Consider the following 56,000-nt stretch of genomic DNA (forward strand, 5'->3'; position numbering starts at 1 on the left):
TTCACCATGGGGGCGCGCCGCTAGGTTTCCGCGGCGGCCGCCATGCGTGACGGGTGGTGACGCTGGCGGTAGCTGAGCGCTTCCGCCATGTCGATCCGGCGGATGCGATCGGCTCCCGCGAGATCGGCGATGCTGCGGGCGACGCGGAAGCAGCGCGTGAATCCTCGGTTGCTGAGGCCGAGCTGTAGGGCGGCACGCTCCGCCAAGGCCAGTGCCTCCCCATCGCACTGGGCCGTCAGTTCTTCCAGCGGGGCATCCGCGTTGCATCGCGGGCCATCGGGATGCCGGCGCTTGGCCTGCAGGTCCCGTGCTCCGGCCACCCTCGCCGCAATAGCGGCGCTGGTCTCGCCGCGCGGCGTGCGGGCCAAATCGCCAGGGGAAATGGGCGCGACCGACAAACTTAAGTCCACGCGGTCCAGCAGCGGCCCTGAGATCCGGGACTGATAGGTTTCGCCGCAACGCGGCGCGGAGCCACAGGCACGCAGCGCCTCGCCCAGATAGCCGCAACGGCATGGGTTCATCGCTGCCACGAGTTGCACCCGCGCCGGGTAGGTCACATGCGCCGCCGCGCGGCTGATGACGCATTCGCCGCTTTCCAGCGGCTGCCGCAGGGCTTCCAGGGCGGGGCGGGCGAATTCCGGCAATTCGTCCAGGAACAGTACGCCGTGATGCGCCAGGCTGATCTCGCCGGGTCGTGCGCGCGGCCCGCCGCCGATCAGCGCGGCCTGACTGGCCGAATGATGCGGGTTGCGGAAGGGGGGGCGAGCGGAGATGCGGCCGCCCTCGATCAGGCCGGCGACGCTGTGCACCAGGCTCACTTCCAGCGCCTCCTGCGGGGAAAGGTCCGGCAGCAATCCCGGCAGACGACTGGCCAGCATGGATTTGCCGGCGCCGGGCGGGCCGATGAACAGCAGGTTATGGCGGCCGGCGGCGGCGATCTCCAGGGCACGCTTGCCGCTTTCCTGGCCGCGCACCTCTGACAGGCAGGCGATGCGCGACACTTCCTGCGTCAAGCCCGGCAAGGGCGGGGGCGGCATCAACTGCCGGCCGGTCAGATGGGCCATCAGCTGCTGCAGGTCCGCCGCCGCCAGGATCTCCAATTCTCCCGCCCAGGCAGCCTCGCCGCCCTGCTGCGCCGGGCAGATCAGGCCGAGCTGTCGTGACGCCGCGCCCAGCGCTGCCGGCAGGATGCCGGCCACAGGCCCGATGGCGCCGTCCAGTGCCAGCTCTCCCAGGGCCGCGAAACTGGCCAACTCGTCTGCCGGTACCAGCCCCATCGCCGCCAGCACGGCCAGCGCGATCGGCAGGTCGAAATGCGAGCCTTCCTTCTGGATGTCGGCCGGGGCGAGGTTCACCAGCACCCGCTTGGGCGGCAGGGCCAGGCCCATCCCGGCCAGCGCGGCGCGCACGCGCTCGCGGCTTTCGGCCACAGCCTTGTCCGGCAGCCCCACCACGGTGAAGGCCGGCAGGCCGCTGGCGATCTGCACCTGTACCTCGATGGGCAGCGTGTCGATGCCGGAAAAAGCGAAGGTGGTGATGCGCGTGACAGCCATGCCGGATTCGTAAGGTCCGGCATGGCAATTTTCAATCTTTAGGTTCTTTCAGCCATGCCAGCCTGTCAGGAACCGCCGCAGTAGGCCGCCGATTACCGCCGTGTTGTAGCCGCCTTCCTGCACCATCACCGTGGGCAGGCCGAGACCGGACAGGCGCTGCGCTGCGCCGGCGAAGCCATCGGCGGTGACGCGCAGGAAGCTCAGCGGCTCGTGTTCGGACGCGTCGAAACCCAGCGGCACCACCAGCGCCTCGGCGCCGAAGCTGCGCGCCGCGGCCGCGGCCGCGTCCACGGCCTCAAGCCAAGGGCTATCACCGGTTCCGCGGGGCAGTGGAAAGTTGCGGTTGAAGCCCTGGCCGGCACCTCCGCCCGTTTCCGAGGCGTGGCCGACATACCAGGGGTAATAGCTTGCCGGATCGCCATGCACTGACAGGGTCAGCACATCCGGCCGGTCCCAGAAGATGCCCTGGGTGCCGTTGCCGTGATGCGCGTCGATGTCGATCACCGCCACCCGTGCGGCACCCGCCCGGCGCAGCGCCTCGGCGGCCAAAGCGCTGTTGTTGACGTAGCAATGCCCGCCGGCACGGGCGGCATAGGCATGGTGCCCGGGCGGGCGCGCCAGGGCATAGGCGCTGCCGCCCTGGGCCGCCACCCCGGCCGCCGCCAGCGCGCAGCTGGCCGCGGCCAGGACCGATTCCCAGGTGCCGGGGCCGATCGGGCAAGCGGTATCGGCAGTGAACCAGCCGGTGCGGCCGATGATCGGCCCCGACAAGGTGGCACCCTGCGCCAGCATTTCCGGCGAGGGGTGCATGTTGGCCACGACCTCCGGCCCGCTATCCGGCATCGCGGCCCATTCGGCGGCCGCTTCCTGCAGGAAGGCCACGTAGTCGGTGGCATGCACCGCCAGCAGCGCCTCCGGCGCCACCAGGGCAGGCGTGGCGATCTCCGCGCCCATCTGCTTCAGGGCGTCCAGCAGCGCCTCGGCACGTGCGGCGACCTCGAAATTCAGCCGCACCTGGCCACGCTGGAGAAAGAACTGCGGCTGGTGCCGCGACTGGTCGGGATGGGCAAAGGCATGCATGACACCGAGGCTAGTGCCGATTCCGCCGGCTTGTCGATCCGCCGCCGGCATCCGTCCATCCGGCCTCAGGCCAAAAGCTCGGCCTGCGCCCCGTTCAGCCGCTGGTACAGAGCGTTGCGCTGCATCAGCTCGGCATGGGTTCCCTGGGCCGAGATGCCGCTGCGATCGACCACGACGATGCGGTCGGCGTTGCGCACCGTGGCCAGACGGTGGGCGATCACCAGGGTGGTGCGGCCTTCCGCCAGCTCGGTGAGGGATTGCTGGATCGCCCGCTCGGTTTCCGTGTCGAGTGCCGAGGTCGCCTCGTCCAGGATCAGGATCGGCGGGTTCTTCAGAAAGATCCGCGCGATGGCCAGCCGCTGCTTCTGCCCGCCGGACAGCTTCACGCCGCGCTCGCCGATCAGCGTGTCGAGACCTTCCGGCAGTTGCTCGATCAGCTGGTCCAGCCGGGCGCGGCGCGCGGCCTCCAGGATCTCGGCTTCCGAGGCGCCGAGGCGGCCATAGGCGATGTTCTCCCGCAGCGTGCCGGCGAACAGGAACACGTCCTGCTGGACGATGCCGATCTGCGCCCGCAGCGACGCCAAAGTCATCTGGCGGATGTCGATGCCATCGATGGTGATGCGGCCGCCCTGCACCTCATAGAAGCGCGGCAGGAGCGAGCAGAGGGTGGTTTTACCCGCGCCGGACGGCCCGACAAAGGCAACGGTATGGCCGGCGGCGATGCGGAGCTCCACCCCGTCCAGTACCGGCCGACCGGTGCCGTAGCCAAAGCGCACCTGCTCGTAGCGGATCTCGCCACGCAGGGCGGGCGCCGGGCGGGCATCGAGGGCATCGGCGATGTCGGGCCGGGTGTCCAGCAGCTCGGTGTAGCGGCGGAAGCCGGCGATGCCCTTAGGATAGGTCTCGATCACCGCGCTGATCTTCTCCACCGGGCGGAAGAACACGCCGACCAGCAGCAGGAAGCCGACGAATTCGCCATTGGTGAGCTGGCCGTTCAGCACGAACCAGCTGCCGGCCAGCATCACCACCATCTGGGTCAATCGCATGCCGAGGTAGTTCAGCGACATGCTGGCGGCCATGATGCGGTAGGCCTCGAGCTTGGTGGAGCGATAGCGGGCGTTGTCGCGGGCGAACAGGGTGCGCTCGTGATCCTCGTTGCCGAAGGCCTGCACCACGCGGATGCCGCCCACCGCTTCCTCGATGCGCGCGTTGAAGGCGCCGACACGGCCGAACAGGTTGCGCCAGGTCACCGTCATGCGGGCGCCGTAATGGGTGGAGGCCCAGGCGATCAGCGGCACGATCACCGCCGTCATCAGCGCCAGCGGCACGTTCACCGTGAACATCAGGGCAAAGGCGCCGAGAAAGGTCATCACGGCGATGAACAGGTCTTCGGGCCCGTGATGCGCGACTTCGCCGACCTCCTCCAGATCCTTGGTGACCCGCGCCACGAGATGGCCGGTCTTCTGGTTGTCATAGAACTGGAAGGACAGCCTCTGCAGGTGATCAAACGCCTTGCGGCGCATCTCGGTCTCGATGTTGATGCCGAGGGCGTGGCCCCAATAGGTGACCACCGCCATCAGGCCGGTGTTCATCAGGTAGACTACGAGCAGGCCGAGCGCGGCCAACAGGATCAGCGGCCAGTCCTGGCGCGGCAGCAGCACGTCCACAAAGGCCTTCACTGCGATCGGGAAGGCCAGCTCCAGCACGCCCGACAGCACGGCGCAGGAGAAATCGAGCAGGAACAACCGCCGATGGGGGCGGTAATAGGCGAAGAAGCGCCGCAGCATGGAAGCCGGTCCCTGGCCAGGATTGAGAGAGCCGCGCGGCGCAACACGGCCGCCCGGCTCCCTATCCGGCGAGAGGCCGGCGTGGTCAACCGCCGCGCCCGCGGATCAGCCCAGCGAGGACATGTTCATCGGTACCGGCACCCAGTCATAGCCTTTGCCGGCCCGTGCCACATGGCCGAGGCCGGGCCAGGGGAAGTGGTAGGACAGCACCGGGTGCCGGTCGGTGGCCAGGCGGTCCAGCATGCGGCTGCGGATCTGCGCCGACAGCTTCGAATCGGTGTCGTAGGAGAATTCCCACGCCGGCCGCTTCAGCAGGAGGATATGGTGGTGCGCCAGGTCGCCAGTGTTGACCATCACCTGGTTGCCGGAGGTGATGGCGTAGCAGTGATGCCCCACCGTATGGCCCGGCGTCGCGATCGCCACCACGCCCGGCGCGACTTCCTGCCCGTCCCGCACCATCACCAGGCGGTCGCGATAGGCCGACAGGTTCTTCTTCGCTCCCTCGATGAAGACGTTCATGAAGGCCGGGCCGCGCTTGTTGCCGTCATCGGTCCAGTATTTCAGGTCCGCCTCCGATACCGCCACCTGGGCATTGGGGAAGACCCGTTGGCCGGCGGCGGTGGTCAGGCCCCAGCAATGATCATTATGGGCATGGGTCAGTACCACCAGGTCGATCTGCTCCGGCTCGATCCCGGCGGCCCGCATGTTGGCCAGAAGCTGACCTGTGGTGGGACCGAACATCTTGCTGTCCGCCCCCATGCTCTCGCCCATGCCGGTATCGAACAAGATCAGCTGGCGCCCGGTGTTCAGCACCAGGATGTTCTGCTCCAGCGTCGCGGTATCCGGCGGCAGAAAGGCGGCTTCCAGGAGGCCCCGCAGCTCGGCGGGCGGGGAAGCGGGAAAGGCCGGCTCCGGCTGGCCCAGCGGCAGCCGGCCATCGGACACGATGGTGGCCTCGTATTCGCCCAAGCGGAACCGGTGCCAGGCCGGCGGCAGGCTGTTGCGGAACGGCGCCGCCGCCCCGGCATCCGGCACCCGCAGCGACAGCGCGCCGCCCATGGCGATTGCGCCGCCAAGCAAAGCGCGACGATTGAGCAAGGTCATGATCGTGTTTCCCCATTCGCTGCAGCGTCCGGCTACGCCGTTCTTCCGGCTTGCACGGAGCGGAGCATGTTCGCGCGAAGGATGCAACGCGGGCTCTAACGCCCGCGGTTCAGTAGATGGGTCATGGCCGCGGTGCCGAGCACCGGCACCAGCAAGTTGCCTACAGGGATCACGGCCAGCGCCGCCAGCACGCCGCCCACCGCCAGCACTTCGTTGCGCCGTTGCCGCCGCAGGATGCGCGACTCGGCCACCGACATGCGGCGCTGCGCCACCCCCTCGAACAGGCCATAGCCGAGCGACACCGCCGCCACCGCCCAGAACAGCACCACCCCGAGCGGCGGCAGGGCGATGGCCAGCGGCAGGATCAGAAGGCTGAGCAGCAGCAGCCGCACCGAAAAGGCGAGGTTGGCGCGGATCTGCGCCGCCAGGGAGGCGCCGCGCGCCTCCGGCAGGCCGGGATAGAAGCGGCGCTCCACGGCATCGGCCACGTCGTCCAGGAACAGGCTGGTGATCGCCAGCATCACCGGCAGGAACAGCCAGACGGCGCCCACCAGCACCAGCGCGCCGCCGAGCAGCCCGGCGGCGGTGGCCATCCAGCCCTGGCCGCCGGCCAGCGCCCCGGCGCCCCAATCCGCCAGCCAGGCGAGACCAGCAAAGGCCAGGATGGAGGCACCCAGCCCCTTCAGCAGCGGACCGCGGAATCCGGGATCGCCGAGCTGGCGCAGGGGCAGGATCAGGCTGGCAGGCACGGCGCGCATGAGCGAGTTCCGGAGGCAGGTTGACAGGCGGATATGGGATGCCGGGCGACGGGGCGGAAGGCCGGCCGGACCACGGCCGGGGTTGATCGGCGCCGCCGGGCCGCCGAAGATGCCGGAACATCCGATCGGCCGAGGCTGTGTCATGCCGCGCAACGTCCTGTCCCGCCGTGCCCTGCTGCTCTGCGGCGTGGTCCTGGTCCTGCCCTGGACGGCCGGTGCCCAGGCAGCACCACGCCTTCGCCTGCGGCTGCTGGAAACCACGGACCTGCACGTCAACGTCTTTCCCTATGATTACTACCGGGACCGGACGGACGACACGGTGGGCCTCGCCAAGACCGCCAACCTGATCGCCGCGGCGCGGGCGGAAGTGCCGAATACGTTGTTGTTCGACAATGGCGACGTGATCCAGGGAAGCCCCCTCGGCGACTACATGGCCTATTCCCGCGGGCTGAAGCCCGGCGAGGTGCATCCGGTGGTCGCGGCGATGAACAGCCTCGGCTATCTGTGCGGCACGTTGGGCAACCACGAGTTCAATTACGGGCTGGACTATCTGGGCAAGGCCCTGGTCGGGCAGAACTTCCCCAGCGTCTGTGCCAATGTGCTGAAAACCGACGGCACGCCGCTGGTGCCGCCGACCCGCGTCTTCACGCGGGAGATGGTGGACGAGGCCGGGGCGAAGCACAACCTGCGCATCGGCGTCATCGGCTTCGTGCCGCCGCAGATCCTGCAATGGGACCAGGCGCACCTGCAGGGCCGCCTGACCGCCACCGACATCGTGGAAGCCGCCCGCCGGCACCTGCCGCAGCTCCGGGCAGAGGCCGACATCGTGGTCGCACTGTGCCATTACGGAATCGCCGGCGGCGAGGCGAAGCCGGGGGCCGAGAACGCCGCGCTGCACCTGGCGCAGGTGCCGGGCATCGATGCCATCATGACCGGCCACCAGCACCTCGTGTTTCCCGGCAAGGACTTTGCCAACATCCCCGACGTAGATGCGCAGCGCGGCACACTGCACGGTATGCCGGCGGTGATGGCCGGCTTCTGGGGCAGCCATCTCGGCGTTATCGACCTGACGCTGGAACGGCGCGGCGGCGCCTGGTCGGTGGCGGAGTTCGCCACGGAAGCGCGGCCGATCTATGAGCGCGCCGCGGATCGCAATGTCGTGGCCAAGGTCTCCGCCAGCAAGGCCGTTCTGGCTGCCGCCCGCCCCGAGCACGAGGCGACGCTGATCTATGTCCGCCAGCCGGTGGGCGAGACGCGGGCGCCGATCACCAGCTACTGGGCCCTGGTGGCGGACGACCCCTCTGTGCAGATCGTGTCGAATGCCCAGCTCTGGTACGTGCGCGACCTCGCGAAGAATGCCGGGCTGGGCGACCTGCCGCTCCTGTCCGCGGCGGCGCCGTTCAAGGCCGGCGGCCGCGGCGGCCCGGACTACTACACCGACGTGAAGCCCGGTCCCGTCGCCATCAAGGACGTGGCCGACATCTATCTCTACCCGAACACGCTGCGCGTGGTGAAGGTGACCGGAGCACAGCTGCGGGAATGGCTGGAGCGCTCCGCCGGCCTGTTCAACCGCATCGACCTGGCTTCCGGCACCGACCAGCCGCTGATCGACCCGCGCTTTCCATCCTACAATTTCGACGTGATCGACGGCGTCACCTACCGCATCGACGTCACGCAGCCTGCGCGCTACGACAATGACGGCAAGGTGGTCGCACCGCATCCGGGACCTGGCCTGGAATCGCCAGCCGGTCGGCCCGGCGCAGGAGTTCCTGGTGGTCACCAACAATTACCGTGCTGGTGGCGGCGGCCATTTCCCGGGCGCCGATGGCAGCACGATCGTGCTCGAAGCGCCGGACCTGAACCGCGACGTTGTTGTGCGCTACATCGTCGAACAGAAGGTGATCGATCCGCAGGCGGACAACAACTGGTCCCTGGCGCCCTGGCCCGCCGCGGCGCGGGTGACGCTGGCCACCGGGGCGGGCGCCGCACCCTTCCGCCCGCGTGGGCTGCTCGCCGAGCCGCTCGGCAACACGCAGGTCGGCTTCACCCAGTATCGCCTCAGCCATGCCGGCTGAGGCGGCCACCGGCCCAGCGCCGCAACCAGACCGGGATTCCACCATGAAGGTCCTGCTCGCCACCGCGCTTTCCGCGCTGATCAGCCTCGGCACGGCGCGCGCCGCGGAGATCACGCCGGCCATCGTCTACGACATGGGCGGCAAGTTCGACAAATCCTTCAACGAGGGCGTGCACAAGGGTGGTCAGGACTTCGCCCGATCCAGCGGCATCGCCGTGCGCGAGTTCGAGCCGCAGAACGATACGCAACGGGAGCAGGCGCTGCGCAACTTCGCCCGGCGCGGCCAGAACCCGATCATCGCCGTGGGCTTCAACCAGGCCAGCGCGGTGAAGACGGTGGCGGCCGAGTTCCCGCAGATCCGCTTCGTGATCATCGATTCCGTGGTGGAGGGGCCCAATGTCGAATCCGTGCTGTTCCGCGAGGAACAGGGCAGCTACCTCGCCGGTCTGATCGCGGCGCTCAAGAGCAGCACCGGAAAGGTCGGCTTCATCGGCGGCATGGACGTGCCGCTGATCCGGAGGTTCGCCTGTGGCTACGTACAGGGCGCCAAGGCAGGCAATCCGAAGATCGAGGTGCTGCAGAACATGACCGGCTCCACGCCGACCGCCTGGAATGATCCGGTGCGCGGCGCGGAACTCGCCCGATCGCAGATCGAGCGTGGCGCCGACGTGATCTTCCACGCCGCCGGCGCCACCGGCAACGGCGTGCTGCAGGCTGCTGCCGATGCGGGCAAGTTCGGCATCGGCGTCGATTCCAACCAGAACCACCTGCATCCCGGCAGCGTGCTGACCAGCATGGTGAAGCAGCTCGATGTCGCAACGCGCACCACCTTGGAAGCGGCCCGCGACGGCAGCTGGAAGGCCGGCAAGCAGGTGCTGGGCTTGGCGGAAGATGGCGTCGGCCTCGCCTTCGACGAGAACAATGCATCGGTGGTCACGCCGGAGATGCGCCGCCGGATCGATCAGGCGAAGGTCGATATCATCGCCGGGCGCGTCGCCGTGCATGACTACATGAGCAACAATTCCTGCCCGAACTGATGGGCGCCCCGGCCGGCCCGCCACCTGCCATCGAGTTGCGCGGCATCGACAAGCGCTTCGGCGCCGTGCACGCCAACCACGCCATCGACCTCGTGGTCCGGCGCGGCCACATCCATGGCATCGTCGGCGAAAATGGCGCCGGCAAGTCGACGCTGATGGCCATCCTGCACGGCTTCTATCAGGCCGATGCGGGCACCATCCTGGTGAACGGGGACGAAGCCCGCATCCGCGACAGCCGCGATGCCATCCGCCTCGGCATCGAGATGGTGCACCAGCACTTCATGCTGGTGGAACGCTTCACCGTGCTGGAGAACGTCATGCTGGGCGCCGAGGGCGGCGCGCTGCTGGCGCGCGGCGCGGCTCGGGCACGGGCCGAGCTGCGCCGGCTCGGCGCCCAATATGGCCTCGGCGTCGATCCCGATGCCCTGGTTGAGGATCTGCCGGTGGGCGCGCAGCAGCGCGTCGAGATCCTGAAGGCGTTGTATCGCGGCGCCGAGGTGCTGATCCTCGACGAGCCGACCGGCGTGCTGACGCCGCAGGAAGCGGACGATCTGTTCCGCGTGCTGCGCGCCCTGCGCGACCAGGGCCGCACGGTTCTGCTGATCACCCACAAGCTGCGCGAGATCATGGCGATCACTGACCGTGTCTCGGTGATGCGCACCGGGCAAATGGTGGCGCATCGTGACACCGCCACCACCACGCCGGCCGAGCTAGGCGAGCTGATGATCGGCCGGCGGCTGGCCGCGCCCGCGCCGTTGCCGCCCATGCCGCGCGGCCCGGTGCTGCTGGAGGCACGCGGCCTCTCGGTGCGCGACCCGGCCGGTGTGGAGCGCGTCAAGGACGCCGATCTGGTGCTGCGGGGCGGCGAGATCCTGGGCATCGCCGGCGTCGCCGGAAACGGACAGGGGGAATTGCTGGAAGCGCTGACGGGCATTCGCCGCCCGGTGGCAGGTGAGATCCGCTTCGCCGGGGAAACCGTGTTCCCCGGACCCGGCTTCGATGCCGCCGGCCTGCGCCGCAGGGGCCTGGGCCATGTGCCGGAAGACCGGCTGCGCAGCGGCCTGCTGCGGCAGGACAGCGCCGCCGCCAGCGCCATCCTGGGCTACCAGAATGATCCCCGCTGGCGCCGGGGTGGCCTGTTGTCCCCCGCTGCCATGGCGGCGCATGCGGCGGGGCTGATGCGCGACTTCGATGTGCGGCCGCCGGAACCCGCCCTGCGCTCGGCGCTGTTTTCCGGCGGCAATCAGCAGAAGCTGATTCTGGGCCGCGAGATCGAGCGCGATCCGAAAGTGCTGCTGGTCGGCCAGCCGACGCGCGGGGTGGACATTGGCGGCATCAATGCCATCCACCAGCGGCTGCTGGCGCACCGCGCCGCCGGGCGCGCCGTGCTGGTGGTGTCGGTGGAGATCGAGGAGATCCTGGCGCTGAGCGACCGGATCCTGGTGATGTGCGATGGACGGATCATGGGCGAATTGACCGCCGCCGAGGCGAATGAGCGCGAGCTGGGCCTGATGATGGCCGGCGTGACACCGGACGAGGCGGCTTGAGCGCGCCGGCGGCGCTGCCGCGCTGGGTCGATCTCGTCCTGCTGCCGGCGCTCAACCTTGCGCTGGCGCTCGCCATCACCGCCCTGCTGGTGCTGTTGACCGGCGGCGAGCCGGGGGCGGCCCTGCGGGCGCTGGCGGTGGGCAGCGTTGGCTCCACGGATGCCATCGGATACACGCTCTACTACGCCACCAACATGGCCTTCACCGGGCTGGCCGTCGCGGTGGCCTTCCAGGCCGGGCTGTTCAACATCGGCGCCGAGGGCCAAGCCTATCTGGGCGGGCTGGGCGTGGCGCTGGTGGCGCTGAACCTGGAGGGCCTGCCTCCAGTCCTGCTGTTGGCCATGGCCATCGCCGGGGGAGCCGCCTTCGGCGCCGCCTGGGCGGCCATCCCGGGCTGGCTGCAGGCGCGCCGCGGCAGCCACATCGTCATCACCACCATCATGTTCAACTTCCTGGCCGCGTCGCTGATGGTCTACCTGATCGTCAACGTGCTGATCGCGCCGGGCTCCATGTCCCCGGAGACGCGGCGCTTCGCCGAGGCAGCCTCGCTGCCGTCGCTGTCCGTCCTGGGCTTCGCGCCCTCGGTGCCGGTCAACTTGGCGCTGATCCTGGCCCTGGTGGCGGCGCTCGGCGTGTGGCTGCTGGTCTGGCGCACCCCCTGGGGCTACGGCCTGCGCGTCGTCGGGCAGAGCCCGGACGTGGCGCGCTATGCCGGCATCGACGAGGGGCGGGTGATCATCGCCGCCATGGCCCTGTCGGGTGCCCTGGCGGCCGGCGTTGCGGTGAACGAGTTGCTGGGCGCGCAGCACAAGCTGCTGCTGGGCTTCACCGGCGGCTACGGCTTCACCGGCATCGCCGTGGCGTTGATGGGGCGCAACCATCCCGCCGGCGTGCTGCTGGCGGCGCTGCTGTTCGGCGCGCTGACGCAGGGGGGCGCCGAGATGGCGTTCGAGGTGCCGGATGTGCCGTCCGAGATCGTGGTCCTGATCCAGGGGCTGGTGATCCTGTTCACCGGCGCACTGGGCACCATGCTGCGGCCGGTCCTGGCCCGTGTCTTGGCACCCGCCCGAGCATGACCGAGGCGCTGGACATCCTGCTGCCGGTGCTGGGCGCCACGCTGCGCCTGGCCACGCCGCTGCTGCTGGCCGCGCTGGCCGGCCTGTTCTCCGAGCGTGCCGGCATCGTCGATGTCGGACTGGAGGGCAAGATGCTGGTCGGCGCCTTCGCCGCTGCCGCCACCGCCGCCGTGACGGGCGACGTTCTGCCGGGCGTGCTGGCGGCGGTGGCGGCGTCCTGCCTGCTGGGGATGGTGCATGCCTATGGCTGCATCACCCTGCGCGGCAGTCAGGTGGTGTCGGGCATGGCGATCAACATCATCGCCTCCGGCCTGACCGCAACCCTGGCGCTCGCCTGGTTCGGGATGGGCGGGCAGACACCGGCACTGCCGGCGGCGGCCCGCTTCCTGCCGCTCGACCTGCCCGGCGCCGATGCCCTGGCCGACGTGCCGGTGCTAGGGCGGATCTATGCCTCGCTGATCGGCGGCCAGACCATGCTGGTCTATCTGGCGCTGCTGCTGGTGCCCGTCAGCGCCTTTGTGCTGGCGCGCACCCGCTTCGGCCTGCGGCTGCGGGCGGCGGGCGAGCATCCGGCGGCGGTGGACACGGCGGGCGTCTCGGTCGCGCGGCTGCGCTATGCCGGGGTGCTGATCGCCTCTGTGCTGTGCGGGATCGCCGGCGCCTACGTCGCCACGGCCCAGGGCGCCGGTTTCCAGCGCGACATGATCGCGGGGCGGGGTTATATCGCGCTGGCGGCTATGATCCTGGGGGGCTGGCGCCCGGGGCGGATCCTGTTGACCTGTCTGTTGTTCGGCCTGCTGGATGCGGTGGCGATCCGCCTGCAGGGCGCGGTGTTGCCTGGCATCGGCGCCTTTCCGGTGCAGGCGATTCAGGCCTTGCCGTACCTGCTGACAGTGGTGCTGCTTGCCGGCTTCATGGGACGCGCGATCCCGCCCCGGGCCAGCGGCCAGCCTTATGTGAAGGAGCGTTGAACCCTGTGTCCGATCCCTTGATCGCCGCTGCCCTGGCGGCGCGGGCCAATGCCTATGCGCCGTATTCGCGCTTCCATGTCGGCGCCGCGCTGCGCACCGAGGAGGGCCAGATCTTCGCCGGCTGCAACGTCGAGAACGCGGCGTTCCCGGAAGGCAGCTGCGCCGAGGCCGGGGCCATCGCCGCGATGGCCCTGGCCGGCGGCCGCCGCATCGCCGAGCTGGTGGTGGCGGGCGAGGGGGAGGCGCCCTGCACGCCCTGCGGCGGCTGCCGGCAGAAGATCCGCGAATTCGCCGGGCCCAAAACCCCGCTGCGCATGGTCGACGCGCGCGGCCGGGTGCTGCTGCACACCACGCTCGCAGCCTTGCTGCCGCATTCCTTCGGGCCGGGGCATCTGGCGGGCAATCCGGCGTGAGGCCGCGCGCCTATCTGGCGGGCCCGGACGTCTTCCTGCCCGGCGCGCCGGCCCATGCCGCCCGCAAGGTGGCGATCTGCGCCCGCCACGGCATCGAGGGCCGGCCGCCGCTGAACGAGGATCTGGCCAGCCTCGGCAGTTTTCCCGCGGAAGCGGCCTGGTCCACCATCTTCCGCAAGGACATCGGCATGATGGAGGAATGCGACCTCGCCATTGCCAACCTGACGCCGTTCCGCGGCGTCTCGGCCGACAGCGGCACGCTGGTGGAGATCGGCTGGTTCCTGGGCCGCGGCCGGCCGGTCTTCGGCTATTCGAACAGCGCGGTGCCGTTTTCCGCGCGCTGCGCCGCGCATGCCGCCATGTTGCCGGACCCGATCCCCGGCATCACCGTGGAAGGCTTCGGCCTGGCCGACAACCTGATGATCGAGGGCGCGCTGGTGCAGGCCGGCGGGCATCCCATGCTGGTTCCGGCCGGCGGCAGCGATCAGCCTTTCGACTCCCTGGACCTGTTCGAGGCCTGCGTTGCCCTGGCGGCGCAGCGGCTCGGCCTGACCTGACCTTTCCGACGAGGCGCCCGCCATGGCCCGCAAGATCATCATCGACACCGACCCCGGCAAGGACGACGCGGTGGCCATCCTGCTGGCGCTGGCATCGCCGGAACTGGAGGTGCTGGCCCTGACGGCGGTGGCGGGCAATGTGCCGCTATCCCGCACCGAAGCCAATGCGCGCCAGCTTCTGGAACTGGGTGGCCGGCCGGATATCCCGGTCTATCCCGGCTGCATGCGGCCGCTGGTGCGCAATCCCGTCACCGCCGAGCACGTGCATGGCGAAACCGGCCTGCAGGGCCTGGTGCTGCCGGAGCCCGCGACGCCGCCCCGGCCCGGACACGCCGTGGATGCCATGATTGACATGCTGCGCCAGGCAGCGCCGGGTGAGATCACGCTGTGCCTGCTCGGCCCGGCCACCAACCTGGCCATGGCGCTGGTGAAAGCACCCGACATCGCCGCCCGCGTCGCCGAGGTGATCTGGATGGCCGGTGCGCGCAGCGAGGGCGGCAACGTCACGCCGGCCGCCGAGTACAACGTGCATGCCGATCCCGATGCGGCGGAGGTGCTGCTGAACAGCGGCATCGCGCTGACGCTGCTGCCGCTGGACCTGACACACCAGGTTCGGCTGACGCGGGAGCGGCTGACGCGGCTACGCATGATCGGCACGGCGGCGGCGCGGGCGGTGGCAGTGATGTTCTCCGACGCGGACGGCACGCCGCAGCGGGAGCGGGAACAGGAAGGCATTCCGCTGCACGATCCCTGCGTCATCGCGTGGCTGCTGCGGCCTGGATTGTTCTCGGGGCGGCGCATCAATGTCCAGGTGGAAACCGGCAGTCCGCTGGCGCTCGGCATGACGGTGGCGGACTGGTTTGGTGTCTCTGGCCGCGCGGCCAATGCGACCTGGCTGAACCAGGCCGATGCCGCCGGGTTTTTCGACCTCCTGCTGGAACGCCTGGCGCGGCTGCCCTGATCACAGCGGCGCAGCCATGCGGTGCCCGCCTCGTCGCGGCATGGCCCATTGCGTGATGCGGCGGCTTGCTTCAGCCTGCGGCAGCCCGAGGAGCATGGCGCCATGAAGCTTCCGCCCCTGCCGTTCACCGGCGTCCACTGGGATGCTTTGCCGGCCACCGAGCATCGGGGGGAACGCGGCACAGCGCTGTGCCGCACTCTATCCAACGGCGATGTGCGGATGCGGGTCGTGGAATACTCGCCCGGCTACCTCGCGGATCATTTGTGTGACCGGGGCCACGTGCTGTATGTGCTGGACGGCGAGCTGGTCACCGAACTGCAGGATGGCCGCCGGTTCACCTTCGCGGCCGGGCATGGTTACACCGTGTCGGATTTCGGTGACGCCGCGCATCGCTCCTCTACCGAAACCGGCGCGCGGCTGTTCATCGTCGACTGAGGTGCTTCAACTGGTCCGCAGCGCCTCCGGCACCGGCGTGGCCGGCCCGTCCTGGCCGCGCATGCCGATCCGCCCAAGGCCCGGCAGCTTGATCGCCGGCCGCCGCAGGTCGAGGCCCGCGGTGGCGCCTAGGATGTTGATCTCAAAACCTTCCACCCAGCCTAGCGTCAGGCCGGCATAGCCGCCGAGGCTCAGCCGCAACCCGGTTCCCGACTGGGTCGGGCGCAGCCAGCGGCCGTCATAGGGGAAATCCTTGCCGATCGCGGTGGGGGGCAGCGCCACGCCCAATCCCGGCAGGGTGTCGAGCACGGCGGCCACGAAGGTGTTGGAGTTCGGGCCGGGCCAGGCCCGGTAATCGCCGCGGTTGCGCCAGGCATAGGATTCGATCGCCCGCTGCATGGCGGGAATCAGCGCCGCAGCGGCGGCCCCATCCGCCGCGTAGACGGTGTCCGGCCGGGCGCCGAACCAGCGGCCATCCGGCTCGAAACCGTTCATGCGGATCGGCTCCCCCCAGGCGGTGTAATCGTAGCGCGTGTAGCTCCTGGCGCCTTCCGGCTTGAAGACGATCCAGCAATGCGTGGCGAAGATGCCGCGCCAGCGCACCGTCGGCGCGGCGAACACCCGGACCACGGCCGGGGAGTGGCCCGCAGCCGGCGGCAGCAGGCCGGCGCTGGAACGGTCGGCGGTGCGCCAGCCGGCACCGGTGCCGTTGGCGTAGTAGAGCCCCGCCGAGATCGACAAGGGCAGCAGGAAGAACACCAGAAACAGAACAAGTCCCAGTTTCAGCCAAGGCATGCGACGAACTTTCGGCAGCAAGGGTTCACGCGTGGCGCGCCCGGCCCGCGACGAGCGGCGCGATCAGGAGCCGCGCCAGCAGGAGGCCGATGATCAGCCCGCCCAGCCCGTAGCTGGCCGGCGCGGCGCTGAGCAGCACGGCCGGCACAAGGTCCTGCCACGCGCGGCGCAGAATGGCCGGCTTGCCGGCGCGATCATCGGTCAGGCCGTCCCACAGGGCAACCAGGGGACGCGTGATGGGGGAGGTGCGGTCCAGACGCTCGGCCGTGGCGCGCAGCAGCGCCGCCTGCTCGGCCGAGGCCACCAGGCCGGCCGCATTAGCTGGCTCCGAGCGGCGCAGCGCATCGAGCACCATGCCCGGCGGCGCGTCCGGTGGAAGGCGGTAGTATTCCCGCGCGATCCTCTGCCGGTCGGCGATGTCGCGCTGGCCCGCTTCCGCGACCTGGGTCAGGGCGGCCCGGTAGGATTGCGCGAGGGCAGGGATCTGCATCGCGCCGAGGGCCATGGTCAGGGCGAGGCCGAAGCGGATCGAATCCGCCAGCCAGTCCGCAAGGAAGCGCATGATCCCCATCTCCATCTGAGTGGAAGGGGAAGAGCCGCGACGCGATCCGGGTTGCGGGCATCATCCGGTGAACGCCGGAATGATCGCCTGCTCCACCAGCCGGTGCAGGGCCGCGGAATGGCCGCTGCTTCCGCCCGAGCGCTGCGTCGGATCGGAGGTCATGACGATGCTGAGCCCGAGGTCGGGAACAACATGGATCATCTGGCCGCCGAAGCCCCAGGCGTAGTAGCGCCGGAGATGCGCGTCTTCACGCCGGAACCAGCCATAGCCGTAGGAATCGCCGGTGAAGGCGGAACGGGCCTGCGGCTGCCAGCTTGCCTCGATCCAGCTCCGCGGCACAACTTCCGTGCCGCCGACGCGACCATGGCTGAGCACCATCGCGGCGAAGCGCGACAGGGCCCGCGGCGACATCAGCATGTCGTTGCCGCCGAAGAAGATCCCCTGCGGATCGCGCGGCCAGGGCGGGATGCTGATGTTGAGCGGATCGCCGAGCCAGTCCCGCGCCAGCTCCAGGGTGCTCCGTCCGGTGCGGCGGGTGAGGATCGCCGACAGCAGGTGCGTGTTGCCGGTGGAATACAGCATGGGCCCGCCCGGATCGGCCACGAAAGGCCGGGCGAGAACAAAGCGCACCCAGTCCGGGCTAGATACCCAGCGGCCGTAAAACGGGCCTGAGGTGCGCTCCAGGCCCGCCTGCATGGACAGCAGGTGCCCGATGGTGACGCGATGCAGGCGCGGATCGGCGCCCCGCGGCAGCTTGTCGCGCAACAGCGGCGCAACGGGCTCATCGACGCCGGTGAGGTGGCCGCGCCGGATGGCGATGCCGACCAGTGACGCGATGATCGTCTTGGACACCGATTTGATGTTCACGGAACGGTCCGGCGCCGGGCCCCGGAAGCGGTGCTCCGCCAGCACCGTGCCGTTCCGGACAACCATGAGGGTGTGCAGTGGATCCAGAGCGCGGGCCTGCTCCAGAGCCGCCCGCAGTTCCGCATCGGGGGCGGCGGCTGCGCCGATCAGGGCGGGTGAGGCGGCCATCAGCCGCAGCATTTGGCGGCGGGATCGCGGCGGATCGGCACGGTGCATAATCAGGATGTGGCGCGCAGCCGGATCTGCCGCCAGGGGCCGTTACGCTTGGCTACGATGCGGGGCACCGCAAGCGGATGGCCCGGAGGCTGGTGGCGGATGGGGTGGGATTCGAACCCACGATACCCTTTTGAGGTATACACACTTTCCAGGCGTGCGCCTTCGACCGCTCGGCCACCCATCCAACGCAGGCGGCGGGGTATACCAGCCTTGAGCGGACGGGCAAGAGGATTCGAGTGCCTTCCCCCTTGAAACCCCGGGACCGGAGGTTTTCCGAGGAAGAAGCTGCCCCACGGGGGGCATTTGCGGAGGCTGTCACAATCGGCGCGACGAGATCCGCGCCCAGCGCGGGGAGGACCCGTGTTTTTTTCGGCCTCAAAGTCCCGATTTTTCTTGCGGTGGGGGACCCCTTGCCTCATAAGCCGCCCCCGTTGACCTGATCGATCCACGATCACCCTGGTCATCTTCTGGTGGGAAGGAGCCCTCGAGCCATGGACGCTCTCGTTTCTCCGCTGGGGATGGTTTCGGATTACAGCCCGAGCGAAGCCCAGTCTGTTGATAGCCACGGTGAGGCGAAGGATTACTTCGTCGAACGTGACGGTGTGCGCTTCGCCGGCACGCATCTGATCGTTGATCTCTGGGGTGCCACGAACCTCGACGACCCCGCGCACATCGATTCCGTGCTGCGTGAGGCCGCCATCGAGACCGGCGCGACTATTCTGCACGGCCACTTCCACCACTTCTCCCCGAATGGTGGCGTGAGCGGCGTGCTGGTGCTGGCCGAGAGCCACGTTTCGATCCACACCTGGCCGGAGCGGGCCTATGCCGCGCTCGACATCTTCGTCTGCGGCATCTGCAATCCGTACAAGGCGGTGTCGATCCTGAAGAAGGGCTTCGAGCCCGAGCGCGTGCAGCTTGCCGAGCACAAGCGCGGCCTGATCGGCTGACCTCAGCCTTTCATGTGACGCGACCGGGGGCGGGATCCTAGGATCCCGCCCTCTTGTTATGGACTGAGGACGAACGCCGATGCCGACCGATTCCTGGGTGAACGAGACCCTCTATCCCGAATGGGGCCAGCGCTTCCTGGTGAAGCGCGAGCTGGCCCGCGTGCAGAGCGCCTTCCAGGACATCATGCTGTTCGAAAGCTACAGCCACGGGCGCGTTATGCTGCTCGATGGCGTGGTGCAGATCACGGAAAAGGACGAGTTCGTTTATCAGGAGATGCTCGCCCATGTGCCGTTGCTGGCGCATGGCGACGCAAGGCGCGTGCTGATCATCGGCGCCGGCGACGGCGGCGTGCTGAAGCGTGTGCTGCAGCACCGCAACGTCGAGAAGGCCGTGATGGTCGAAATCGACGGCGAGGTGATCCGGCTGTGCAAGGAGCACATGCCCGACATCGCGGGCGGCGCCTGGACCGATCCGCGCGCCGAGGTGATCGTCGGTGACGGCATCGACTACGTCCGCAAGGCGGATGCCGGCAGCTTCGACGTGGTGATCGTCGATTCGACCGATCCGATTGGCGTGGGCGAGGTGCTGTTCACCGACGAGTTCTACAGCAGCGCCGCGCGCCTGCTGTCGGACCGCGGCGTGATCGTCAATCAATGCGGCGTGCCGATCATGCAGGCCGACGAACTGGCCGAAACCAGCGTTCGCCGCGGCAAGGCGTTCCCGGACATCTGGGCCTATGTGGCGGCGGTGCCGACCTATGTCGGCGGCTTCATGACATTGGGCTGGGCAGCCAAGGATGCCGGGCTGCGGACGGTGGATGCGGAGACGATCCGCCGCCGCGCCGAGGCGGCCGGTATCCTCGGCGCCACGGAATACTGGACGCCCGAGATTCATGCAGGCGCTTTCCACCTCCCGCCCTACATCAGCCGGCACTTGCCCCGGTCCTGATGCCCGGATCGCCGCGGCGGCTGAGCGCCGCACCGGCCTGCAAGGCCTGGTGCAGGATCTCGACCCGCTGCTGAAGCAGCAACAGGGCAAAGCGGCATGCCTGCCGGTTCCGCTTTTGCAGCCGCAGGGCGGCCAGGCACAGAACGGCGATGTCCCGGTCCAGTCCAGGACGGTCCAACTGCTGCCCGGTCCTGGCGAGGCCCCGGGTGGTGGCCAGGAGGCCGTCCAGCTGCTGGGCGGTGACAAGGACGGCATGCACATCAGGAGTCATGCCGCGAGTCTGGAAGACTCCGGTTGAGCGACGGTAAACAGCACCGTTAATTCTTCCTTCACCTCTTGGATCCACCCTGACGGCTCGCGGAAAGGGCCTGCCGATGGACATGCGTGAAGCGTTGGAGCACAGCCTGCGGCAGCTGGAAGCCGGCGTCTCACGGCAGCCGATGGTGTTGACCGGCGCAATGGGGAAGGCGTCGGCCGGCCTGCGGGCGGTACCGCCGCGACTCCAGGCCAGTTGTTCGAACGCTGCTGTTCTCCAGGCGAGCCGTGCCTTGTTGGCCGATGCCATCGCCGATCTCGCGCGGCAGGCCGGCTGACAGCGGGTCCGCGTCACGTGAACTGGCTTTCGAAGCTACGCCATCGTTGGAGTCATGCATCAGACAGCCGCATTGCGGCGGCAGGGCTGTTCCAGCACCTGCCCGATGCAGCCCTGCTGCTGGACAGCCAGTGTTGTTCGCTGGAGGCGAATGCGGCCCTCCGCCGGGCGTTGGGACCCACAGCACCGGTACGGCGGGGGATGCCGGGTGAACGGATCTTCGATCCCGGGAGCCGCGCGGCCTTCCGGCGGTGGTGGGAGGAAGTCCATCCGGAGGCCGAGCTGACCCTTCTTCCCGCTGAAGGCCGACAGCCGATGCTGGTGTCGCCCGTGCGGCTGCTGCTGGAGGATGGTACCTGGGTCTTGCTGCTGCGCGACGTGACGCAGCGCCACGCCCTGGCGGCGCAATTTGCCGAAGCGGACCGGCTGCAGGTCCTCGGCACCCTGGCCGGCGGCATCGCCCACGACTTCAACAACCTGCTGGCGGTGGTGGTTGGCGCGGCGGATCAGGCGCTGCTCCAGAAGGGGCTGGAGGCCGATCTCGCAATCCGCGACGATCTGCAGCAAATCCGGCAAGCTGCGGATCGCGGCGCGGCGCTGGTCCGGCAACTGCTCGCCTATGCGCGGCAACAGGTGCTGGCGCCAAGGCTGGTGCCGCTGAACATCGCCGTGCGGAGCATGGCCACGCTGCTGCAACCCTTGCTCGGGCAGCAGATCCGCCTGGAACTCAGGCTGGATGAGCCGGGGCGGCATGTCCGTATCGATCCGTCGCAGCTTGATCGGGTTCTGATGAACCTGGCGATGAATGCACGCCAGGCGATGCCGCAGGGCGGCACCCTGACCCTGCAGACCGGGCGGGTCCTGCTGCTGGAACCGCTCCGGGCGGAGCCGGAGGATGTGCCGCCGGGCCGCTGGACGGTCCTGGAGGTGGCCGATAACGGCCAGGGCATTCCGAAGGAGATCCTGCCGCGCATCTTCCAGCCGTTCTTCACCAGCAGGGCACATCAGGGCGGCACGGGGATGGGCCTCGCCACGGTGCATGGCATCGTGCGGCAATCGGGCGGCTACCTGTTGGTGGAGAGTGCCGTGGGCGCGGGCACAAGGTTTCGCATCCTGCTGCCGCGGGTGGACGATGCGCCACAGGCAGCACCGGAACCCGCCGCGGTCGAGCCGCACCGCGCGCCGCCATCGGTGCCGCCACCGACCGAGCAGCAGACGATCCTGCTGGTGGAGGACCAAGAGCCGCTTCGCCGTTTGGCGGAGCGCGCCCTCCGGAAGACCGGCTGGCAGGTCATGGCCGCCGAGGATGCCGAAGACGCCCTGGCGCTGCTGGACGATCAACAGACCGCGCCCTCGATCCTCGTGTCCGACGTGATCATGCCGGGGATGGACGGCGCCGAGTTGGCTACCCGGCTCCGGCAGCGCTGGCCGGCGCTCCCGGTGCTGCTGGTCAGCGGCTACGCACCCTCCATCGTGTCCGGTGGCTTCGGCGAAAGCGGCGTTGAATACCTTGCCAAGCCTTACCGCCCGGCCGAACTGGTGGAGGCGGTTCAGAGTTGCCTGAGAACGTAGGTGGCTCTTGCACGAGGAACACCAAAGAACATATAAGGAACATCACAGAACGGCCGGCGCACCTTTCATGAGGCTGGGAAAGGCCTGCTTGTCGCGATAATGTGATCAGGGCGAAACGGGTTGGCGTTTTCGGCATTGCGCAACGGGCTGCCAGTCGGTGGCGGCCGCGCAGCACCGGCGCCTTTGGGCATTAGGGGATTCCAGAATGGACAAGAACAAGGCGCTCGACGCCGCGCTGAGCCAGATCGAAAGGGCCTTCGGCAAGGGCTCGATCATGCGCATGGGTGCCAAACAGCAGTCGGACGAGGTGGAAGTTGTTCCCACCGGGTCGCTCGGCCTCGATCTGGCGCTGGGCATCGGCGGATTGCCGAAGGGCCGCATCGTCGAGATCTACGGGCCGGAAAGCTCGGGCAAGACGACGCTGGCGCTGCATGCCATTGCGGAGGCACAGAAGCGTGGCGGCACCTGCGCCTTCGTCGATGCCGAGCATGCGCTTGACCCGGGCTATGCGCGCAAGCTCGGCGTGGATGTCGATAACCTGCTGATCTCGCAGCCGGATGCCGGCGAGCAGGCGCTGGAGATCGCCGACACGCTGGTGCGCTCCGGCGCGGTGGATGTGCTGGTGGTTGATTCGGTGGCGGCCCTGGTGCCGCGCGCCGAGTTGGAAGGCGAGATGGGCGACAGCCATGTGGGCCTGCACGCCCGCCTGATGTCGCAGGCGCTGCGCAAGCTGACGGGTTCGGTGTCCCGCTCCAACACGCTGCTGATCTTCTTGAACCAGATCCGGCTCAAGATCGGCGTGATGTTCGGTAATCCGGAAACCACCACCGGCGGCAATGCCCTGAAGTTCTATGCGTCCTGCCGCCTGGAGATCCGCCGCATCGGTCAGATCAAGGACCGCGAGGAGGTCACCGGCAACCAGACCCGCGTGAAGGTGGTGAAGAACAAGATGGCCCCGCCGTTCCGGCAGGTCGAGTTCGACATCATGTATGGCGAGGGTGTGTCCAAGGTCGGCGAGTTGATCGATCTCGGCGTCAAGGCCGGCGTGGTGGAGAAGTCGGGTGCCTGGTTCTCCTGCGACAGCCAGCGCATTGGTCAGGGACGGGAGAACGCCAAGCAGTTCCTGCGCGACAATCCGTCCATGGCGGACAGCATCGAGCAGCGCATCCGGGCCCAGTCCGGCATCGTCACCAACAGCATGATGACGACCCCGGACAGCGAAGAGGCTGCGGCGGCCGAGTAGCTCTCACGTAAAGGAGCGCCCCACCGGGCGACCCATGGAAAGGTGCCGGCCGCGAGGCCGGCACCTTTTTTGTTTTCTTCCGCCTCAGGGCTGCCGGCGGGGCGGCGGGCTGCGCGGCTTTTCGAAGCCGAGGAACGTGAAGCTTTCCAGCATGTGTGGCGGCAAGGGCGCCGTGACCTCCAGGCTGCCGCCCTCCGGATGCGGAACACGGATCGACCGCGCATGCAGGTGCAGCGCGTGCGACATGCCCTCCAGGTGAGCGGCCTGGCCGCCATACTTGCCGTCGCCCAGGATCGGACATTCCAGCGCCGAGGCACAATGCACGCGCAGCTGGTGCGTCCGTCCCGTGAGCGGCTTCAGCTCCAGCCAGGTGGCATGGCGCCGCGCCACGTCGACCGTGTTGAACTCGGTGATGGCATGGGCGCCGTCGCGGCCCTCGGCGGGCACGATGCGCTCGCCGCGCGGGCCGCCCTGCTTGGCCAGCCGCATGTCGATGCGCCCGCCCTGGAACTGCGGCTGGCCGACCACCACAGCCCAGTAGGTCTTCTCGGCATCGCGTCCGCGGAACGCGGAAGCCAGGCGGCTGGCGGCCCGTGCGTTGCGCGCCAGCAGCAGCACGCCCGAGGTGTCGCGATCCAGGCGGTGCACCAGCTTGGGCCGGTCCTCCGCCTCGAAGCGCAACGCGTCCAGCATGCCATCCAGGTGCTTGCGGATGTTGGGACCGCCCTGCACCGGAAGACCATGCGGCTTGTTCAGCGCGATCACGTCGTCGTCGCGGTACAGAACCATCTTCTCCAGGGCGCGCGCATCTTCCTCCGACACCTGTCGGTCGCGCAGATTGGGCTCCGGCGCCGGTCCCTCGGGCAAGGGAGGGATGCGGACTTCCTGGCCGCGCTCCAGCCGGGTGCTGGCTTCGGCGCGCTTGCCATCCACGCGGATTTGGCCGGTGCGCAGCATCTTCTGCAGGGCACCCTGCGTCACCTGGGGAAAGTGCCGCCGGAACCAGCGGTCCAGCCGGGACTCGGAGTCGGCAGCATGAACCGTGCGGTGCTGAATGGTCATGGCACTCTCGTTATCGCGTCAAAAGGTCTTTTTAGCAGAGCGCGCCCGGGGACTCACCTGCCGCTCGGCTACAAGCGCTGCCCCAGCCAGAAGCATGCGGCAAAGGCGCCCAGGCCGAACAACAGCGTCGCGCACAGATAGACCAGAGCCGTCAGGAGAGAACGCTGTGCCAGCAGCCCCACATCCAGGGAAAAGGCGGAAAAGGTGGTGAAGCCGCCCAGCAGCCCGGTGATGAGCAATAGGCGCGCCTCGCCCGGCATCGGCATGCCACTAGCTATCAGGCCGCCGATCAGCCCGATGACGGCGCTGCCGATCACGTTCACCGCCAGCGTGCCCCAGGGAAGCACCGTTCCGAACCGTGCCAGGCACCAGATGCCGAGGCTGTAACGCAACACAGAACCGGCGGCACCGCCCGCCGCAACAAGCGCTAGGAGTTGGGGGGCGAAGGGGCTCATCCGCCTGCGGGCCGCCGGGGACCGCGAGAGGCGCGGCTGGCCCGGAGCTCCGCCCAGCGCTGCAGCCGCTCCAGGATCTGCGCCTCGCGGCCCCGCCCAGCCGGGCGGTAGAAGGCGTGCCGCTCCATGGCGTCCGGAAAGTAGTTCTGGCCGCTGAAGGCGTCCTCCGCGTCATGGTCGTAGTCGTAGCCCCGGCCATAGCCGAGCTGCTTCATCAGCTTAGTCGGGGCGTTGAGGATGTGGGCGGGCGGCATCAGGCTGCCCGTTTCCTTCGCGGCGCGGCGCGCCTCGTTATAGGCGACGTACACGGCGTTCGATTTGGGCGCCGTGCCGAGATGCACCACCAGCTGTGCCAGGGCGAGCTCTCCTTCGGGTGTGCCGAGCCGTTCAAAGGTTTCCCATGCGGCAATGGCAGCGGGAAGGGCGGTCGGGTCGGCCAGACCCACATCCTCGGCCGCGAAGCGTGTCAATCGCCGGGCGATGTAGCGCGGGTCCTCGCCGCCCTCGAGCATGCGGGCGAACCAGTACAGGGCGGCATCGGGGTCGCTGCCGCGCAACGATTTATGCAGGGCCGAGATCAGGTTGTAGTGTTCCTCCCGGTCCTTGTCGTACAGCGCCGCCCGCTTGGCCAGCAGCACCGACAGGCCGGCGGGATCGAGCGGCCCGGTGTTCTCCGGCAGGGCCAGAAGCTGCTCGGCCATGTTCAGGATGTAGCGGCCGTCGCCATTGGCCATGGCGCGCAGCACGTCCCGCGCCGGGCCATCCACCGGCAGGGCCCGGCCGGCCTCGGCCTCGGCGCGCGTCAGCAACAATTCGAGCGCCGGGTCGTCCAGCCGCTTCAGCACCATCACCTGGCAGCGGGACAGCAGCGCGCCGTTCAGCGCGAAGGACGGGTTCTCGGTGGTGGCGCCCACGAGCACCACGGTGCCATCCTCCACCACCGGCAGGAAGCCGTCCTGCTGCGCCCGGTTGAAGCGGTGGATCTCGTCCACGAATAACAGCGTGCCCTGGCCGTTCGAGCGCCTGGCACGCGCCTCGTCGAACACGCGCTTCAGGTCCGCCACGCCGGAGAACACGGCGGACAGCGGTGCGAAACGCAGCGCGGCCGCTTCCGCCAGCAGGCGGGCGATCGTGGTCTTGCCGACACCCGGCGGGCCCCACAGGATCAGCGAGGCCAGGGCGCCGCGTTCCAGCATGCGGCTGACGGTGCCCTGCGGGCCCAGCAGGTGATCCTGGCCCACCACCTCCGATAGGGTTGCCGGCCGCAGGCGATCGGCCAGCGGGCGAACTGCGGCGGCTACTGGCCCGTCCGTCTCCGGCGGTGCCGTGGCGGCGAACAGGTCGGCGGTGGGGGTGGCTTTGCGCGGCGGCATGCCGCCACTATAGGGCTGGATCCCCGGACCCTGCACCTGTGCGCTGCCAGCCAGGGCCCGGCCGGCGGGACTTCCCACTCCCCGGCGGGCGCGCTACGTCATCGGCCAACCTTTTTCGCCGGCTCCAGGGCAGAACAGCGGACGATGACCAGCAGCAACGACATCCGGGCCACCTTCCTCGATTACTTCGCCCGCAATGGCCATACGGTGGTGGAATCCTCGCCCCTGGTGCCGCGCAACGATCCCACGCTGATGTTCACCAACAGCGGCATGGTGCAGTTCAAGAACGTCTTCACCGGGCAGGAGAGGCGTCCCTATTCCCGCGCCACCACCGCCCAGAAATCGGTGCGTGCCGGCGGCAAGCACAATGACCTGGACAATGTCGGCTACACCGCCCGGCACCATACCTTCTTCGAGATGCTGGGGAATTTCTCCTTCGGAGACTACTTCAAGGAACAGGCGATCGAGCACGCCTGGACGCTTCTGACCAAGGATTTCTCCCTGCCCAAGGAGAAGCTGCTGGTCACCGTGTTCTCCGAGGATGAGGACGCCGCCACCCTGTGGCGGAAGATCGCCGGACTGCCGGATGAGCGGATCATCCGCATCGCCACCAGCGACAATTTCTGGCGGATGGGCGACACCGGCCCCTGCGGCCCGTGTTCCGAGATCTTCTACGACCATGGCGCGTCGATCCCGGGCGGCCCCCCGGGTTCCCCAGACGAGGATGGCGACCGCTTCATCGAGATCTGGAACCTCGTGTTCATGCAGTATCTCGAGGAGCCGGCCGGCAACCGCAATCCGCTGCCGCGCCCATCGATCGACACCGGCATGGGGCTGGAGCGCTTCGCCGCCATTCTGCAAGGCAAGCACGACAACTACGACATCGACACCTTCCGCGCATTGATCCTGGCCTCGGCCGAGGCAACGGGGCAGGCGCCGGACGGGCCGTTCAAGGTGAGCCACCGTGTCGTCGCCGACCACCTGCGCTCGGGCGCCTTCCTGATCGCCGACGGCGTCATGCCCTCCAACGAGGGCCGCGGCTACGTGCTGCGCCGGATCCTGCGGCGGGCCATGCGCCACGCCCACATGATGGGCGCGCGGGAGCCGCTGCTGTACCGCCTGTTGCCGGCCCTGATCCGGCAGATGGGAGCCGCCTACCCCGAACTGGTGCGCGCCGAGGGGCTGATCTCGGAAACGCTGAAACTGGAGGAAACCCGCTTCCGCTCGCTGCTCGAGCGCGGCCTCGGCCTGCTGGCGGAGGAAAGCGCGAAGCTGGGAGACAAGGGCACGCTGCCCGGTGACGTTGCCTTCCGCCTTTACGACACCTACGGATTTCCGGTGGACCTGACGCAGGATGCCCTGCGCGGCGAAGGCAAGGCGGTGGATCTGGCGGGTTTCGAGGCCGCCATGGCGGAGCAGAAGAAGCGCGCCCGCGCCGCCTGGGCCGGAACCGGAGAAGCCGCCACCGAGACGCTGTGGTTCGACCTCAAGGACCGCCTCGGCGCCACCGAGTTCCTCGGCTATTCGACCGAAAGCGCGGAAGGCGAGATCCTGGCCGTCATCGCCGGCGGCGCGGAGGTGGAGAAGGCCGGCCCCGGCACGGAAGTGGCCGTGGTGCTGAACCAGACCCCTTTCTACGCGGAGAGCGGCGGCCAGGTGGGCGACACCGGCAGCATCACGGCGGGGGATGGCCTGCGGATCGTCGTGCGCGACACGCAGAAGAAGCTCGGGCTGTTCGTGCATCTCGGCACGGTGGAGGCGGGGGAGGCGGCACCGGGCAAGGCGGTGCTGGCGGAGCTCGACCACACCCGCCGCGGCGCCATCCGCGCCCACCATTCCGCCACCCACCTGCTGCACGAGGCGCTGCGCCGCCGGCTCGGCACCCACGTGGCGCAGAAGGGCTCGCTCAACGCGCCGGACCGGCTGCGCTTCGATGTGAGCCAGCCGACGCCGATGGGCCCTGCCGACCTCGCCTGGGTCGAGGCCGAGGTGAATGCCCGCATCCGCGAGAACGCCGAGGTGGTGACGCGGCTGATGACGCCGGAAGCCGCCGTCGAGGCGGGCGCCATGGCGCTGTTCGGCGAGAAGTATGGCGACGAGGTGCGCGTGGTCGGAATGGGGCACGACCCGGCGGCCAACGAGAAGCACGGCGTGTATTCGCTGGAGCTGTGCGGCGGCACGCATGTGCGGCGCACCGGAGATATCGGCCTGTTCAAGATCGTGTCCGAAAGCGCCGTCTCGGCTGGCGTGCGGCGCGTGGAGGCGGTCACCGGCGCCGCGGCCCTGGCGCTGCTGGACGGGGAGCAGCGCCTGCTGCGCGACAGTGCCGCGGCGCTGAAGGTGACCCCCTCCGAACTGCCGGCACGGGTCGCCTCCCTGCTGGAGGAACGCCGCAAGCTGGAGCGCGATCTGGCGGACCTGCGCAAGCAGCTCGCCACCGGTGGCGGCGATTCGGCGATCGAGGAGGTGGGCGGGCTGCGCTTCTCGGGACGCAACCTGGGGGATGTGCCGCCGCGCGACCTGAAGGGCATCGCCGATGCCATCCTGAAGGGCGGCGGCGCCGATGTCGTGGCGCTGCTTTCCACGGCGGAAGGCAAGGCCAGCATCGTGGTCGGCGTCGCCGAAGCGGCGAAGGGCCGGGCCGATGCCGTGGCGCTGGTCCGCTCCGGCAGCGCGGCGGTCGGCGGCAAGGGCGGCGGCGGCCGCCCCGACATGGCGCAGGCTGGCGGTCCCGAGGCTGACAGGGCTGCCGAGGCCCTGGCCGCCATTCGATCCGCGCTGGCCGGATGAGGCGCGGCGGATCCCGGATAACGGGATCCGCCAGGCCGGTGTTCCGGCCTAGACGGCAGGTCCTTGGTAGAATCCCTGCTGTTCCAGGAAGTCCAGGCGCGCGGCGTGATCGTCCAGCCGACAGATCATGAAGCCGCGCACGCCGACGCCGATCCGGCGTGGATCGGGAAGCCCCAGCACGCCGAGATCGACACCATTGCCGTTCTCCAGCTCCACTTCCAGAACAGTGGCATCGCCCAGCGGCGGCAGGTCGAGCATGAAGGTGCGGTCGGTGGTGGCGTCCATCGGCAATTCGTAATGCGCGCCCCGCCCGCCCTGCGTGCCGCAGCGGACCGGCAAGGTGGTCGCGACGGGCGGTGAGCGGAGCTGCAGGTAAAGGCGCAGGCCGTTGCCGTCGGAGGACAATGGCAGCGGAATGCGCAGGATCGCCGTGCCGCTGCGGCACCAGACGCCCCAATCCTCCGCGGGGTGCCAGCTCAGGCCATCCCGCACCGCCTCAGCCAGCGCCACCGCCATGTCGGGCTTGGTGCGCAGAAAGCGGCGCGTCTGATAATGCTTGCCGAAGCGGATCGCCTTGCGCTCGGCCAGACCGCGGGCGGGAAGCCTGGCCAGTTCCAGCACCGCGCCGAGGGTCTGGTCCTTGACGGCGCTCCAGCTGCGCGGGCGTCCTTTTTCGCGCACCACGGCTTCCTGCTGCCGGCGGGCATCGGCGTCGAAGATCAGCTGCTCCAGCTTCTGCTGGAGGTCCGGCTGGCTTTGCGGGGTGAAGTAGAGGGCCGCCTCGCCGCCCGCCTCGACCAGTGCGGAATGGCGCGCGGTCAGCACGATCTTGCCATGCGCCAGGGCTTCGGTGATCGGCAATCCCCAGCCTTCGTAATGGCTGTTGTACACGGTGAATTGGCAGCGGTCGTACAGCGCATCCAGCTCCTGATCCGAGATGCGCGACAACAGCACCACATGGCGCTGCAGTTCCGGCGCGTGCTGCAGCAGGCTCAGCGCCGCCTCGGAGTGCCAGCCCGCCTTGCCAACGCAGACCAGGCGCGGGATGCGCTGCGCGCCATGTCGGCGCAGCAATTGCAGCCAGGCCTGGAAGACCAGCAGGTGGTCCTTGCGGCTCTCGATCGTCGCCACGAACAGGGCGAAGGGCTCGCCGCTCCGCAACGTCTTCAGCGCGTCGAGGGTAGCGTCCCCGGACGGAACGGCCACGCTGCGCGGATCGGCGTCGAGCCGGATCACATGACCCGGCAGTTCGACTTCCGGCAGCAGAACGTTCAGCTGCTGCCGCACGTCGCGCATCGTGTTCTCGGAATTGCACAGGATGCCGTGCGCGTGCAGACCCAGCGCCGCGAACCAGCGGGCGTAATCCTGCACCATGGTCAGCAGGCAATGCTCGGGCACCACCAGCGGGACGCAGTCGTGGACAAACGGAATGTAGCGGACGTTGTGGCTCCGCTGCACTGCCCGCAGCGCGCGGAAGTAATCGGGGAAGCCCCAGGAATTGCCGAGGTTCACCAACACGGCATCCTGGCGGAACGCGAAGCCCGGTGCCGCCGCCACGCGTTGCCGCAGGCTGTCGCGCGTCAGGACCCAGGCCGGCTCCTCCGTATCGGAGCCGGTGGCGGCCAACTGCGTCAGATAGGTGAAGCCGGCGCTGTCCACCTCGTGCCAGGCGAGGTCCGACGCATCATAGGCCGCGAAGCACAGATCCAGCTCGGCCAGGGCGGGCTCAGCCATCGCACGGCTGACGATCCCCATCTGCACCCGTTGAATGCCGGTCGGTGTCCGCGCGCCGTTGAAGTAGTCCAGCAGGTCGGTGACATCGAGCACCATCTGCAGGGCCGTCGATGATGGGCCCGCCCGCTCCGGCCCGCCAGCGAACGCCGGCGACAGCACGGGAAGCTGACTCTCGGGCCGCGCGGCAGGTGCCTCTGCCGGGATGTCCTCCCTTGTGTCAGGCGCGGGAGACGCCCGCACGAGCCATTCCGAGGTGGCCGAGGCTTCCCGTTGCGCATCGCCGTTCTCGGGGCCGAGCGAGAACGCCCTCGCATAGGCCAGGGCCGCCTTCTGCCGGTCGCCTAGCAGCTTATGGGCGTGGCCGATCTGCACCTGGAGGTCGGAGTCATCCGGCGCGAAGTTCTCGGCCGCCCGATACCGCGCCAGGGCTTCCGCCACCCTGCCGGATTCCTTGAGGCAGTGGCCTTCCTGAACCATCAGGGCCCAGGATTCGGGCCACAGGCTGATGATCTTCGCGTAAAGTTCGGCCGCCTCGGTCCAGCGGCCTTCGCCGCGCCGCGCGTCGGCGTCGCGAAGCAGGGCTTCGGCATCCTCCGCATGATCCTGGCTGTGGAAGTCGGCGGCGGCGTCTTGGCTCATGATGCGCAATTGGTAATGGAGCCAGACTGCCAGAGCAATTGCTTAAAGGTTTCACGGCCAGGACAGGGGGGCACCCTCTTCCAACACCTGCCGGACCGGCTCGGTCCACCCGGCCAGGTCGTGCAGCACGAGGCCCGGCGCGAGCGTGTCAGGCGAACGGGCCTCCCGCCGGCCCTGAAGGATTACGCGCTTGGCGGGCATGCCGGCCCGGGGCCAGAGCGGCAGCAGCGACACGGCGCCGCAGCGTGCCTGGCGCAGCGCCGCGCTGCCTTCCGAATGGCGTCCGGCCGGAAGCACCAAGGTCACCGTTCCGCGCCGGCGCAGCGGGCGCGACAGCGCGCCGGCCCAGACATCCAGCCCGGGTCCCTGGAGATGGTGGGTCGCCGCCGCCCGCAGTCCCGCCGGCGGTGGCGTGCCGTCCGGCCAGAAGGGTGGATTGGCACAGGCGTGGTCGATGCTTCCATTCGCCGCCAGCACCGCCGGATCGGCCACATCGCCTTGCAGCACCGTCACCCGGTCGGCCCAGCCATTGAGGGCGGCGTTCTGCCGCGCCAAATCCGCCAGTGCCGGATCCTGTTCGATGGCAATGATCCGGAGGTCCGGCACCCTGGCCAGCAGACACAGAAAGACGGCGCCGCTGCCGCATCCTGCTTCCAGAACAAGCTCCCCCGGCTGCGCCGGAATGGCCGCCGCCAGCAACACGGCGTCGAGCCCCGCGCGCAGGCCGTGGCGCATCTGCCGAAGCTGCACGCGGCCCTTCAGCAGATGGTCATGAGTCAGGAGCGGAGCGGAGGCTTCGGTCACCATGATGCCTGCAGAAGGGATGCGGTGGTGAAAGGGTATCGCATATCCGCCTTGATGTGCCGTGTCCCGGGGCCACTCTCAACCTCGGAGATGAGCGCGACGGAGGGCTCCGGCGCGCTGCCTTGCTGGCGTACCCTTGGGCCAGTATGGTGAGGCCCGCAGCTACGAGGTTGATGGACGCGTGATTTCTTCTGCCGCGCAGGGGCATCTGGAGCCAGGTGGCCCATCCGACGCGCTTCCGGATGCCGAGGATGCCCTGACCACACTGGTCCGGCTCGTCCAGGATGACATGTCCGCCTGCAACCAGCTGATCATCGACCGGATGCAGAGCCCGGTTCAGCTGATCCCGCAGCTGGCGGCCCATCTGATCGCAGCCGGCGGCAAGCGGTTGCGGCCGATGCTGACGTTGTCGGCGGCACGGCTGTGCGGCTACCAGGGCGAACGGCATATTGGATTGGCCGCCTGCGTCGAGTTCATCCACACCGCGACGCTGCTGCATGACGACGTGGTGGATGAAAGCGAGTTGCGGCGGGGCCAAGCCAGTGCCAACGCGATCTTCGGCAACAAGGCCAGCGTGCTGGTCGGCGATTTTCTGTTCGCGCGAGCCTTCCAGCTGATGGTTGCGGATGGTGCGCCGGAAGTTCTGCGCATCTTGTCCAGCGCCGCCGCCACCATCGTGGAAGGCGAGGTCCTGCAACTGGTGATCCAGAACGACACCGCCTCCACCGAAGCTCAGTACCTGCAGGTTATCGAAGGCAAGACGGCCGCGCTGTTCGCCGCGGCCACACGGGTCGGGGCCGTTGTTGCCGACCGGCCGACACAGCAGGCCGAGGCTCTGGACAGCTACGGTCGGAACCTCGGTATTGCCTTCCAGTTGATCGACGACGCCCTCGATTATTCCGCCGTTCAGGAACAGCTGGGCAAGACCGTCGGCGATGATTTCCGGGAGGGCAAGATCACGCTTCCTGTTCTGCTGGCCTTCGCCCGTGGCGGCGAGGAGGAGAAATCCTTCTGGCGACGCGTTCTGGAGGAGCGTGAGCAGTCGGACGCGGATCTCACTCACGCGTTGCACCTGATGCGCCAGCACGGCGTGATCGAGGAAACCGTGGCGCGGGCACGCCATTACGGCGACCTGGCGCTGCAGAGCCTTGCCGAATTCCCTGATTCGGCCCATCGCCGCGCCTTGCAGGGCATCGTCGAGTTCTGCATCGCGCGCGTGCACTGACACCGGATCGCTGCGGCCCCGGTGTTCCGGATCGGCAGCGAGAACCGCGGTGCCTAGTCGGTGAAGCCTCGGGTAATTTCCAGCACCGCCTGCCCGTAGCGCTCGAGCTTGGTGTTGCCTACACCGGGCACCGTGCTGAGGGCGGCCTGATCCTGCGGTCGCAGCGCGGCAATCTCCGCCAGGGTGCGGTCCTGGAAGATCACATAGGCCGGCACGCCCTGCGCCAATGCGGTACGGCGGCGCCAATCGCGCAGGGCCGTGAAGCACGGGTCTCCAGAGGCTTCCTCGGCCGGGCGTGAGCGCAGCGCTCCACGCCCGGGCGCGGGGGGCAGCACCAGTTCCTCGCGCAGCATCACCTGCTGCTCGCCCCGCAAGATCGGACGCGCCGCATCCGTCGGCAGCAATTCCCCATGGTTGTCGATCGCCACGTCCAGCGCTCCCTGCGCCACGAGCTGGCGGGCAACGCCGCGCCAGGCGAGTTCCGACAGGTCGCGTCCCACGCCGAAGGTTGGCAACTGGTCATGGCCGAATTGGGTGATCTTCTGCGTCATCTTGCCCTGGAGCACATCCACAACATGACCAAGGCCGAAGCGGCGTCCAGTCCGCAACACGGCTGACAGAAGCTTCTGAGCGGCCACCGTGCCGTCGAACAGCCGCGGCGGCGCCTGACAGATGTCGCAGCGGCCGCATGGCTCCGGAGCGGCCTCCCCGAAGCAGTGCAGCAGGATCTGGCGCCGGCAGGTCGCCGCCTCGGCGATCGCCACCATGGCTTCGAGCCGCTGGCGCTCCACCCGCTTCTGCTCGTCGGGCGCGGTGCTCTCGCCGATCCGGTGGCGGGCCAGGGCGATGTCGCCGGCGCCGTAGAGCAGCAGCGCCTGGGCGGGCAGCCCGTCGCGGCCGGCCCGGCCAATCTCCTGGTACCAGCTCTCCGGGCTGCGGGGCAGATCGGTATGCGCCACATACCGGACATCGGGGCGGTCGATCCCCATGCCGAAGGCAATGGTGGCCGCCATCACCACGGCGTCGCCACGGGCGAAGCGACGATGCGCCTCGCGCTTGTCCCTGGGGTCCAGCCCGGCATGGAACACCAGGGAATCGTGCCCGTCCTGCCGCAGCCAATCCGCCGTCTGCTCCGCCTTGCGGCGCGTTCCGCAGTAGATCAGCCCGGCACCGGTGCCGTCAGACGCATCCTTGATGAAGCGGCGAAGCTGCGAACGCTCCTGCTCCCGCGGGGCGGCGGCGATGTGGATGTTGGGACGGTCGAAGCTGGCGCGGAATAGCGGGCTGTCCTCGAGCCCCAATTGCCGCTGGATGTCCAGCACGGTGCGCTGGTCGGCGGTGGCGGTCAGCGCGAGCCGGGGCACCCGGGGAAAGCGTTCGGCCAGCACCGGAAGGCCGCGATATTCGGGACGGAAATGGTGCCCCCACTGGCTGACGCAATGCGCCTCATCGATCGCGAAGAGCGCGATCCGCATCTCGTCCAGCCGCGCCAGCGTGGCTTCGCTGGTCAGGCGCTCCGGCGACACATAGAGGAGCTTCAGCCGACCGGCATCGAGGCTGCGCCAGATGGAGCGTGCCTCGTCCGGATCGAGTTCCGAATGCAATGCCGCAGCCGGCACGTCCTGCTGCCGGAGCGCGGCGACCTGATCTTCCATGAGTGCGATCAGGGGCGACACCACCACGCCCAGACCCGGGCGGCACAGGGCCGGCACCTGGAAGCACAGGCTCTTGCCGCCGCCTGTCGGCATCAGCACCAGCCCCGAACCGCCGTCCACGAGATGGCGGACCACGTCTTCCTGCAGGCCCCGGAAGCCCGGATGGCCGAAGACGCGGTGCAGAACCTCGAGAGGCTCGCCGAGATCGATCATGAAATCCTGGAGCGTGGGGGAAGGAGGGGAAGCCCGTGCTTAGGCCGCAGCGGGGGGCCGCTGCAAGCCGGGGCGGATAACGATCGCAAAAGCGATGGCCGGGGCTAGCGACCACGGGCGCGATGTTGCACATTCTGTCTGATATCACTGAGGCAGCCGATAGCTTGCTGCCGCGTTTCTTTGCTGGTCAGTTACGATTCGTGGCTCGACAGCTTATTTGATCACATTAACAACGGCACCTAACGCGATGTCCTGACGTGATTCAGGGTCAATGACCTTGAACTTCAGCATGGATGTGCAACCTGCTGAAGGCCTGAGGCTTTCGATCAAGCTAAGGGATCCAGCGGCGCTGCCAATCCGATGCGCCAATGACATCTGATGCACGTCCGAAAAAATAACGCTTTGACATAGAAACCGAGGAGCGTCGTTGTAATTAAGACAATACCAAACTGCTAGCCGATTGGCATGCAGCCATTTTAACGTTTCTGGCGATTGAGCCACCGTTCGAAACGCTCTGTTTGAGGACCCAAGTTTATGCCCGTTCATAATGCTCCCGATCAACTGCTCGGCATCCTGCGTGAAACCATCGTTGCCCTGGTGCGGCGCGATGGTCACGACTTGTCGGCCCGGCAATTGGGAGTGTTCCTCACGGTCTACATGAGTGACGGCCCGCATACCGTGCGCGGACTGGCGGCCGCCCTCAATGTATCCAAACCAGCGATCACCCGCGCCCTGGACCGGTTGGGAGAGCTGGATCTGGCGCGGCGCAAGACCGATCCGCAGGATCGCCGCAGCGTGCTGGTGCAGCGGACCGTCAAGGGCAACGGCTTCCTTCGCGAGGTTCGCGGGATGATGGTGGAAGCGGACAAGACCACCCGGACGCTGGCGCCGTCGGAGCCGGCCAACTCAGAAAATGCCGCCCGCAAAGCCGGCTAGGCGGTCAAATTTACGTGATATGTAATATACAACCTTAGCGAGTGGTGCGAGCAGGTCACTCTCCTCCTGCTCTCATTCTGACGTTCGGATCAGAAGCTGAGGGGGTCGCCTCTCTATTGAGATGCTTCTAGGCTTCTCCGCCCATCGTTTCCCTGCGGAGTGCCGCCATGCCCGACATCATGCCCACGGATCCGACCCGACTGAAATTCGGCATTGGCCAGGCTCTTCCTCGCAACGAAGACCATTTGTTGCTGCAGGGGCGTGGCTCCTACACCGATGATCTTCAGCTGCCCGGTCAGGTTTGGTGCGTGATGGTGCGCAGCCCCTATGCGCATGGCGTGCTGCGCGGCATCGACACGGCGGCTGCCCGCGAGGTGCCGGGCGTGATCGGTGTCTTCACCGCACAGAACCTCGCGGCCGAGGATTACGGCTGCTTCCGGTGCGCCCTGCCGCTCGAGGGCCTGAACAATGTCGAGCGGCCGGCCCTGGCCATCGACAAGGTGCGCTTCGTCGGCGACCCGATCGCCTTCGTGATCGCTGACACCAAGGAAGCAGCACGGGACGGCGCCGAAGCCGTGATCCCCGACATCGATCCATTGCCGGCCGTGACCGAGGCCTCCGCAGCGGCGGCGGCCGACGCGCCGCAACTCTACGACGATGTTCCCGGGAACCAGGTTCTCGATTTCCATTTCGGTGACCGGGACAAGGTCGCCTTCGCCGGAGCCTCCACGACGGTCCGGCTCGAGATGCGGAACAACCGCATCGTGGTTTGCGCCATGGAGCCCCGCAGCGCGATCGCGGAATATGATCCGGCGTCGTCCCGCTACACGCTTCATGTCGGATGCCAGGGGGTGTTCGGCCTGCGCAACCAGATCGCGAAGGACTTGCTGAAGGTCCCGGTCGAGAAGGTCCGCATCCTCACCGGGCATGTCGGCGGCAGCTTCGGCATGAAATCGTCGGCCTATCCGGAATACCTTTGTCTGTTGCACGCAGCCAAGCTGCTGAGGCGTCCCGTGAAGTGGACCGATGAACGCAGTGGCAGCTTCTTATCCGACGCGCATGGCCGTGACCATGAGGTGGTGGGAGAACTCGCGCTCGACGCCCAAGGACACTTCCTGGCGGTGCGGCTGACCTCCTTCGCCAATATGGGCGGCTATCTCGCCAATGTTGGGCCGCTGATGGGCACCATGGGATTCCTGCGCAACGTGCAAAGCAACTACAGCACGCCGCTGGTGGAGATCTCCACGCGCTGCCTGATGACCAACACCACCCCGATCTCGGCCTATCGCGGGGCGGGGCGGCCCGAGGGCAACTACTTCATGGAGCGCCTGATCGAGGCCGCCGCATTGCAGACCGGCATCGATGCCATCGAGCTGCGTCGGCGCAACCACATCCGGCCCGATCAGATGCCGTTCACCGGCGCCGCCGGCACCCAGTACGACAGCGGCGAATTCACCGCGCTGCTGGAGCGCGCCATGGCCGAGGCGGACTGGGACGGCTACGCCGCACGCAAGGCAGCGAGCGAGGCGAAAGGCATGCTGCGCGGACGCGGTGTCGGCAATTTCCTGGAATGCACCGCGCCGCCCTCCAAGGAGATGGGCGGCATCCGCTTCGAGGCGGATGGCGGCGTCACGATCATCACCGGCACGCTGGATTACGGGCAGGGCCACTGGACGCCTTTCGCGCAGGTGCTGCATCAGCAGCTCGGCATCCCGTTCGAGCGGATCCGGCTGCTGCAGGGCGATTCGGACCAGCTGATCGCCGGCGGCGGTACGGGTGGCTCCAAATCCCTGATGGCCTCCGGCGCGGCCATCATCGAGGCCTCGGCCATCGTGGTGGAGAAGGCGCGCCACGCCGCAGCGAACCTTCTGGAAGCCTCGGAGACGGACATCGAGTTCGAGCCGCACGCCGCCGGCGGACCCAGACTGAGCATCGCGGGCACGGATCGCGGCGTTGGCCTGCTGGAACTCGCGGCCCGGCTGCGGGCAGCAAACGGTGCCGCCCCGGGGGAGGCGGAAAGCCTCGACGTGCAGCACATCTTCAACGAAGCGCCGATGGCGTTTCCGAATGGCTGCCACATCGTCGAGCTGGAGATCGATCCCGAAACCGGCGTGGTGTCCATCGACCGCTACACCACGGTCAGTGATTTCGGCACGCTGGTGAACCCGCTGCTGGTGCAGGGCCAGGCCCATGGCGGCGTGGTGCAGGGCATCGGCCAGGCGCTGATGGAGCGCACGTCCTACAGCGAGGATGGCCAGCTGCTGTCCGGCTCCTACAGCGATTACGCGCTCCCGCGCGCCAGCGACGTTCCCAGCATCGGCTTCGCGAGCCATGCCGTTCCCGCCCGCACCAACCCGCTGGGTGCCAAGGGTTGCGGCGAGGCTGGTTGCGCGGGATCCCTGCCGGCAGTGATGAACGCCGTCGTGGATGCGCTTTCGGCCCGCGGCATCCACCACATCGACATGCCGGCCACGCCGGAGGCGATCTGGCACGCCCTGCATCCGCAGGCGGCGTGATCACAACACGGGAAGACGCAACATGCCCCATCCGCCCACCGGCTTTGCTCCGGGGCTCTCACTGGCCTCGGCGCGGGTCATCGCCGATGCCGCGCTGGCCAAAGGCCGCGCCCTGAACCTGGCACCGCTCACCGTCGTCGTGCTGGACCAGGCCGCCCAGCCCAAGCTTGTTCTGCGGGAGGACGGCGCCAGCCTGATGCGGGTCGAGATCGCCACGGGCAAGGCGTTCGGCTGCATGGCATTGGGCTTCGGCGGCCGGGAGATGGCCCGCCGTTCGGCCAAGATGCCGGGCTTCATGAACGCCTTGTCCGATCTTTGCGGGGGCCGTGCCGTTCCGGTTCCCGGCGGGGTGCTGGTGCGCGATGAGCAGGGTGTGGTACTGGGCGCAGTCGGCATCTCCGGCGATGCGTCGGACCAGGATGAGGTCTGCGCCGTCGCCGGGATCGAGGCGGTCGGACTGGCCGCCGATACCGGCGATCCCCAGTAGGCATCACGGTCCCACATTGGCGGGAACAAGCTGAAGCTTCGGCAACGTAGCTTGCGGCACGCAGGTGCAGCATGACATGCCACGGCCATGCTCCGCACCCTGTATGACCGTGTCCTGATCCTGGCGGCACACCGAAGGGCCGGCCTCTGGCTGGCGCTGGTGTCGTTCTTCGAAAGCAGCATCTTCCCGGTGCCGCCCGATGCCATGCTGGTGCCGATGTGCCTGGCTCGGCCTGAGCGGGCTTGGCGCTACGCCGCGATCTGCACCGTAGCGTCCGTCTTCGGCGGCATGGTCGGCTATCTGATCGGCTTCTACCTGTTTGAGGCGGTGGCGCAGCCGATCCTGGCAGCCTATGGTCATGCGGAGGCCCTGGCGAGCTTTCGCGCTTGGTTCGACCGATGGGGCGCCGCGGTGATCCTGATCAAGGGATTGACGCCGATCCCCTACAAGATCGTCACCATCGCGGCGGGCGCTGCGGCATTCGATCCATGGGTCTTCCTGATCACCAGCGCCCTGACACGCGCGGCGCGCTTCTTTCTGCTGGCATTGCTGCTGCGGCGCTTCGGAACGCCCGTGCGGGCCTTCGTCGAACGACGGTTGACGCTGCTGACCAGCGTGATGGCCGCCGCGATCCTCTGTGGCTTCGTGGTGTTGAAGCTGATCTGAACCGGCTCACGGGCATCGGTGCCGCCCGTGAAGGCTTCAACCGAGTTCCTGAAGCGCGTCGGTCACGGCCTTCACATGACCTGGAACCTTCACCTTGCGCCAGATCCGCGCGATGTGCCCCGTCCGGTCGACCAGGAAGGTTGAGCGCTCCATTCCCATGTAGGTGCGGCCGTACATGGATTTCTGCACCCAGGTTCGGTAAAGCTCCGCTGCCTGCTTCTCCGCATCCGAGGCGAGAGGAAACAGCAGCCCATGCTTCGCAGCGAATTTCTCCAGCGCCGGAACCGGATCGGGCGAGACGCCGATCACCGTGACCCCAAACTGTCCGAGGCCCGGCAACGCTTCCTGAAAGTCGCAGGCCTGCCGCGTGCAGCCGGAGGTGTCGGCCTTTGGGTAGAAGTAAAGCACCAGCGGCTGACCACGGAATTCGGCCGGCGACACGGTGCGGCCGCCAGTGGCCGGCAGCCGGAAATCCGGGGCAGGAGCCCCTTGCTCGACATTCATCCATGATCTCCGCGAAGGGGGCCGAGACGGCGCTCGAAGATCAGGCGCACGCGCTCGGCGGACGCCATGATCTCCTGCCGAAGGTCGGCCAGGTCAACCACCTTGTGCTGCGTCAGCCCGGCGGTTCCTCGCAGCAGAACGGCGCCGATGGCGGGCGGAAGATCGTCGGCCCGCCAGCGTCCAACGGTGAGACGCAGCAGGCCGATCACGGTGCGGTAGAGCCGGTCGGCGGCGACCAGCTGCCCCGCTTCCTCGCGCGGCAGAAATTGCGTCTTGGCGAGGCCCGTGAGCGCGAGGCGGGTTGTCGGCGAAAGGATGCGCGGATGCGTCCCGGCATGCGCCAGTTGCAGCGCCTGCGCGATGAACTCGATCTCCACCAGGCCGCCTGGGATGGCCTTCAGGTCCCACGGGCCGTCAGGAGGAAGGTCGCGCAGCATACGAAGGCGCATCGCCACGGCATCGGCAAGTGCCTGTTCCCCGGCATGCTCCAGGATGGCCCTCTGCACCGCGGCCCGGATGCGACGACGAAGCGCGGGCGGCGCGGCCACGCAGCGTGACCGGGTCAAAGCCATGCGCTCCCAGGTCCAGGCGCTTTCCTCGTGGTAACGCCGGAAGCTCGACAGGGACGTCGCCACGGGGCCCTTGTTGCCGGACGGCCGAAGCCGCATGTCGACCTCGTACAGCTTGCCTTCCGCGCCGGGGGCGGTGATCGCGGCCACCATCTGCTGCGCCAGCCGGCTGAAGTAGACACTGGGTGGAAGGGACCTCGGGCCGCCCGTGCTGTCCGCCGCGCCATCCGGATGGTCATAGATCAGCACTAGGTCCAGGTCCGAGGCTGGCAGCATCTCCTGCCCGCCCAGCTTCCCCAGCGCCATGACGCCCATGCCGCCGCCCTTGATGCGGCCGAACCGGGCGGCGAATTCCTGCATCACCTGGGGCAGCAGGGCCCCGATGGCGGCATCCGCCAGGGCGCTGCGATCCAGTCCGGCAACATCCACGTCGGTGATGCCTTCCAACGCCGCCGCGTCGATCTCGAAGCGCCCCTCGGTGACCAGCCGCCGCGCATTCTCCAGCGCTTCCTCGAAATGGCGCGCGCTCTTCACAAGCGCCGGCAGCACGGATGCAGCGCTGCCCGCGCCGCTCCCGGTGAGCAACCCCTCCAGCGAGGCGGGACTCTGCGAGAGATGATCGGCCAGCGCGGGGGCGGCGCCGAGGATCCCGGCGACGCGTCGCAGCAGCGCCGGGTTGCGGTGAAACAACGACAGCACCTGCACGCCGGCCGACAGCCGCGACAGCACGCCATCGAACCGCGCCAGGGCAGCGTCAGGTTCACGCTGAGCCGCGAAGGCGCGCAACAGGAAAGGCAGGATCAGCCGCAGCAACTCGCGCGAGCGTTCGCTGCGGATGGCGCGGAGCTGGCCACCCTGCCAGCCCCTGATCATCGCGGAAACGCGGCCGGCATCGGCGAAGCCCATGGCCGAGAGATGCCGCAGCGTCCGAGGATCGTCCTGCTCCGCCGGGAATGCCAGCCTGTCGCTGTCCGCCCCATCCTGGCCTTCCTCGGCCGGTGCCGCCGGAGCCCGTTCGAACAAGCCGGCGTAATGTGCCTCCACCCGCGACAGATGCCCGATCAAGGTGCCGGTGAAGCCCGCCGGATCGGCAAAGCCCATGAAGCTGGCGATCCGCGCGAGGCCCTGCTCATCCTCCGGCAACTGGTGGGTCTGGCGATCATCGACCATCTGCAGACGATGCTCGACATCGCGGAGGAACACATAGGCGTCGGCCAGGTCTGCGGCCGCCCGCCGCTCCAGCCGCCCGCTCGCGGCCAGGGCGGCCAGGGCTCCCAGCGTCGTCGAATCGCGCAGTCCCGGATCGCGTCCTCCCCAGATCAATTGCAGGACCTGGGCAATGAACTCGATCTCGCGGATGCCACCGCGGCCGAGCTTGATGTTGTGTCCGGCCACCTGCACCGTCTTGTGCGCACCCTTGGCCTCGTGCGCCGCATGGATCTGGCCCTTGATGGCGTGGAAGTCGGCAATGGTGGCGAAGTCCAGATGCCGCCGCCAAGTGAAGGGACGGATTTCGTTCAGGAAAGCCTCGCCCAGGGCGCGATCGCCGCCCACGGCGCGCGCCTTGATCATGGCGGCGCGTTCCCAGTTGAGCCCGGTCGACTCGTAATAGGAGATGGCGGTGGGGATGCTGACGGCGAGCGGCGTTGCCGCCGGGTCCGGCCGTAGCCGCAGATCCGTCCGGAACACGTAGCCGTCCGAGGTGCGTTCCTCCATCAGGCGCACGAGATCGCGCGCCAGCCGGACGTAGAGCGACCCGGCCTGTTCCGCATGATAAGCTGCGGCCGAGGGATCGTAGAGCACCATGAGGTCGATATCAGACGAGTAGTTCAGCTCCTGGCCGCCCAGCTTGCCCATTCCGAGGATGGTCAGGCCGGATCCCCGGGCCACCGTCCGCGGGTCGCGCGCGTTGCCGCGCGGCAGGCGCAGATCGCCGCGTCGTGCCGCCTCGCTCAGAAGATGGGCGCAGGCATAATCAAGCGCCGCCTCGGCGAAGCCGGACAGCGCCGCCGTGGCGCGATCCAGCGGCCAAGCCCCGGTCAGGTCTGCGGCGGCGATGATCAGCGCGGCCTGCCGCTTGGCCCGGCGCAACAGCCGCGCGACGGCTGGCCTCGCCGCCCCGGTATCGGCGCGGCGCAGTGGATCCATCGCAAGGTCCAGGGCATCGGCCGGGCCGCGCTCGGCGAAGCGGAGCAGCGCCGGGCTTTCCTGTTCCGCCAACTGGGTCAAGTACGGACTGTGGCCGCCCAGCGCCACGAGCAGCTCCTGACCGGCCGTGGTGTTGGCGAAGGCCTGTTCCGCGACGCCACGCTGGCGATAGCCGGCCAGCAGCGCTTCCGCCGCGGCAGAGTCGAAGGGAAGCGGAGGGACGTGGCGCTGGAGGCTCATGGGGGGTTAGCGAACCCATGCCGACGGTGAGAGGTCAAGCCCTCCATCTCGCCCGTTTGGCTGGCGGGGCCGCGCTCGGGCTCGGCCTGATTGTCGGCCTCGCGCTTCTGGCGCTGTGCTGGCGCCTGAGCCATGGGCCGCTGGAACTGCCGCTTCTGGTGAAGCTGCTGCAGCGCACCGGCACCATCGAGCAGTTGGCGCCGGGGCTGGAGGTGCAGCGCCTTGCCCTGGCGTGGAACGGCTACCGTGAGGCTGATGCATCGCCGCTGGAGTTGCAGGTTGGTGGCCTGCAACTGCGGGACGGCACCGGGGCGGTGCGGCAGGAACTTCCGGACGCGACGGTCAGCCTGTCCTCCGGCTGGCTGTTGCGCGGGCGGCTCGCGCCACTGACGGTGCGCCTGGCGAGTCCCAGCGTGGTGCTGGAACGCGGGCAGGATGGACAGATCGGGATGGCGCTGGGGCGCCTGTCGCCCGATCGCCCGGCGGTCGATCCTCAGCCATCCGATGACGGGCTGCTGGGGGAATTGTTCGGGCGGGGCCGCACCGCCGGACCGCTGGCTTCCCTGGTCAACCTGACGCTGGAGGATGGCACCCTGTCCATCCTGGATCGCCAGCTCGGCATGACCTGGCGCATGGAACGGGTCTTTCTCACCCTGCAGCGAACCCCGGATGGCGCGGCGATCGACGGGCGGGGTCAGGCCCGGCTGCGGCTGCCCGGCTCAGGCCCGGACCTGCCGGTGTCCCTGAGCGGGCAACTTTCCGCCGGTGGTGCCGTGATGCAGGGATCGCTATCGATACCCTCCCTGCAGCCGGGCCGCGTCGCAGGCCTGCTGCCGGCCCTTGCGCCGGTGGCGCTGCTGGACGCGCCGGTGGGCCTCAACCTCGCGGCACGGTTCGACGGGCGGCACCCCGATGCGGTGCCGGAGCTGGCCCTGATGCTGAATGTCGGGCGCGGCAGCTTCAACGCCAATGGCCGCCGTGTGGCGCTGGAACGCCTCGACCTGCAGGCTGCGGGAACGCCGCGTGCGTTGCACCTGTCCCAGCTGCGCCTCGTGCTGGGCGGAGCGGCGCCCCGCCCGGGCCGGAACCCCGTCGCGGGTCCCACGGTGTCGGCGGAAGGCGATGCCGCCCTGGCCGGAGGGGCATGGCGGATGCGGCTCGGCCTGCAGCTCAGCAAGGTCGAGGCCGTTCAACTGAACGACATCTGGCCGGCCGAACTCGCGCCCGGGGCCCGTCGGTGGCTGGTGCAGAACGTGACGTCGGGGTCGCTGGACGATGGCCGCTTCACCCTGCGGGCCGAAGCAGCGGAAGATCTGTCGGGCTTGCGATTGACGGAGCTGGACGGCTACCTTCGCCTCATCAACGGCGTGGTGCACTGGCTGCGGCCGATCGCCCCGCTGGAGGGCGTGACGGCATCGGCCAAGCTGGGCCTCAAAGAGATCCAGATGCAGGTGACGGCGGCCCGCCAGTCCGGCACCGCCATGGTCAGCCCGGGCACCACCATCCGTTTCTCGCAGCTGGACACCAACCAGGAGCAGGTCGAGATCGATGCCAGGCTGCAGGGGCCCGTGCCCGACGCGGTGGCGCTGATCCGGCACCCCCGCCTGCATCTCTTTGACGAGCGGCCGCTGGAGCTGAGCGAGCCGGGCGGGCAGCTCGATGGTCGGTTGCAGCTCGCCTTTCCGCTGAAGGAGGATATTCCCGCCGAGGTGTTCAAGGTGCAGTTCCAGGCCCGCGTGACGCAGCTGAGGCTTGCCGACGTGGTGATGGGCAAAACCCTGGACCGCGGCACCGCCGACCTGTCGGTAGACAATACCAGGCTGAAGGCGACCGGCCGGGCCCAGCTGGCCGGGATTCCTACGACCCTGGCCCTGGAGATGGATTTCCGGCCGGGCCATGCCGGGCAGGTGGTGGAGCGGATTCAGGCCACGGCGCGGCCGGATGCCTCCCGCGTCGCCGAGTTCGGGCTCGACCTGAAGGGCTTCGTGAGCGGCCCCATCGGTGTGCAGGTCGCCATGGAAAAGCGGCGGGACGGGCAGATGAAGGTCGAACTATCGGGCGACCTCAGGGACAGCCTGATGGAGCTTCCGGCGCTCGCCTGGCGGAAGCCGCCCGGCGTCGCCGCCAGTTCTCAGGGACAGCTCGACATTGCCGGCGAGCAGCTTCGGGCGGTTCCCTTCTTTCAACTCCGCGCGCCGGATCTCGCGGCCAGCGGCAAGGTCAGCTTCGCTCCCGGCAACAAGCTCGACCGCGTGGACCTCCGGGATGTCCGGGTTTTCGGCAGCCGCTTCAGCGGCGAGGCGTGGCCGCCCGCCGCCGCGCGGGGTGCCTGGCGATTGCGCGCCTCGGGCCCGGTGCTCGACCTCGGGCCTCTGCTGGCGACGTCCGAGGAGGACGCTGCCGGAGCCGATGATGCATCGGATGGGGCTCCGCTAACCCTGGATGGGCATTTCGATACCGTGATGCTCGGGAATGGGCGAAGCCTTTCGGCGGTGCAGGGGCGCGCCACGACCGACCGCCGCGGCGTATTCCGCGAAGCACGGCTTTCAGGCTCGACCGGCGGGCAGGGCGGCTTCGACCTCGCCATCGTGCCTCGTGGCGCGGGGCGCGACCTGCGGCTGAACGCCGCGGATGCCGGTGCCCTGTTCCGGGCCTTTGACCTGGCCCACCAAGTGGAGGGCGGCCGGCTCAGCCTCGAGGGCCGCTGGACCAGCAACGCGCCCGGCGCGCCGCTGAGCGGCACGGCCGACATGTCCGACTTTCGGTTCCAGGATGCGGCGGCCGCGGGCAAGTTGCTGCAGGCCCTGACGGTTTATGGCGTGTTCGATGCTGTGCGCGGGCCGGGGTTGGCCTTTTCGCGCATGGTGGCGCCGTTCACGCTGACGCCCACGTCGCTGAGCGTCGACAATGCGCGCGCCTTCTCGTCCTCGCTCGGCGTCACGGCCAGGGGCGCGATCCAGCGCCGGCAACGGAGCATGGACCTGCAAGGAACCATTGTGCCGGCCTACGCGCTGAACTCCCTGCTGGGCTACATCCCCCTGCTGGGCCGGCTGTTCAGCCCGGAGCAGGGTGGCGGGCTGTTCGCCGCCACCTGGCGCATGCAGGGACCGTTGGCGGACCCATCCGTCGCCATCAATCCGCTCGCGGCGCTGACGCCGGGCTTTCTGCGCGGCGTCTTCGGCGACGCTCCGGCAGGCGCGGAGGCACGGCCCTGAGGAGCCGTGCAGCCTTCAACCAACCGGACGGACCAGCACGTGCCGCTTGCGGCCGGCCGACAGCTTGGCCGCGCCATCCGCCAGATCGTCGTTGGTCAGCATCCGCGCTTCCTCCGACACCGGCTCGTCATTGAGCCGCAGCCCACCCTGGCGCATCAGCCGGCGCGCCTCGCCTTTGCTGGCGGCGAAGCCGGCCTGCACGGCGAGGTCGAGCAGCGCGGCGGGGAACCGCGCCTCGATGGCAGGCAGCGTGGCGGCGGCCTCGCCCTCCTCGAAAGCCTGCCGGGCGGTTTCCGCTGCCGCTTCGGCGGCGGCGCGGCCGTGCAGCAGGGCGGTCGCCTCGGTGGCGAGCTGCTTTTTGGCCTCGTTCACCTCGGAGCCGCTCAGCGCCGCGAGCCGGCGAATCTCGTTCATCGGCAGTTCGGTGAACAGCGCCAGGAACCGGCCCACATCGGCGTCATCCGTGTTGCGCCAGAACTGCCAGTAATCATAGGGCGCGAGCCGCTCCGGGTTCAGCCAGACGGCACCGGAGGCGGTTTTGCCCATCTTGGCGCCCGATGCGGTGGTCAGCAACGGCGTGGTGAGGCCGAACACCTCCCGGCCTTCCATGCGGCGCACCAGGTCGGCGCCCATGATGATGTTGCCCCATTGGTCGGAGCCGCCCATCTGCAGCCCGACGCCCTGCCGGCGCGACAGTTCCAGGAAATCGTAGGATTGCAGCAGCATGTAGTTGAATTCCAGGAACGAGAAGGATTGCTCCCGCTCCAGGCGCATCTTCACGCTGTCCATGGAGAGCATGCGGTTGACGCTGAAATGGCGGCCCACATCGCGCAGGAACGGGATATAGCGCAGCTCGTCCAGCCACGCCGCATTGTCCAGCATCACCGCATCGCCGGTGCCATCGCCGAATTGCAGGAAGCTGTTGAACGCCCTGCGGATGCCGGTCTTGTTGACCTCGATCTGCTCATCGGTCAGCAACGGTCGTGCCTCGTCTCGGAACGAGGGATCGCCGACCCGGCTGGTGCCGCCACCCATCAGCACCACCGGCTTGTGGCCGGTCCGCTGCAGCAGCCGCAGCAGCATGATGGAAACGAGATGGCCGACATGCAGGCTGTCCGCCGTGCAGTCGAAGCCGATATAGCCCGGAAGAACGCCCTGCTTCATCCTGGCGGCCATGGCCGCCTCATCCGTCACCTGGTGGATGTAGCCGCGCTCACGCGCGACGTGCAGGAACTCGTCCATCGCTTCTTTCTGTCCACAGTTGTTCCGGGGGACTTCCACCCGTCCGCTGGCCCTAGCACAGTGTCGGCCATGCTGCGAACGATTGGGCTGATGAGTGGTACCTCGCTGGATGGCGTGGATGCCGCGTGGATGGAGACGGATGGCGAGGCGGTGGGGCGGCTCGGGCCCAGCCTGACGCTGCCCTATGACAGCGAATTGCGGCGCGACCTCCGCAAGCTGCTCGACCTCGCCACCGAGCTGCCGCCGGACGACCTGTTTCTGCTGGATTGCGAGCGGCGATTGACGGAGCGGCATGTGGAGGCCGTGGTGAAGCTGGGACAGCCCGCCGATCTGATCGGCTTCCATGGCCAGACCATCCTGCACCGGCCGGTGGCGGGCCGGCCGGGCCAGGGCCGAACCTGGCAGATCGGGGACGCGGCGCTGCTTGCCCGCAGGACCCGCATGCGTGTGGCACATGATTTCCGCAGCGCGGATGTCGCGGCCGGAGGGCAGGGCGCGCCGCTGGTGCCCGTGTTCCATGCGGCGCTGGCAGCCGCATTGCCCAAGCCGGTGGCCGTGCTGAACCTGGGCGGCGTGGGCAACCTCACCTGGATCGGCACGGATGGGCAGCTGCTGGCTTTCGATACCGGACCGGCCAACGGGCCCCTCGATGACTGGGCCCGACGCTCCACGGGCGCGGATTACGACATCGATGGTCGGTTGGCGCTGGCAGGCCAGGTGGATGGTGCCGTGATGGCGCCGCTGCTGCGCCACCCGTTCCTGGCGCAGCCGCCGCCAAAATCGCTCGACCGGCTCGATTTCGACCGGGCCTTGCGGGAAGCAGGGGCCGATGCGCTCTCCCCGGCGGATGGCGCGGCCACCCTGGTGGCGTTCTGCGCCTGCACCGTGGCCGCCGCCGCCCGCCACCTGCCCGAGCCGCCCAAGCAATGGCTGGTCACCGGCGGGGGGCGCCGCAACGCGGCGTTGATGCGCGCCCTGTCCGGCGCCTTGCCCGAGCCGGTGCGCCCGGTCGAGGTCGTCGGCTGGGATGGCGACGCGCTGGAAGCCCAGGCCTTCGGACTGCTGGCGGCCCGTGCCATGGCGGGGCTGCCGCTGACCTACCCGATGACGACCGGCGTGGCCGAACCGCTCACGGGTGGCCGCATCGCCATGCCCTGACGAGCGGCGGGCCGTTACAACAAAAGGGCCGGGGAATGATCCCCGGCCCTTTTGCCCATGATCCGAGGCGAGGGTTCAGTCCGCCGCCATCGCCATGCGCGTGCGGTTCAGCATGGTGCGAACATGGTCTTCCGTGGCATCCGCCACCCGCTCGGTCTGCTCGGCGGTGAAGACATGGCCGGCGCCTTCCTCGACGCGGTAATCGATGCTGATGCCACGCTGCGTGTTCAGCTTGTCCACCAGCTTGCGCACCGATCCTTCCGGAACCAGCTCGTCATCCGAGCCATGCAGGATCAGCCCGGAGCAGGGGCAGGGTGCCAGGAAGCCGAAATCATAATGACTCGCCGGAGCGGAGATCGACACGAAGCCGCCCATTTCGGGCCGCCGCATCAGCAACTGCATCCCGACATAGGAGCCGAAGGAATAGCCGGCGACCCACAGCATGGATGCGTTCGGATTGACCGCCTGCAAGAAATCCAGCGCCGCCGCGGCGTCGGAAATTTCGCCGATGCCGCCATCATAGCGCCCCTGGCTTCGGCCAACTCCGCGGAAGTTAAAGCGGAGGGTCGAGAAGCCCATGTTCTGGAAGCGCGTGTAAAGCGCGTGCACCACCCGGTTGTTCATCGTTCCGCCATGCAGCGGGTGCGGGTGCAACACCAAGGCCACCGGGGCATTGGGCTGCTTCGCGTGATGGTAACGACCCTCTAGCCGGCCATCCGGCCCGGCAAACATCACTTCAGGCATCGTCCCCTTGCATCCAGTGCGGTGGGCGCGGCAGCGCCCGGTTGGGAAACCACTATGCCGTCGACCAACCGGGTCTGGCACGCCGGAAGAATATTGTGACGATCCAAGATCCGAGCGCCGCCGCCAGGCCCGAATGGTTGACCACACCACTCGGGTTTAATAGCGTCGAGTGCCGTAGCACAGCATGCCGCGCGCCGTCTCAAATCCCGCTTCCGACCGCAGGGCAGGCTTCCGCTCCCTGCGACTCTTTCAATATAGGCGACAGAACGCCGGCTTCATAACGGAATCATGGCATGGCCGACTCCGCGACTTGGTTTTCTTCCATGGCTGTTCCGCTCCGGCGCACCATGGTTCAGGAACCGGACACCTAGGGGATGCGCCTGTCCACTCGGGGCCGGTATGCCGTGATGGCGCTGGCGGAGCTGGCGGTTCGCTCGCGGCAGGAGCTTCATGCGGATGGCAGGGTTGCGCAGGACGCAGGGCTCCCACCGGTGCTGTGCAGCCCGGTGAGCCTGACGGACATCGCGCAGGCCCAGCATCTGTCGGTGGCTTACCTGGAGCAATTATTTGCCCGCCTGCGCCGGGCGGGGCTCGTGGCGTCGGCTCGCGGCCCGGGTGGTGGCTACCGCCTGGCGCTCCCGGCGGAGCGGATCAGCGTGGGTGCCGTGATCGAGGCGGTGGACGAACCCATGACCGCCACCCGCTGCGACAGCGGCGATGCCGGCTGCCTGGTGGGACAGCGCTGCCTGACTCATGACCTGTGGCACGAGCTCGGCTCGCAGATCTCCCTCTTCCTGACCAACATCACCCTCGCGGATGTGGTGGAGGGGCGCGTCGGCGGTCGGGCCCAGCCGCCTCGGCCGACCGCATGAACCGCCTCTACCTCGATGCCAACGCGTCCGAGCCGCTGCGCCCGGCGGCGCGGGCGGCCATGCTGGCAGCCATGGACCACGCGGGAAACCCGTCCTCGGTGCATGCCGAAGGGCGGGCGGCGCGGCAGATCCTGGAGCGCGGCCGCGCGGCGGTGGCGCGCCTGTTCCAGGCTCGCGCGCAGGATGTCGTCTTCACCTCCGGCGCCACGGAAGCCAATGCGCTGGCGCTGCGGACTCTGTCTCCGGGCCGGCGCGTGTTGGCTGGCGCGACGGAGCACCCCGCAGTGCTGCAGGCGGTTCCCGCGATAGAACTTCTTCCCGTGCAGCCGGACGGGCCTTTCGATCCCGCCGCGCTGGAGGCCGCGCTGAGGAACGGTCCGCCCGCGCTGGTCTGCCTGATGGCGGCGAACAACGAGACGGGCGTGCTGCATCCTCTTTCGCAGGCCGCCGAGATCTGCCGCCGCCACGGCGCGCTGCTGCATGTGGATGCGGTGCAGGTGCCCGGGCGCGCTGTTCTGGACTGGGCCGCCATCGCGCCCGACAGCATCGCTGTGTCGGCCCACAAGCTCGGCGGTCCCAAGGGCGTCGGGGCATTGGTGGTTCGGGCAGGGCTCGATGTTGTTCCACTTTGGCGGGGTGGCGGGCAGGAGCGCGGCCGGCGCGGGGGCACCGAGGCCTTGCCGGCCATCGCCGGCTTCGCCGCGGCGATCGAGGAGCTGCGGCCCGCCGGCGCCGAGCGCCTGCAAGGACTGCGCGAAGCCATCGAGCGGGGCGCACGGACGCCGGTGGCCGGCGCCTCGGCGCCGCGCCTGCCCAATACGAGCTGCCTGATCCTGCCCGGCCTGCCGGCCGAGACCCAGGTCATCGCCCTGGACCTCGCGGGCATCGCGGTGTCGGCCGGTGCGGCCTGTTCATCCGGCAAGGTGGCTGCCAGCACGACCCTGCGGGCGATGGGATTTGGTGAGCACGCGGGGTGCGCGATCCGCATGTCGCTGCCCTGGAATGCTCCGGATGATGCGCCGGAGCGCTTCCTCTCCGCCTACCATGCCCTGCGGGCGCGGCGGGACCGCTGACCTTGTCCGATGGGAGAACCTCCTTCGTGCCGCCGCGCCCGATCTATCTGGATCATCACGCCACAACACCGGTGGACCCTCGTGTTCTCGCCGCCATGCGTCCGTGGTGGGAGGCGAACTTCGCCAACCCACACAGCGTCGACCATGAGATGGGCCGGCAGGCGGAGGCCGCGGTGGACCAGGCCCGGGCAGCGGTGGCGGCCCTGATCGATGCCGAGGCGCAGGAGATCATCTTCACCTCCGGCGCGACGGAAGCCAACAACTTGGCCATCAAGGGATGCGCCCGCTTCGCCGCGGCCCGGAACAACCAGCGCCGCCGCATCATCCTGCCAGAAACCGAGCATCCCTGCGTCCTCCAGAGCGCCCGGGACCTGAAGGCGGAAGGGTTCGAGCCGCTGCTGCTGCCGGTCGGGCCGGGAGGGGTGCTGGACCCGGGCGGGCTACGCCGAGCCCTGGCCGAGGCCCCGACCCTTCTGGTGTCCGTGATGGCCGTCAACAACGAGATCGGCGTGGCCCAGGATCTGGCTCCGCTCGCCAGCATGGCGCATGAGGCCGGCGCGCTGTTTCACACCGACGCCGCGCAGGCCGCCGGGCGCGTGCCGCTGTCGGTCAAGGCGCTGGGAGTCGACCTGATGTCGCTCTCCGCCCACAAGCTCTACGGTCCCAAGGGCGTCGGTGCGCTGTTCGTGCGGCGGCGGCCGCGGGTTCGGCTGGTTCCCCTGTTTTCCGGTGGTGGCCAGGAGCGTGGCCTCCGCTCCGGCACCTTGCCGGCGCCCCTGCTGGTCGGGTTTGGCGAGGCCGCCACGCTGGCGGCGGCCGAGGGACCCGAAGAGCAGCGCCGCATCGGCACCCTGCGGGACAGGCTGCACAACAGGTTGCGGGACGCCATTCCCGGCCTGCTGCGCAATGGCGACGCTCAGGCCGCGGTGGCGGGCAACCTCAACCTCGCATTCCCGCATGTCACGGCCCAGGCCATGCTTCGCCGTCTCGATGGGCTCTGCGTGTCTACCGGCTCCGCCTGTTCCTCGGCGGAGCTCGAGCCGTCCCATGTGCTGCGCGCACTGGGGTTGAGCGCTGAACGGGTCACGGCGAGCTTGCGGATCGGCATCGGGCGCTTTACTTCGCCGGAAGATCTGGAACGCGCCGCCGAGCTGTTGATCGGCGCCTGGCGCCGAGCCCTTCCTGCAACTCGAGACGCGGCGGAGTAGAACAGACGGCCATGCCGAAGATGACCTTTATCGAGCGCGACGGAACCCCGCGCGAAGTGGAAGCGCCGCTCGGCCTGTCCGTGCTGGAGATCGCACACCGCCACGACATCGATATCGAGGGCGCCTGCGAGGGTAGCCTCGCCTGCTCCACCTGCCACGTCATCGTCGATGCCTCCTGGTTCAACAAGCTCGAATCCCCGACGGAGGACGAGGAGGACATGCTGGATCTCGCCTTCGACCTGCAGGAAACCTCCCGCCTGGGCTGCCAGCTGATCATGAGCGATGAACTGGACGGGCTGGTGGTGAAGCTGCCGGCCGGTAGCCGCAACGCCAGCTGAGCCAGAGATGTTTGCATCCCCCTATGGCGCCGCCGGCGGCTTGTTCCACGCCCTGCGGGATGCCGCACCGGCGCGATGGGATGCTTATTGCTGGCACCCCTTCGTGCAGGGTCTGGCGGACGGCACCCTGCCATTGCCGGCCTTCCGCCGGTACCTCGTGCAGGACTGGCTGTTCCTGATCCACTTCGCGCGGGCCAAAGCCCTCGCGGCCTTCAAGGCCGAGAGCCTGGACGCGCTGCGCGGCAAGGCCGTGTCGCTGAATGCGCTGCTGGCCGAGATGAACATGCATCTGGCCTATTGCGCGGAATGGGGCCTCAGCGAGGCCGACGTGCTGGCGGAGACAGAGGCGCCCGAAACCGTCGCCTATACGCGCTGGGTCCTGGACCGCGGCATGGCCGGCGACATCCTGGACCTGGAGGTGGCGCTGGCGCCCTGCACGGTCGGCTATGGCGAGATCGCCCGCCGCATCGCAGCCCATCCCGGCCGGCGGACCGAGGGCAATCCGTACCACAGCTGGATCGCGGCCTATTCCAGCGACGAGTACCAGGCCCTGGCGCGGGGCGCGGCCGAGCGGCTCGACCGCCTGGGCGTGACGCATGGCGGGGAAGCGCGCTTCGCCAAGCTTGCCGCCACCTTTGCCGAGGCGGCCCGGCTGGAGGCAGCCTTCTGGCAGATGGGATGGGATGCCGGCGCATGAGAATCCTGGTGGCCATGTCCGGCGGCGTGGATTCCTCGGTGGTCGCAGGACTGCTGAAGGAACAGGGGCACGAGGTGATCGGCGCCACGCTGCAGCTCTACGACCACGGCGCGGCGATCCAGAAGAAGGGGGCCTGCTGCGCCGGGCAGGACATCCATGACGCGCGCGACGTCGCGGACCGCCTGGGTATCCCGCACTACGTGCTGGACCGCGAAAGTCGCTTCCGTGCTGCGGTGATCGAGGATTTCGCCGATTCCTATGCGCGCGGGGAAACGCCGATCCCCTGCGTCCGCTGCAATCAGACCGTGAAGTTCCAGGATCTTGTGGCGCTGGCGCGGGATTTGGGTGCGGAGGCGCTGGCGACCGGGCATTATGCCCGCCGCGTCGAGGGTCCCGCCGGTCAGGAGCTGCGCCGTGCCGCCGATCTCGGCCGCGACCAATCCTACTTCCTGTTCGCCACCACCGTCGAGCAGCTGGCCTTCGCCCGCTTCCCCCTCGGCGACTACGCCACCAAGGCCGAAGTCCGTGCCGAAGCGGTACGGCTGGGGCTTGCCGTGGCCGAGAAGCCGGACAGCCAGGATATCTGCTTCGTGCCGGATGGCCGCTACCACGATCTGGTCGGGCGCCTGCGTCCCGAGGCCGGCGAGCCGGGCATGATCGAGCATGCCGATGGCCGGGTGCTCGGCCAGCACCAGGGCATCGGCCGCTACACGGTGGGGCAGGGGCGCGGCCTCGGGCCTGCTTCCCGCGATGGCGAGACGCCGCTCTACGTGACCGGCCTGGACGCCAAGCGCCGGCGGGTCATCGTGGCGCCGCGATCCGACCTCGCGGACAGCGAGGTCCAGGTGGCCGATGTGAACTGGCTCATCGCGCCGCCGCAGGTGGCCATGGCCTGCCAGGTGAAGCTGCGTGCGCGCGAAACGCCGCAACCGGCGACCGCCATCTGGAACCCTGAGACGGCGAGGCTGCAGGTGATGCTGGACGAGCCGGCGATCGCCGCGCCGGGCCAGGGTTGCGTGTTGTATGATGGGGATCGGGTTGTCGGCGGCGGCTTTATCCGCCGGCGTGGCCGAGTGGTTGACAGCGCCGGTCGGGCCGCTTAAACGCCCGCCACCCGGCTGCTGCGGCAGCTTGAGGTCTTCCGGGGCGGTGTAGCTCAGCTGGTTAGAGCACGGCACTCATAATGCCGGGGTCGGCGGTTCAAGTCCGCCCGCCGCTACCATTTCTTTACGGCCGAAGCAGACTAGGTCGCGTGGCGCAAGCCACGTCCTCCCGGCACTGCGCCGCAGGCGCTTCGCCATCACCGCTCCCGATTGGCCCGCGCGAGCACGGCCTCGAACAGCACCTGGCAGCCCGCCGCCGCTTCCTCCGGCAGGATGCTTTCCCCCTCGTTATGCGACAGGCCGTCCTTGCAGGGCGTGAAGATCATCGCCGTGGGCACGTGGCGTGCCACGTACACGGCATCATGGCCGGCACCCGAGATGATGTCGCGTGACGCGTAGCCGAGGCGCGCCGCCGCCGCTCGCACCAGGGCGACGCAGGATGCGTCGAAAGGCTGCGCGGGTATCCGGTACAGTTCGGTCAGCTGGAGCTGGCAGCCATTCGCCGCGGCGGCCTTTCCGGCCTCGCCGGGGAAGCTGCCGGCGATCGCCTCGACCTGCTCCACGGTGGGGTGCCGGAATTCGACGGAAAAGCGCACCTCGCCCGGGACGACGTTCCGGCTGTTGGGATGGACCTGCAGGAAACCCACCGTTCCCCGGCCGTCCTCGCCGCGCTTCCGCATGGTGGCGTCCACCAGCTCGATCACCCGGGCCGCCGCCAGCAGCGCGTCGCGGCGGGTGGAAGGCGGGGTAGTCCCGGCGTGGGAATCCTGGCCGGTGATCACGGCATCATACCAGACCTGGGCCTGGGCGCCCGTCACCACGCCGATCTGCCGGGCTTCGCGCTCCAGGATTGGTCCCTGCTCGATGTGCAACTCGAAATAGGCATCGGCCTCGAAGGGCGTGGCCGGATGCTCGCCGCGGAAGCCGATGGAATCCAATGCCTCGCCGACGGTGATGCCATCCACGTCCCGAAGGGCATAGGCCTTGTCCGGGGTGAACACCCCGGACCAGACCCCGCTGCCCATCAGGGAATGGCCGAAGCGGCTGCCTTCCTCATCGGTCCAGTTCACCAACTCGATCGGGGCCTCGGTGGCGATGTTCAACTCGTTCAGGCTGCGCATCACCTCCAGCCCGGCCAGAACCCCAAGTGCACCGTCGAACTTGCCGCCAGAAGGCTGGCTGTCCAGATGGCTGCCCATGAGCACCGGGGGCCGCGACGGATCACGCCCTTCGCGCCG

Annotated in this window: 49 protein-coding genes and 2 tRNA genes (2 of these 51 cut by a window edge); 30 read left to right on the forward strand and 21 right to left on the reverse strand. The window is 68.7% G+C overall.

Features of this window, described 5'->3' with window-relative positions:
- Positions 1 to 24, forward strand: the end of a protein-coding gene (locus D2K64_RS07105; protein ID WP_120007664.1) for a hypothetical protein. It extends 276 nt beyond the left edge of the window; only the last 24 of its 300 coding nucleotides appear in the window; the start codon falls outside the window, past its left edge; it ends in the stop codon at positions 22 to 24.
- Here D2K64_RS07105 and D2K64_RS07110 read toward each other — a convergent pair.
- The 5 genes from D2K64_RS07110 to D2K64_RS07130 all read right to left on the reverse strand — a co-directional run bounded on the left by D2K64_RS07110 (position 21) and on the right by D2K64_RS07130 (position 6,282).
- Complete coding sequence (locus D2K64_RS07110; RefSeq protein ID WP_120007526.1) at positions 21 to 1,553, reverse strand: YifB family Mg chelatase-like AAA ATPase; 1,533 nt, start codon at positions 1,551 to 1,553, stop codon at positions 21 to 23. The genes D2K64_RS07105 and D2K64_RS07110 overlap by 4 nt on opposite strands.
- Positions 1,554 to 1,601: 48 nt before the next feature.
- Positions 1,602 to 2,633, reverse strand: coding sequence for a histone deacetylase family protein (locus D2K64_RS07115; protein WP_120007527.1), 1,032 nt, complete (start codon positions 2,631 to 2,633; stop codon positions 1,602 to 1,604).
- Positions 2,634 to 2,698: 65 nt separating this feature from the next.
- Complete coding sequence (locus D2K64_RS07120; RefSeq protein WP_120007528.1) at positions 2,699 to 4,420, reverse strand: ABC transporter ATP-binding protein; 1,722 nt, start codon at positions 4,418 to 4,420, stop codon at positions 2,699 to 2,701.
- 105 nt (positions 4,421 to 4,525) lie between these two features.
- Positions 4,526 to 5,524, reverse strand: coding sequence for an MBL fold metallo-hydrolase (locus D2K64_RS07125; RefSeq protein ID WP_120007529.1), 999 nt, complete (start codon positions 5,522 to 5,524; stop codon positions 4,526 to 4,528).
- 95 nt (positions 5,525 to 5,619) lie between these two features.
- On the reverse strand, positions 5,620 to 6,282 hold the full coding sequence (locus D2K64_RS07130; protein WP_120007530.1) for an EI24 domain-containing protein: 663 nt from the start codon (positions 6,280 to 6,282) through the stop codon (positions 5,620 to 5,622).
- A gap of 142 nt (positions 6,283 to 6,424) precedes the next feature.
- Here D2K64_RS07130 and D2K64_RS07135 point away from each other — a divergent pair, with 142 nt between their 5' ends.
- From D2K64_RS07135 to D2K64_RS07175, 9 genes are all read left to right on the forward strand, one after another.
- Positions 6,425 to 8,404 (forward strand): bifunctional 2',3'-cyclic-nucleotide 2'-phosphodiesterase/3'-nucleotidase, encoded by a 1,980-nt coding sequence (locus D2K64_RS07135; RefSeq protein WP_238384063.1) that lies wholly within the window; start codon positions 6,425 to 6,427, stop codon positions 8,402 to 8,404.
- Positions 8,401 to 9,393: a BMP family lipoprotein gene (locus D2K64_RS07140; RefSeq protein WP_120007665.1), complete on the forward strand. Its 993-nt coding sequence runs from the start codon at positions 8,401 to 8,403 to the stop codon at positions 9,391 to 9,393. The genes D2K64_RS07135 and D2K64_RS07140 overlap by 4 nt, the downstream gene beginning before the upstream one ends.
- Entirely contained in the window at positions 9,393 to 10,940 is a 1,548-nt protein-coding gene (locus D2K64_RS07145) for an ABC transporter ATP-binding protein (protein ID WP_120007531.1), read from the forward strand. Before D2K64_RS07140 ends, D2K64_RS07145 begins: the two co-directional genes overlap by 1 nt.
- Entirely contained in the window at positions 10,937 to 12,016 is a 1,080-nt protein-coding gene (locus tag D2K64_RS07150) for an ABC transporter permease (RefSeq protein ID WP_120007532.1), read from the forward strand. Before D2K64_RS07145 ends, D2K64_RS07150 begins: the two co-directional genes overlap by 4 nt.
- Complete coding sequence (locus D2K64_RS07155) at positions 12,013 to 12,987, forward strand: ABC transporter permease (protein ID WP_120007533.1); 975 nt, start codon at positions 12,013 to 12,015, stop codon at positions 12,985 to 12,987. Before D2K64_RS07150 ends, D2K64_RS07155 begins: the two co-directional genes overlap by 4 nt.
- Before the next feature lie 5 nt (positions 12,988 to 12,992).
- A complete protein-coding gene (locus tag D2K64_RS07160; RefSeq protein WP_370764522.1) occupies positions 12,993 to 13,400 on the forward strand; it encodes a cytidine deaminase in 408 nt (135 codons plus the stop codon).
- Positions 13,397 to 13,957 carry a nucleoside 2-deoxyribosyltransferase gene (locus tag D2K64_RS07165; protein ID WP_120007535.1) on the forward strand — a complete coding sequence of 187 codons (561 nt, stop codon included), beginning with the start codon at positions 13,397 to 13,399 and terminating at the stop codon, positions 13,955 to 13,957. The genes D2K64_RS07160 and D2K64_RS07165 overlap by 4 nt, the downstream gene beginning before the upstream one ends.
- Before the next feature lie 22 nt (positions 13,958 to 13,979).
- Positions 13,980 to 14,918 carry a nucleoside hydrolase gene (locus D2K64_RS07170; RefSeq protein ID WP_120007536.1) on the forward strand — a complete coding sequence of 313 codons (939 nt, stop codon included), beginning with the start codon at positions 13,980 to 13,982 and terminating at the stop codon, positions 14,916 to 14,918.
- A 102-nt stretch (positions 14,919 to 15,020) separates the two neighbouring features.
- Positions 15,021 to 15,353: a DHCW motif cupin fold protein gene (locus D2K64_RS07175; protein WP_120007666.1), complete on the forward strand. Its 333-nt coding sequence runs from the start codon at positions 15,021 to 15,023 to the stop codon at positions 15,351 to 15,353.
- Between the two features lie 6 nt (positions 15,354 to 15,359).
- Here the strand turns inward: D2K64_RS07175 and D2K64_RS07180 are convergent, their stop codons facing one another.
- From D2K64_RS07180 to D2K64_RS07195, 4 genes are all read right to left on the reverse strand, one after another.
- A complete protein-coding gene (locus tag D2K64_RS07180) occupies positions 15,360 to 16,148 on the reverse strand; it encodes a DUF3750 domain-containing protein (RefSeq protein WP_120007537.1) in 789 nt (262 codons plus the stop codon).
- A gap of 25 nt (positions 16,149 to 16,173) precedes the next feature.
- Positions 16,174 to 16,710, reverse strand: a complete 537-nt coding sequence (locus D2K64_RS07185; protein WP_157985753.1) for a DUF2937 family protein — start codon at positions 16,708 to 16,710, stop codon at positions 16,174 to 16,176.
- Positions 16,711 to 16,770: 60 nt separating this feature from the next.
- Entirely contained in the window at positions 16,771 to 17,745 is a 975-nt protein-coding gene (locus tag D2K64_RS07190) for a serine hydrolase domain-containing protein (protein WP_120007667.1), read from the reverse strand.
- A 141-nt stretch (positions 17,746 to 17,886) separates the two neighbouring features.
- A tRNA-Ser gene (locus D2K64_RS07195) sits at positions 17,887 to 17,977 on the reverse strand.
- 307 nt (positions 17,978 to 18,284) lie between these two features.
- Here D2K64_RS07195 and speD point away from each other — a divergent pair.
- Positions 18,285 to 18,740, forward strand: coding sequence for an adenosylmethionine decarboxylase (gene speD, locus D2K64_RS07200; RefSeq protein ID WP_120007539.1), 456 nt, complete (start codon positions 18,285 to 18,287; stop codon positions 18,738 to 18,740).
- 79 nt (positions 18,741 to 18,819) lie between these two features.
- Positions 18,820 to 19,689, forward strand: a complete 870-nt coding sequence (gene speE / locus D2K64_RS07205; RefSeq protein WP_120007540.1) for a polyamine aminopropyltransferase — start codon at positions 18,820 to 18,822, stop codon at positions 19,687 to 19,689.
- Here speE and D2K64_RS07210 read toward each other — a convergent pair.
- The gene (locus tag D2K64_RS07210; protein WP_120007541.1) at positions 19,664 to 19,960 is read right to left on the reverse strand and encodes a hypothetical protein; all 297 of its coding nucleotides are present in this window, start codon (positions 19,958 to 19,960) and stop codon (positions 19,664 to 19,666) included. The two genes, speE and D2K64_RS07210, sit on opposite strands and share 26 nt — an antisense overlap.
- Positions 19,961 to 20,063: 103 nt before the next feature.
- Between D2K64_RS07210 and D2K64_RS07215 the strand changes: the two genes are divergently transcribed.
- The 3 genes from D2K64_RS07215 to recA all read left to right on the forward strand — a co-directional run bounded on the left by D2K64_RS07215 (position 20,064) and on the right by recA (position 23,096).
- Positions 20,064 to 20,282, forward strand: a complete 219-nt coding sequence (locus tag D2K64_RS07215) for a hypothetical protein (protein WP_120007542.1) — start codon at positions 20,064 to 20,066, stop codon at positions 20,280 to 20,282.
- 17 nt (positions 20,283 to 20,299) lie between these two features.
- Positions 20,300 to 21,853 carry a hybrid sensor histidine kinase/response regulator gene (locus D2K64_RS07220; RefSeq protein WP_241792642.1) on the forward strand — a complete coding sequence of 518 codons (1,554 nt, stop codon included), beginning with the start codon at positions 20,300 to 20,302 and terminating at the stop codon, positions 21,851 to 21,853.
- Between the two features lie 205 nt (positions 21,854 to 22,058).
- On the forward strand, positions 22,059 to 23,096 hold the full coding sequence (gene recA, locus D2K64_RS07225) for a recombinase RecA (RefSeq protein ID WP_120007544.1): 1,038 nt from the start codon (positions 22,059 to 22,061) through the stop codon (positions 23,094 to 23,096).
- An 84-nt stretch (positions 23,097 to 23,180) separates the two neighbouring features.
- Here the strand turns inward: recA and D2K64_RS07230 are convergent, their stop codons facing one another.
- From D2K64_RS07230 to D2K64_RS07240, 3 genes are all read right to left on the reverse strand, one after another.
- A complete protein-coding gene (locus D2K64_RS07230; RefSeq protein ID WP_120007545.1) occupies positions 23,181 to 24,158 on the reverse strand; it encodes an RluA family pseudouridine synthase in 978 nt (325 codons plus the stop codon).
- 68 nt (positions 24,159 to 24,226) lie between these two features.
- Positions 24,227 to 24,613 carry a fluoride efflux transporter FluC gene (locus tag D2K64_RS07235; protein WP_120007546.1) on the reverse strand — a complete coding sequence of 129 codons (387 nt, stop codon included), beginning with the start codon at positions 24,611 to 24,613 and terminating at the stop codon, positions 24,227 to 24,229.
- Positions 24,610 to 25,986, reverse strand: a complete 1,377-nt coding sequence (locus D2K64_RS07240) for a replication-associated recombination protein A (RefSeq protein WP_120007547.1) — start codon at positions 25,984 to 25,986, stop codon at positions 24,610 to 24,612. The genes D2K64_RS07235 and D2K64_RS07240 overlap by 4 nt, the downstream gene beginning before the upstream one ends.
- A 144-nt stretch (positions 25,987 to 26,130) precedes the next feature.
- Between D2K64_RS07240 and alaS the strand changes: the two genes are divergently transcribed.
- Complete coding sequence (alaS, locus tag D2K64_RS07245) at positions 26,131 to 28,776, forward strand: alanine--tRNA ligase (RefSeq protein WP_120007548.1); 2,646 nt, start codon at positions 26,131 to 26,133, stop codon at positions 28,774 to 28,776.
- Positions 28,777 to 28,824: 48 nt separating this feature from the next.
- On the opposite strand, the gene D2K64_RS07250 is transcribed toward alaS, so the two are convergent.
- Positions 28,825 to 31,149, reverse strand: a complete 2,325-nt coding sequence (locus D2K64_RS07250; RefSeq protein ID WP_157985754.1) for a glycosyltransferase family 4 protein — start codon at positions 31,147 to 31,149, stop codon at positions 28,825 to 28,827.
- A gap of 51 nt (positions 31,150 to 31,200) precedes the next feature.
- Positions 31,201 to 31,956, reverse strand: a complete 756-nt coding sequence (locus tag D2K64_RS07255; RefSeq protein WP_120007550.1) for a tRNA1(Val) (adenine(37)-N6)-methyltransferase — start codon at positions 31,954 to 31,956, stop codon at positions 31,201 to 31,203.
- A 286-nt stretch (positions 31,957 to 32,242) separates the two neighbouring features.
- Between D2K64_RS07255 and D2K64_RS07260 the strand changes: the two genes are divergently transcribed.
- Positions 32,243 to 33,178 (forward strand): polyprenyl synthetase family protein, encoded by a 936-nt coding sequence (locus D2K64_RS07260; protein ID WP_120007668.1) that lies wholly within the window; start codon positions 32,243 to 32,245, stop codon positions 33,176 to 33,178.
- A 53-nt stretch (positions 33,179 to 33,231) separates the two neighbouring features.
- Here the strand turns inward: D2K64_RS07260 and recQ are convergent, their stop codons facing one another.
- Positions 33,232 to 35,046: a DNA helicase RecQ gene (recQ, locus tag D2K64_RS07265; RefSeq protein ID WP_120007551.1), complete on the reverse strand. Its 1,815-nt coding sequence runs from the start codon at positions 35,044 to 35,046 to the stop codon at positions 33,232 to 33,234.
- 534 nt (positions 35,047 to 35,580) lie between these two features.
- Between recQ and D2K64_RS07270 the strand changes: the two genes are divergently transcribed.
- The 4 genes from D2K64_RS07270 (at position 35,581) to D2K64_RS07285 (ending at position 39,651) form a co-directional block, all read left to right on the forward strand.
- Complete coding sequence (locus D2K64_RS07270; protein ID WP_120007552.1) at positions 35,581 to 35,982, forward strand: MarR family transcriptional regulator; 402 nt, start codon at positions 35,581 to 35,583, stop codon at positions 35,980 to 35,982.
- A 167-nt stretch (positions 35,983 to 36,149) separates the two neighbouring features.
- Entirely contained in the window at positions 36,150 to 38,498 is a 2,349-nt protein-coding gene (locus tag D2K64_RS07275; RefSeq protein ID WP_120007553.1) for a xanthine dehydrogenase family protein molybdopterin-binding subunit, read from the forward strand.
- 22 nt (positions 38,499 to 38,520) lie between these two features.
- A complete protein-coding gene (locus tag D2K64_RS07280; protein ID WP_120007554.1) occupies positions 38,521 to 38,985 on the forward strand; it encodes a GlcG/HbpS family heme-binding protein in 465 nt (154 codons plus the stop codon).
- An 87-nt stretch (positions 38,986 to 39,072) separates the two neighbouring features.
- The gene (locus D2K64_RS07285) at positions 39,073 to 39,651 is read left to right on the forward strand and encodes a YqaA family protein (RefSeq protein ID WP_120007555.1); all 579 of its coding nucleotides are present in this window, start codon (positions 39,073 to 39,075) and stop codon (positions 39,649 to 39,651) included.
- Positions 39,652 to 39,687: 36 nt separating this feature from the next.
- On the opposite strand, the gene D2K64_RS07290 is transcribed toward D2K64_RS07285, so the two are convergent.
- The gene (locus D2K64_RS07290; protein WP_120007556.1) at positions 39,688 to 40,155 is read right to left on the reverse strand and encodes a peroxiredoxin; all 468 of its coding nucleotides are present in this window, start codon (positions 40,153 to 40,155) and stop codon (positions 39,688 to 39,690) included.
- Positions 40,152 to 43,112, reverse strand: coding sequence for a bifunctional [glutamine synthetase] adenylyltransferase/[glutamine synthetase]-adenylyl-L-tyrosine phosphorylase (locus D2K64_RS07295; RefSeq protein WP_120007557.1), 2,961 nt, complete (start codon positions 43,110 to 43,112; stop codon positions 40,152 to 40,154). The genes D2K64_RS07290 and D2K64_RS07295 overlap by 4 nt, the downstream gene beginning before the upstream one ends.
- A 17-nt stretch (positions 43,113 to 43,129) precedes the next feature.
- Between D2K64_RS07295 and D2K64_RS07300 the strand changes: the two genes are divergently transcribed.
- Positions 43,130 to 46,327 (forward strand): YhdP family protein, encoded by a 3,198-nt coding sequence (locus D2K64_RS07300; RefSeq protein ID WP_120007558.1) that lies wholly within the window; start codon positions 43,130 to 43,132, stop codon positions 46,325 to 46,327.
- A 15-nt stretch (positions 46,328 to 46,342) separates the two neighbouring features.
- Here the strand turns inward: D2K64_RS07300 and tyrS are convergent, their stop codons facing one another.
- The gene (tyrS, locus tag D2K64_RS07305) at positions 46,343 to 47,569 is read right to left on the reverse strand and encodes a tyrosine--tRNA ligase (RefSeq protein WP_120007559.1); all 1,227 of its coding nucleotides are present in this window, start codon (positions 47,567 to 47,569) and stop codon (positions 46,343 to 46,345) included.
- A gap of 72 nt (positions 47,570 to 47,641) precedes the next feature.
- Here tyrS and D2K64_RS07310 point away from each other — a divergent pair, with 72 nt between their 5' ends.
- A complete protein-coding gene (locus D2K64_RS07310) occupies positions 47,642 to 48,727 on the forward strand; it encodes an anhydro-N-acetylmuramic acid kinase (protein ID WP_120007669.1) in 1,086 nt (361 codons plus the stop codon).
- 75 nt (positions 48,728 to 48,802) lie between these two features.
- Here the strand turns inward: D2K64_RS07310 and D2K64_RS07315 are convergent, their stop codons facing one another.
- Positions 48,803 to 49,471 carry an alpha/beta hydrolase gene (locus tag D2K64_RS07315; protein WP_120007560.1) on the reverse strand — a complete coding sequence of 223 codons (669 nt, stop codon included), beginning with the start codon at positions 49,469 to 49,471 and terminating at the stop codon, positions 48,803 to 48,805.
- Positions 49,472 to 49,845: 374 nt separating this feature from the next.
- Between D2K64_RS07315 and D2K64_RS07320 the strand changes: the two genes are divergently transcribed.
- The 7 genes from D2K64_RS07320 (at position 49,846) to D2K64_RS07350 (ending at position 54,881) form a co-directional block, all read left to right on the forward strand.
- Entirely contained in the window at positions 49,846 to 50,343 is a 498-nt protein-coding gene (locus tag D2K64_RS07320) for an Rrf2 family transcriptional regulator (RefSeq protein WP_120007561.1), read from the forward strand.
- Positions 50,340 to 51,416 carry a cysteine desulfurase family protein gene (locus D2K64_RS07325; protein WP_120007562.1) on the forward strand — a complete coding sequence of 359 codons (1,077 nt, stop codon included), beginning with the start codon at positions 50,340 to 50,342 and terminating at the stop codon, positions 51,414 to 51,416. The genes D2K64_RS07320 and D2K64_RS07325 overlap by 4 nt, the downstream gene beginning before the upstream one ends.
- Positions 51,417 to 51,418: 2 nt before the next feature.
- Entirely contained in the window at positions 51,419 to 52,624 is a 1,206-nt protein-coding gene (locus D2K64_RS07330; protein ID WP_238384064.1) for a cysteine desulfurase family protein, read from the forward strand.
- An 11-nt stretch (positions 52,625 to 52,635) separates the two neighbouring features.
- Positions 52,636 to 52,962 carry a ferredoxin family 2Fe-2S iron-sulfur cluster binding protein gene (locus D2K64_RS07335; RefSeq protein ID WP_120007564.1) on the forward strand — a complete coding sequence of 109 codons (327 nt, stop codon included), beginning with the start codon at positions 52,636 to 52,638 and terminating at the stop codon, positions 52,960 to 52,962.
- Between the two features lie 7 nt (positions 52,963 to 52,969).
- Positions 52,970 to 53,659: a thiaminase II gene (gene tenA / locus D2K64_RS07340; RefSeq protein WP_120007565.1), complete on the forward strand. Its 690-nt coding sequence runs from the start codon at positions 52,970 to 52,972 to the stop codon at positions 53,657 to 53,659.
- Positions 53,656 to 54,762, forward strand: a complete 1,107-nt coding sequence (gene mnmA, locus D2K64_RS07345; RefSeq protein ID WP_120007566.1) for a tRNA 2-thiouridine(34) synthase MnmA — start codon at positions 53,656 to 53,658, stop codon at positions 54,760 to 54,762. The genes tenA and mnmA overlap by 4 nt, the downstream gene beginning before the upstream one ends.
- A 42-nt stretch (positions 54,763 to 54,804) precedes the next feature.
- Positions 54,805 to 54,881: transfer RNA gene (locus tag D2K64_RS07350), tRNA-Met, on the forward strand.
- A 78-nt stretch (positions 54,882 to 54,959) separates the two neighbouring features.
- Here D2K64_RS07350 and D2K64_RS07355 read toward each other — a convergent pair.
- On the reverse strand, positions 54,960 to 56,000 hold the 3' portion of the coding sequence (locus tag D2K64_RS07355; RefSeq protein ID WP_120007567.1) for a Zn-dependent hydrolase. Its footprint extends 204 nt past the window's final position; only the last 1,041 of its 1,245 coding nucleotides appear in the window; the start codon falls outside the window, past its right edge; the stop codon is at positions 54,960 to 54,962.

Source organism: Teichococcus vastitatis (genome assembly GCF_003604215.1).
GTDB classification, from domain to species: Bacteria; Pseudomonadota; Alphaproteobacteria; order Acetobacterales; family Acetobacteraceae; genus Pseudoroseomonas; species Pseudoroseomonas vastitatis.

What these genes read in the sequence shown, in the direction of transcription:
- D2K64_RS07110 (WP_120007526.1), bottom strand. Translation starts at nt 1,553, where the DNA reads ATGGCTGTCACGCGCATCACCACCTTCGCTTTTTCCGGCATCGACACG.
- D2K64_RS07115 (WP_120007527.1), bottom strand. Translation starts at nt 2,633, where the DNA reads ATGCATGCCTTTGCCCATCCCGACCAGTCGCGGCACCAGCCGCAGTTC.
- D2K64_RS07120 (WP_120007528.1), bottom strand. Translation starts at nt 4,420, where the DNA reads ATGCTGCGGCGCTTCTTCGCCTATTACCGCCCCCATCGGCGGTTGTTC.
- D2K64_RS07125 (WP_120007529.1), bottom strand. Translation starts at nt 5,524, where the DNA reads ATGACCTTGCTCAATCGTCGCGCTTTGCTTGGCGGCGCAATCGCCATG.
- D2K64_RS07130 (WP_120007530.1), bottom strand. Translation starts at nt 6,282, where the DNA reads ATGCGCGCCGTGCCTGCCAGCCTGATCCTGCCCCTGCGCCAGCTCGGC.
- D2K64_RS07135 (WP_238384063.1), top strand. Translation starts at nt 6,425, where the DNA reads ATGCCGCGCAACGTCCTGTCCCGCCGTGCCCTGCTGCTCTGCGGCGTG.
- D2K64_RS07140 (WP_120007665.1), top strand. Translation starts at nt 8,401, where the DNA reads ATGAAGGTCCTGCTCGCCACCGCGCTTTCCGCGCTGATCAGCCTCGGC.
- D2K64_RS07145 (WP_120007531.1), top strand. Translation starts at nt 9,393, where the DNA reads ATGGGCGCCCCGGCCGGCCCGCCACCTGCCATCGAGTTGCGCGGCATC.
- D2K64_RS07155 (WP_120007533.1), top strand. Translation starts at nt 12,013, where the DNA reads ATGACCGAGGCGCTGGACATCCTGCTGCCGGTGCTGGGCGCCACGCTG.
- D2K64_RS07170 (WP_120007536.1), top strand. Translation starts at nt 13,980, where the DNA reads ATGGCCCGCAAGATCATCATCGACACCGACCCCGGCAAGGACGACGCG.
- D2K64_RS07175 (WP_120007666.1), top strand. Translation starts at nt 15,021, where the DNA reads ATGAAGCTTCCGCCCCTGCCGTTCACCGGCGTCCACTGGGATGCTTTG.
- D2K64_RS07180 (WP_120007537.1), bottom strand. Translation starts at nt 16,148, where the DNA reads ATGCCTTGGCTGAAACTGGGACTTGTTCTGTTTCTGGTGTTCTTCCTG.
- D2K64_RS07185 (WP_157985753.1), bottom strand. Translation starts at nt 16,710, where the DNA reads ATGCGCTTCCTTGCGGACTGGCTGGCGGATTCGATCCGCTTCGGCCTC.
- D2K64_RS07190 (WP_120007667.1), bottom strand. Translation starts at nt 17,745, where the DNA reads ATGGCCGCCTCACCCGCCCTGATCGGCGCAGCCGCCGCCCCCGATGCG.
- speD (WP_120007539.1), top strand. Translation starts at nt 18,285, where the DNA reads ATGGACGCTCTCGTTTCTCCGCTGGGGATGGTTTCGGATTACAGCCCG.
- speE (WP_120007540.1), top strand. Translation starts at nt 18,820, where the DNA reads ATGCCGACCGATTCCTGGGTGAACGAGACCCTCTATCCCGAATGGGGC.
- D2K64_RS07210 (WP_120007541.1), bottom strand. Translation starts at nt 19,960, where the DNA reads ATGACTCCTGATGTGCATGCCGTCCTTGTCACCGCCCAGCAGCTGGAC.
- D2K64_RS07215 (WP_120007542.1), top strand. Translation starts at nt 20,064, where the DNA reads ATGGACATGCGTGAAGCGTTGGAGCACAGCCTGCGGCAGCTGGAAGCC.
- recA (WP_120007544.1), top strand. Translation starts at nt 22,059, where the DNA reads ATGGACAAGAACAAGGCGCTCGACGCCGCGCTGAGCCAGATCGAAAGG.
- D2K64_RS07230 (WP_120007545.1), bottom strand. Translation starts at nt 24,158, where the DNA reads ATGACCATTCAGCACCGCACGGTTCATGCTGCCGACTCCGAGTCCCGG.
- D2K64_RS07235 (WP_120007546.1), bottom strand. Translation starts at nt 24,613, where the DNA reads ATGAGCCCCTTCGCCCCCCAACTCCTAGCGCTTGTTGCGGCGGGCGGT.
- D2K64_RS07240 (WP_120007547.1), bottom strand. Translation starts at nt 25,986, where the DNA reads ATGCCGCCGCGCAAAGCCACCCCCACCGCCGACCTGTTCGCCGCCACG.
- alaS (WP_120007548.1), top strand. Translation starts at nt 26,131, where the DNA reads ATGACCAGCAGCAACGACATCCGGGCCACCTTCCTCGATTACTTCGCC.
- D2K64_RS07250 (WP_157985754.1), bottom strand. Translation starts at nt 31,149, where the DNA reads ATGAGCCAAGACGCCGCCGCCGACTTCCACAGCCAGGATCATGCGGAG.
- D2K64_RS07255 (WP_120007550.1), bottom strand. Translation starts at nt 31,956, where the DNA reads ATGGTGACCGAAGCCTCCGCTCCGCTCCTGACTCATGACCATCTGCTG.
- D2K64_RS07260 (WP_120007668.1), top strand. Translation starts at nt 32,243, where the DNA reads ATGTCCGCCTGCAACCAGCTGATCATCGACCGGATGCAGAGCCCGGTT.
- recQ (WP_120007551.1), bottom strand. Translation starts at nt 35,046, where the DNA reads ATGATCGATCTCGGCGAGCCTCTCGAGGTTCTGCACCGCGTCTTCGGC.
- D2K64_RS07270 (WP_120007552.1), top strand. Translation starts at nt 35,581, where the DNA reads ATGCCCGTTCATAATGCTCCCGATCAACTGCTCGGCATCCTGCGTGAA.
- D2K64_RS07275 (WP_120007553.1), top strand. Translation starts at nt 36,150, where the DNA reads ATGCCCGACATCATGCCCACGGATCCGACCCGACTGAAATTCGGCATT.
- D2K64_RS07280 (WP_120007554.1), top strand. Translation starts at nt 38,521, where the DNA reads ATGCCCCATCCGCCCACCGGCTTTGCTCCGGGGCTCTCACTGGCCTCG.
- D2K64_RS07285 (WP_120007555.1), top strand. Translation starts at nt 39,073, where the DNA reads ATGCTCCGCACCCTGTATGACCGTGTCCTGATCCTGGCGGCACACCGA.
- D2K64_RS07290 (WP_120007556.1), bottom strand. Translation starts at nt 40,155, where the DNA reads ATGAATGTCGAGCAAGGGGCTCCTGCCCCGGATTTCCGGCTGCCGGCC.
- D2K64_RS07295 (WP_120007557.1), bottom strand. Translation starts at nt 43,112, where the DNA reads ATGAGCCTCCAGCGCCACGTCCCTCCGCTTCCCTTCGACTCTGCCGCG.
- D2K64_RS07300 (WP_120007558.1), top strand. Translation starts at nt 43,130, where the DNA reads ATGCCGACGGTGAGAGGTCAAGCCCTCCATCTCGCCCGTTTGGCTGGC.
- tyrS (WP_120007559.1), bottom strand. Translation starts at nt 47,569, where the DNA reads ATGGACGAGTTCCTGCACGTCGCGCGTGAGCGCGGCTACATCCACCAG.
- D2K64_RS07315 (WP_120007560.1), bottom strand. Translation starts at nt 49,471, where the DNA reads ATGCCTGAAGTGATGTTTGCCGGGCCGGATGGCCGGCTAGAGGGTCGT.
- D2K64_RS07320 (WP_120007561.1), top strand. Translation starts at nt 49,846, where the DNA reads ATGCGCCTGTCCACTCGGGGCCGGTATGCCGTGATGGCGCTGGCGGAG.
- D2K64_RS07325 (WP_120007562.1), top strand. Translation starts at nt 50,340, where the DNA reads ATGAACCGCCTCTACCTCGATGCCAACGCGTCCGAGCCGCTGCGCCCG.
- D2K64_RS07335 (WP_120007564.1), top strand. Translation starts at nt 52,636, where the DNA reads ATGCCGAAGATGACCTTTATCGAGCGCGACGGAACCCCGCGCGAAGTG.
- tenA (WP_120007565.1), top strand. Translation starts at nt 52,970, where the DNA reads ATGTTTGCATCCCCCTATGGCGCCGCCGGCGGCTTGTTCCACGCCCTG.
- mnmA (WP_120007566.1), top strand. Translation starts at nt 53,656, where the DNA reads ATGAGAATCCTGGTGGCCATGTCCGGCGGCGTGGATTCCTCGGTGGTC.